Origin of the sequence: Streptomyces sp. NBC_00286 (assembly GCF_036173125.1) — a bacterium.
Classification (GTDB): Bacteria; Actinomycetota; Actinomycetes; order Streptomycetales; family Streptomycetaceae; genus Streptomyces.
This window is the reverse complement of the sequence record NZ_CP108054.1, coordinates 1941539-1998269: the sequence shown is the minus strand read 5'-3', so window position 1 is coordinate 1998269 and position 56731 is coordinate 1941539. Positions and strand designations below refer to the sequence as shown.

The window sequence follows — 56731 nt, the reverse complement described above, 5'->3', positions numbered from 1 at the left end:
GCCGTTGAGGAGCGCGGACAGGGCGGACAGCACCTCCTCGATCTCCGGGTTCCGGCCGCTGCGGGACAGCGGGATCCGGTCGCCGTCACCGAGCCGGCCCACGGGATCGGCGTCCGGCGGGGCGGACAGCGCCACGTACTTCTCGCCGAGCATGCTGGTCTGCCGCAGCTCGGCGACCGCGTTGCCGGGGAGCTTCACCGAGTCGGCGACCCGCAGTCGTACGCGCGCGTGCCAGCCGGCCAGTTCGACCTTCTCGACCGCGCCCACGGTGACGTTGTTGACCTTGACCGCCGACTGCGGCACCAGGTCCAGTACGTCCCTGAACTCGACCGTGACGTGGTAGGCGTGGCCGTCCGCGGCGGCGCCGCCGGGCAGCTCGACGTCGTACCAGCCGTTGAACTCGCAGCCGGTCAGCAGCACCGAACCGACCGCCGCCCACGCGACCACCCCGCTCTTCCGCCACATGCTCATGCGCGGCCCGCTCATGCGTCGGCCCCCAGGATTCCGCCGAGCGTCCGGTCGACCGTGCCCGTGCTCGGCACGGCCGGGGCACTCGGCACCTCGGGCAGGGAGTCGAAGAGCTTCTCCAATTCCCCGCAGTCCGGGTTCTTGCCGCCCGCGTCCCCGGTTGTCTTCAGCAGGGAGCACAGCAGCGCGGCCGGGTCCTGCGAGTGGTCCGGGTTGTTGCGGGTGTCGAGGGTGCCGGCGGACGCGTTGTAGGCGTTCTGGAGATTGGACAGTCCGGTCGGTGTGACCTCCAACAGCTCCTCCAGCGCGGCCCGTTGGGTGACGAGGACCTTGGTGACCTTGCTGAGGCCCTTCACGTTCGAGCGCAGCGATTTCTTGTTCTTCTTCACGAAGTCGGAGATGTCACCGAGGGCCGTCCCCAGGTGCTTCAGCGCCGCCGCGAGGTCCTTGCGCTCCCCGGCGAGCTGCTTCGCCACCTTGGCGAGACTGCCGTTGAACGACCGCACGCTCTTGTCGTCGGCCGCCAGCGCGGCTGTGAACACCTGCAAGTTGCGTACGGTCCCGAACAGGTCGCCCCGCCCGTCGGACAGGGTCGTGACGGCCTGCGACAGGTCCTCGACCGTCTGGTTCAGGTTCTCGCCCTGCCCGTCGAGGTTGTCCGCGCTCACCCCCAGCAGTCGTGACAGCGCGCCGTCCTTGTTCGCGCCCTTCGGGCCGAGCGCCTCCGACGTGGTGTGCAGACTGTCGAAGATCCGGTCCAGCTCGACCGGTACGGCCGTACGCGCCTCCGGGATCACGTCTCCGTCCCGCAGCACCGGGCCCTTCCGGTACACCGGCAGCAGCTGTACGTAACGGTCGCTGACCACCGAGGAGTTGATGATCGCCGCCTTCGCGTCGGCCGGCAGCTTGCGCCCCTCCTCGTACTCGAACTCGACCCGCACCCGCTTGCCCTCCGGCGTGATCTTCTTGACCTCGCCGATCCGGACACCGAGGACGCGGACGTCCGAGCCGGGGTAGATGCCGACGGTGCGCGGGAAGTACGCGGTGACGCGTACGGGTTCGGAGCGCGGCCACAGGACGACGGTGAGTGTGGCGACCACGGCCAGTGCGGTGACCAGAGCCAGGCGGCGAGCTATGGGTGAACTCCCCAGTGACGACTTCATCGCGAGCCCCCCGTCCGCGGGACCACCGGAGCGGCGACCATGTTCTGGATGTAACTGTCGAACCAGCGGCCGTTGCCGAGGGTGTTGGTGAAGACCCGCACGTACGGCGCGAGCAGTTTGACGCTCCGATCGAGGCTCGACTGGTTGCGTTCGAGCATCTTCACGAAGGTGTTGAGGCCCTTGAGGGCGGGCCCGATCTCCTTCTGGTTGTCCTCGACCAGGCCGGAGAGCTGGATGCCGAGTGCGGCGGAGCTCTTGAGGAGGTTGTGGATCGCCGTACGCCGCTTGTTGATCTCCTTGAACAGCTTGTCGCCGTCCTTGACCAGCGCGGAGAAGTCCTCGGAACGGTCGGCCAGCACACCGGTGACGCCGTTCGCGTGGTCGAGGAGTTCGCGCAGCGCCTTGTCGCGCGAGGCCACGGTCTTCGAGATCCGCGACAGCCCCTTGATGGACGCCCGCACCTCGGCGGGCGAGTCCTGGAAGGTGGTGGAGATGGTGTCCAGCGCCTGCGCGAGCCGCTCCGTGTCGACCTCCTCGGTCGTGGTGGTCAGATCGCTGAAGGCCTGCACGACGTCGTACGCGGCGACCGTGCGGCGGAGCGGGATTTCATTGCCGGGCTTCAGCTGACCCGGGCCTTTCGGATGCAGCGCGAGGTATTTGGCGCCGAGGATCGTCTTGACGCGGATCGACGCACCGGTCGCCGTCCCGAAGGCCGGCTCGCCCTTGACCTTGAAGGTGACCTTGACGTGATCGCCGTCCAGGTCGACCTCCTCGACCTTGCCGACCTTGACCCCGGCGATCCGCACCTCGTCGCCCGGCTTGAGACCGCCCGCTTCCGAGAAGGCCGCGCTGTACGTCCGGCCGCCGCCGATCAGCGGAAGGCTGTCGGCGTTGAACGCGGCGAAGGTCAGCAGCGTGAGGGTGGTGAGTCCGGCGGCGCCGATGACTACGGGGTTGCGGTCCCGGAAGGGGATCAGGCGCGGTAGGAGCCGTATTCGTACCCGTGGCCGCCTCACCGGCAGGATCCGCGGCGGTCTCGGCAGTCTCGGCAGCCTTGGCCGCAGAAACCTCGGCAGCCTCGGCGGATCGATGCGCACCCTCATCAAGGGCTCCGGACGATGCTTGCGGCTCATCCGCCACACCTCGCCCTCGCCACGTGCATCTCAGGAGTCAGCACCTGCTTCGTCTTCGGCAGCACGATCCGGCCGTCGAAGTCACAGAGGTAGAAGTTGAACCACGAGCCGTAGGACGCCGTCCCCGTCAGCTCGTTGAGCTTGTTCGGCAGCCGCTGCAGGACGCCCTCCACGGTCTTCTCGTTCTTGTTCAGCGTTCCGGTCAGATCGGTCAGCTCGCTGATGTCGTCCTTCAGGGGAGGCCGCGCGTCCTCGAGCAGTCCCGAGGTGGCCGCGGCCAGGTCGCCGATGCTCACCAGCGAGTCGCCGATGGGCTTGCGGTCGGCGGACAGTCCGGAGATCACCCGCCGCAACTGCTTGAGCAGTCCGGAGAAGCGGGCGCCGCGCCGGTCGAGCGTCTTCAGCACGGTGTTGAGGTTGTCGATGACGGAGCCGATCAGCTGGTCGCGGTTCGCGAGCGTGGTGGTGAGCGAAGCCGTGTGCGCGAGGAGGCTGTTGACGGTGCCGCCCTCGCCCTGAAGGGTCTTGATGATCTCGGTGGCGAGCTGGTTGACGTCCTTGGGGCTGAGCGCGGCGAACAGCGGCTTGAAGCCGTTCAGTAGCGCGTTGAGGTCCAGGGCGGGTTGGGTCCGGGACAGCGGGATCGTGCCGCCGGGCCGCAGCCGGGTTCCGTCGCCCGTTCCCTCGGTCAGCGCGATGTACCGCTGTCCGACCAGATTCCGGTAGCGGACGACCGCGCCGGTGCTGCGCAGCAGCGGACGGTCCGCGCTGACGGTGAAGCTCACCTCCGCCCGCGTACGGTCCTTGATCCGGATGCCGTCGACCTCGCCGACCCGCACACCGGCCACCCGTATGTCGTCGCCCTCCTCCAGGCCCGTGACGTCGCTGAACACCGCGCGGTACGTGTGCTCAGGAGTGAAGGAGATGTTGACGATGGTGGCGGCAAGCAGGGCCGTGGCCAGGATCGTCACCACCGCGAAGAGGCTGAACTTGACGAGCGGCGCGGCGGCCTGCCGGGCGCCGGTCGCCTTCGTACGACCTGCCCTCATGCGACGCTCACCGCCGTCCCGCGTGCCATCGGGCCGAACAGCAGGGTCGCCACCGGCGGCACCTCATCGACGGGCACGCCCATGGCGGGCGCCACGAGGGAGCCGACCGCGCGCTGTTCGGCCTCGGTGGCGGACACCTCGATGCCGCCGGGCAGGCCGTTGCCCGAACTCCCCGATTTCGTACCGTCGTTGAGCTTCGTGTGCGGTGCGGGCACCCGCGGGTGGGGAAGACCCCGGCAATCGGGCCCGGACCGCTCGCCGTAGCGCGGCTCCTCACCCGGTTCGTATGCGGGCCGCTGCTGGACGACTTCGAGGGTGATACGCATCTTGCCGCCGCGGAACGCCTCCTCGGACGCTTCCTCCTGCCGGACCAGGCCTTCGAGGAGGCAGGGGTACTCGGGGGAGTAGCGGGCGAAGAGGTCCAGCGTGGGGCGGGAGACCCGGCCGAGGGTGATCAGCCGGTCGCCGTTCTCGTCGAGGAAGTCGTCCGCGGTGCCCGCGACACCGGTGGTCGCGGTGAGCGCGGCGGCCAGTTGGTCCCGCTTCTCCACGAGGGTGCGGCTGGTGGTGACGGTGTTGCGCAGTATCTCCATCAGGTCGGGCGCCGCGTCGCCGTACACCTCGGCGACGTCGGCGAACCGTGCGATGTCTTCCCTCAACGACGGCATGTGCGGGTTGAGTTGGCGCAGGTAGTCCTCGACGCGGACGAGGTTGTCGCCGATCCGGTCGCCGCGCCCCTCCAGCGCGGTGGAGAACGCCGCGAGCGTGGCGTTGAGCTTGCCGGGCTGCACGGTCCGCAGCAACGGCAGCAGATCGTTCAGCAGTTGCTGCAACTCGATACCGACCTTCGTACGGTCCTGGGTGATGACGTCGCCGGCGCGGATGGCCCGGGCGTTCGTGCCCCGGGGCGCCACGAGGTCGACGTACTTCTCGCCGAACAGCGTCTTGGGCAGCAGCCGCGCGTGTACGTCGGCGGGAATGTGCGCGACATGCTCCGGCTTGAGCGCGATGTCGAGCGTGGCCTTCTCGCCATCGGCCCGCACCGCCCGCACCTCGCCCACCAGCAGCCCGCGCAGCTTGACGTCGGCGCGCGGATCGAGCTGGTTGCCGAGGCTGTCGGCCTCCAGCGTGATGCGCACGACGGGGGTGAACGCTTGCTGGTAGACGGCCACGGCGAGCGACAGCAGCAGCGCGAGCACGGCGATGAAGACAAGGCCGTACAACCGCAGTCTCAATACTTTCGCGACTCTCATGGCACTCACCCCGCGATCCGTACGGTCGTGTTGGCGCCCCAGATAGCGAGGCTCAGGAAGAAGTCCAGGACGTTGATGGCGACGATCGACGTCCGCACGGCGCGGCCCACCGCGACGCCGACGCCCGCCGGTCCGCCGCTCGCGTAGTAGCCGTAGTAGCAGTGCACGAGGATGATCAGAACGGCGAAGACGATCACCTTGCCGAACGACCAGAACACGTCGACCGGCGGCAGATACTGCTGGAAGTAGTGGTCGTACGTGCCCGCCGACTGCCCGTAGTAGCCGGTGGTGATGGTGCGGGCGGCGAAGTACGAGGACAGCAGCCCGACCACGTACAGCGGGATCACGGCGACGAACCCGGCGATCATCCGGGTCGTCACCAGGAACGGCAGCGACGGAACGCCCATGACTTCGAGCGCGTCGGTCTCCTCGCTGATCCGCATCGCGCCGAGCTGGGCGGTGAACCCGGCGCCCACGGTGGCGGACAGCGCGAGCCCGGCGACGAGCGGGGCGATCTCCCGGGTGTTGAAGTACGCCGACAGGAACGCCACGAAGTTGGAGGTGCCGAGCTGGTTGAGCGCCGCGTACCCCTGGAGGCCGACCTCCGTGCCGGTGAAGAACGACAGGAACGCGATGACACCGACCGTGCCGCCGACCACGGCGAGCGCGCCGCGGCCGAAGCTCACCTCGGCGAGCAGCCGCAGGATCTCCTTCTTGTAGCGGCGCAGAGTGCGCCCGGTCCACGCCAACGAGCGTCCGTAGAAGACCAGTTGGCTGCCCAGCTCTTCGAGTGACCGAAGCGGGCGGTCGAGAAGTCGCATCGACTAGCCCCTCTGCGGAACGACTTGGAAGTACACGGCGGTCATCACGAAGTTCGTCACGAACAGCAACATGAAGGTGATCACCACCGACTGGTTCACCGCGTCGCCCACGCCCTTGGGACCGCCCTTCGCGGTCAGTCCCTTGTACGAGGCGACGATTCCGGCGATCGCTCCGAAGACGAGGGCCTTGATCTCGGCCGCCCAGAGATCGGAGAGCTGGGCGAGGGTGGTGAAGGAGGCCAGGTAGGCGCCGGGGGTGCCGTTCTGCAGGATGACGTTGAAGAAGTAGCCGCCCGCGACGCCGACGACCGAGACGAGCCCGTTGAGCAGTACGGCCACCAGCATCGAGGCCAGCACCCGGGGGACGACCAGCCGGTGGATCGGGTCGATGCCGAGCACCTGCATCGCGTCGATCTCGTCCCGGATCTTGCGCGCCCCGAGGTCCGCGCAGATCGCCGTACCGCCCGCACCCGCGATCAGCAGTGCCGTGACGATCGGCGAGGCCTCGCGCAGCACGGCGAGTACCGAGGCGGCGCCGGAGAAGGACTGGGCGCCCAACTGCCGCGTAAGGCTGCCGATCTGCAGCGCGATGACCGCACCGAACGGGATCGATACGAGGGCCGTCGGCAGGATGGTCACGCTGGCGACGAACCAGGCCTGCTGGATGAACTCCCTTGCCTGGAAGGGACGTCGGGGCATGGTCCGGAAGACATCCAGGGCCATCGCGAACAGGTTCCCGGACTGTCTGAGCGCACCGGTCGGCGACAGGCTCATGCGCCGGCCACCTCCCTGCTGCGGTGCCCGTGGTTGCCGTGCAACTCGGCCTCGCGTCGTGCGATCGCCTGCCAGCGGGGTGGGCGGGTGATGCCTGGGCCCGGCAGCAGGCGGGGAGTCATGACCTGACTGCCGGGTGTCTTGGTGGGCGCGCCTGTGCCGTCCGGGTCTGCGCCTTTTCGGAGTTGGGCCAGCTCCTGCTCGACCTGGGCGGCGTCCTTCTCCTCCGCCATGCCGATCGGCCCCTGCATCCGGCCGTTCAGGAACTGCCGTACGACGGGTTCGTCACTGGTCAGCAGCTTCTCGCGGGGCCCGAACATCACCAGCTCGCGGCGGAACAACAGCCCGATGTTGTCCGGCACTTGGCGGGCCGAGGCGATGTCGTGCGTGACGATCAGGAAGGTCGCGTCGATCTGGGCGTTGAGGTCGACGATGAGCTGGTTGAGGTAGGCGACGCGGACGGGGTCGAGGCCTGAGTCGGGCTCGTCGAAGAGGATGATCTCGGGGTCGAGAACCAGGGCGCGGGCGAGGCCTGCCCGCTTGCGCATGCCGCCGGATATCTCGCCGGGCAGCTTCTCCTCCGCGCCGATGAGCCCGACCATGTCCATCTTCTCGAGCACGATCCGCCGGATCTCGCTCTCCGGCTTACGGGTGTGCTCGCGCAGCGGAAAGGCGATGTTGTCGTACAGGTTCATCGACCCGAACAGCGCGCCGTCCTGAAACAGCACGCCGAACAGCTTCCGAACCTCGTAAAGCTCGTGCTCACGGAGCTTGGTGAGGTCCCGGCCCTGGATCGTGATGGACCCCCGCTCCGGCTTCAACAGCCCCACGAGCGTCTTGAGGAACACCGACTTGCCCGTACCCGAGGGCCCGAGCATGACGGAGACCTCCCCGGCAGGCAGCGTCAACGACACGTCCTGCCAGATGACCTGCTGCCCGAAGGACTTGGTCAGCCCTTCCACACAGATCTCGACACCCATCCGTCCCGCCCTTCAACCAGCCGTGGAGCAGCTCCGACATCTGCTCTACGGGGAGGGGCGGGGCGTCCGTCGCGACGGAGGCGGATTTTTTTGAGGGGGGTTTGACGCAGCGGGTTCGCTGTGGCTGGTCGCGCCCACGCGGCGGAGCCGCATGATGTGACAGCCCCGCGCCCCTGAAGGAAGGCCTGCGGCCTCCTTCAGGGGCGCGGAGGGCGCGCGAGCAGATGTGCCGTGCGGCCAGGCCTAGCTGGGCGAACTGGCCGAACTCGGGTGCGGGATCGCGCCCCAAAGGGGCGCGGGGCTGTGTCTGTTTGCGGCTCCGCCGCGGGGCGCGACCAGCCACGACGGACCCGCAGCTTCGAACGGCACTTCCCGCGGAGCGCTTTGGGAAGCGGGCTCGGGGCGGGTGCGCCGGCACGTCGGCTTCGGGCGGGTTCGCAGGACGCCGCGGACCTGCCGAAGTCGGGTGCGGGATCGCGCCCCGAAGGGGCGCGGGGAACTGCGCGACAAGCCACGACGCACCCGCAGCTTGGGGCGGGTTCGCAGGACGCCGCGGACCTGCCGAAGTCGGGTGCGGGATCGCGCCCCGAAGGGGCGCGGGGAACTGCGCGACAAGCCACGACGCACCCGCAGCTTGGGGCGGGTTCGCAGGACGCCGCGGACCTGCCGAAGTCGGGTGCGGGATCGCGCCCCGAAGGGGCGCGGGGAACTGCGCGACAAGCCACGACGCACCCGCAGTTTCGGGCGAGTTCCCGGGACGCCGCGGACTGCCGAAGTCGGGTGCGGGATTGCGCCCCACAGGGGCGCGGGGAACTGCGCGACCAGCCACGACGGACCCGCAGCTGCCATCGAACCGTCTTCGTCTAGGGAAGCGGGCTCGGGGTGGGAGCGTCCATCGACGGCACGTCGGCCGCGTCCGGGACCCTGGTCCCGGAGAACTTGCCCGGCCGGGCCGCGTCACCGGACGTGCCCGGCAGCTCGGGCGTGCCGGAGACGTCCGGAAGCCCGGACACCCCCGGCAACCCCGGAACATCCGGCGCCGGCAGCTCCGGCAGCGAGACCTCCGGCAGCGGCGGCACCGACACGGGGACGAGCGGCCGGTCGTCGGCCGAAGGCGACGCCCCCGGCTCGGGCGACGCCGCCGCGCCCGGGACCGCCGACCGCCCGTCGGCGGCGGGCGCCCGGCCGGGCCCGTCAGGCCGGACCTCCTCGGCCGGCCCCGACACCCCGGGCCGCGGAGCAGACCCGCCCCCACCCCCGTCGTACACGTACGGCAACACAAACCCCGCCACCGCGAGCGTGGCAGCCGCCGTAGAGGCGGCAGCAACCACCTGCGTCCGCCCGCCCCCACGCGGCTGCCCCCGCCCCACCAGAAACAGCACAAACCCAAGCGTCGCGGCCAGCGAGTTACGCAACGTCCGCCGCGCCCGCGCCAACAGCGACTCGACGGTCCGATAGCTGAGCCCCATGCGCACGGCGACCTGCGAAACGTCCAGATCCTCCGACTTCAGCCGCAACGCCTCCGCCTGACGCGCAGGCAGCTCCCCGCTGCGTACGGCCAGCCACACGGCCTCGGCCCGGTCGCACACCGCCTCCTCGACGGGCACAGGACCGGGCGCGATCAACGTCGGACTCGTACGGACCTCCGCCTCACGGTTGACCTGCCGGTACCGGTCCACACACAGCCGCATCGTCACCGTCGTCAACCAGGCCGCGAGCCGCTCATCGTCCAGGTCGGGACGTTCCGCCGCCCGCAGCATCGCCTCGTGTACGGCGTCCTCCGCGTCCTCCAGGCTCATCGACCTGCGCCGCGCCACCTTGAGCAGATGCTCCCGGTGACTCCACATCCGCTGCCACCGCTCGTCCGCGCCCGTCGCCTGCCCAGGCATGGCATCCGCAGGCATGGCATCTGCAGGCACAGCTGATGCGGGCACAGCCGATTCAGGCACAGCCGATGCAGGCATGACGTCCGCAGGCATGGTCTCTGCGGGCATGTCCGTCGCCATGAGGGGCCCCTTCGCGCTCACCTGCCGGTCTCGTGCTCGTTCCGTCCGGCGGGTGGCGACATTACCGCCCGGTAGTCGGGGTTGTGGAGGGGGGAGACGTGGTGCCTGAGGCGACCGGATGGCCGGGTTCGTGGTTGATCTCAAAGAACCCAAAGTGCCACGTGTGTGACTGAGCACTTCGGGGAAGACGAACGGCCATGGCTGGTCACGGGAGTTGGGGGGCGGACGAGTGATCGGATCCCGGGCGGTGCCTACGGATGGTCTCTCCCCCGTGTACGACGAGACGGGAGCCGCATCCGCACGATTTCTCCGCTGGCTGGCCGAAAAGAGCGACGGCGTCGCCGGCACACGTGTGGCCAGCGACACGTACGCACACCACGAGCGATGCAGCCTGGAACTGGTCGAGCGCATCGTGGAACGCCTTGCCGCCCTCGGCTGGATCACCGTGCACAACGACTCAGGTGCCGTGCCCCCACTGGTCAGCCCAACCCCCGCAGGCCTCGCGGAGGCGCAGGCCTGGGACGAGGCCTACGCCGACCGCGACACCCGCCGCCGATACGCAAAGGCGGCCCTCTTCGCCTGGTGGGACCGCGTCGGACAACACCAGAGCGGCGAGTCGAACGCCGAGGCCTTCCTCTGGACGAGGGAGGCCTTCTACTGCGGCCGACAGCTCACCTTCGAGGACCTGGAGTACGCCAAGGACCACCTGAGCCTGCCCACCCCCGTGCGCGTCGGCGTCACCGAACAGGGCGCCGGAGTGTTCCTCTCCTTCGAACAGCTCGCCCAACTGGTGCAGGCCTCCCGCCCCGACCTCTCGGAGAGCGATACCGAACTGCAACAGGTGCGCGAGCTGGCCGAGGCCCTGACCGACGCCTCGCGGCGCGGTGCCGAACCCGACCCGGGCATGCTGCAGCGCTTCCTGCAGCACAGCGGTGACCTGGCACAGGCCGGATCCAGGTCGGTGGGCAGGGACATGGCGTCCGGCATGGTTTCGGAGATCATCCAGTCGATGCTGAGGCTGGGATGAGCGACCCCTCGGGACCCGCCCTCGTGCCGCAGGGCCAGATTCCGGAGGCGTACGCACGACAGCCCCTGCTGCGCCAACTGGTGCCGCGCCTCGTCGGCCTCGAACGCGACCGGCACCGCCGCCTGCCACGCCACGAGTTCGCCGACGATCTGCCGGTGGTGCTGCTCAGCGGGCGGCACGGCACCGGCAAGAGCGCCCTGCTCGACGACCTCAAGCAGGCGTACGCGCCCGATGCGGGACCCTGGCCGGGGCCGCGCGTGCCGTTCGCGCGGATCAACTGCGCGGCACTGGAGGAGCGGGTCAGGGTAGGCCCGGAGATCTCCAACAACTCCCACGCAGTGGAAGTCCTGGTCGAGCTGGTCACCCAACTGTCCCGTCCCGTCGCCGGGTTCGGGCGGCTCCGTTTTCCCCGCACCACCGCCGGACTGCTCGCCGTGGTGTCCGCCCGGCGCCCCGGCAACGACGACGAACTCCGGGTGGCCGACCGGCACGCGGCCGCCCTGATGGGACCCCCGCCGGGCAACGGTCCGCCCCCGACCTGGGACTCGCACTTCCGCCCGGCGCTGCCCGTTCCACCGGACGGTGTCACTCCCGACCCCGCGGCGTTTCCCGAGGCTGCGGTGCGTACGTATATGGGCCGGCAGTACCGCTGGCGCTCGCGCCGGCTCGCCTCCCGTCACCTCGTCGGCTGGTACGAGAGCTACCGCAGCGAGGCCGACAACCGGCTGCGCGGACTGCCGCCGGGCGCGGACGCGCGGCCCCGGCCGGTGCCGACCGCGGAGCGCCCGGGGGCCGTGGCCCGGCTCTGCCGGGAGTTCCACCAGGGCCGCGGCTTCCGGCGGGGCGTAGAGCGCATGCTGATGGCCGCGTTCCTCGCGGATGTGCGGTACGGGCCTTTCCGGAGGGCGAACCGCGCCCCGCGTCCGTTGCTTCTCCTCGACAACGTGCACACCGACATCGGCCGCGACTTCCTCGAACTGCTCCTGGAACAACGGGCGCGGCTCAGCCGTGACGCCCGCGACCAGCTCGTCGTGATCGCCACCGAGCTGCGCGGCGACGACAACCCGGCCACCCGGGACGTCGCCCCCGACGAGGAGAACGACCCCTACCCGGAGGCCACGTACCGCTCCCTGCACGAAGTCGGTACCAACTCCCGCTGGACGCGCAGCGGTTCAGCCCCCTCGGCAGGCGTACTGGTGCTGCCGCTGCCACCGCTCGACACGGAGCACGTGGAGCGGATGCTCAGGCGCGACGAGGAGGCCTCCTTCGACCCGTACATCGCCACCGCCGTGCACGATCTGACCGGCGGCCATCCCATGGGAGCCCGGCGGCTGTGCGACGCCGTGGTGCGCAAGGCGCGCACCGAGGGGTGGGTGACGGCCGAGGATCTCCTCGATCTGACCCATCCCGACGGCGTCGGCGAATCCGTCATCTGGCGGCTGCTCAACACCCTGGTCGGCAGCGAGAACCACGACGAACTGTGCCTGTTCTCCCTGGCCTGGGACCGGGAGGCGGCCGAGCAGCTGGCCGAGCGGTGGGTGCCGCGCCGGATCGACGGACTGCCCGCGGCCGACGGCGCCGCCGCCCAGCTGGAGCGGGAGCGCTGGTCCCGGGGACCCGGCAGCCGGCCGTTCATCACGGACCGGTTCCTGCGCGCCCTGCTCGTCCACCAGATGCGCAGCGGGCGCGGCGGCAGCGGCGTCGACTGGTTCAGCGCGCACGCCCTGCTCGCCGAGCACCACCGGCAGCGGGCCGAAGGCCGCTCGGGGCAGGCGGAACGGGCCGAGCGGTCCCGCTTTCTGTGGCACCGGCTCGCCGGGGGAGAGGCACAGGAAGTCGTCGACTGGCTGCACGCGGAGTTCATGCGGGACGACGGTGACGCGGTCGACTGGCTGCACATCCTGCGCACCGTGGCCCATGCGCCACGGCCGCCCGGAGACGTCTGGTTCGAGCAGTGCCAGGAGGTCGGCAAGGGGCGCCGCGACCGGCTGCAGCTCCAGGCGGACCCGGGAGTGGGCCTGGAGAAGCAGGCCGTCAACCGGCTCCTGCACGCTCTGTGGTACGCGGCCGATGAACTGGCGGAGGCGGACCGGACGTTGGTCGACCGGATAGGGCAGGACCTGTCCTTCCTCTCCGCCCAGCATCTGACCGGTCGCGCGGTCCTGGCCCAGGCCGCCATCCGCTGGCCGCGCGCTGTGAAGGACGGCGAGGACTGGCCCCTCGAACGCCACTGGCAGGGCGACCAGCCGCGAACGGGAGGGGCGCGATGAGCAGCCGTACGGACCGCCGCAACTGGGTCTGGCTGCCGAGCCGGCTGCGCTTCCGGGTGCTGGGCCTGATCGATGTGGTGGCCCTGTGGGTGGTGGTCTCCGCGCTGGTGGGAGCGGGTGCATGGTGGGGCCTGGACGCGTACCGGGACAGCCGCGACTACTGCACCGAGAACCAGGAGCTGCGGCGGGTGGACACCGCCGCGGGCGAGGAGTGCATCGGCGTCACGGCAGAGGCGTACGCCTTCGACCCGGACCTCGCCGACGTCATGGGCCGGATCGAGGGCGAGAACAAGGCGGCACGGAAATCGGGCAAGCCCGTGGTGAGCGTCGCCGTCATGATGCCGTACACCTCCACGACGCCCGGCGCGGCCATGTCGAAGGAGCTGATCCGGCACGCCCTCCAGGGTGCCTACGTCGCCCAGTACGGCCACAACCACGGGGCCGCCACCGACGGCACCGCCGTCCAACTCCTGTTCGCCAACGTCGGCGAGGACCTGACCCAGTGGAAGACCGTGACCGGTGAACTGGCCGCCCGCCGCACGGGCAAGGCCCCTCTCGTCGCCGCCATCGGCTTTCCCAACAGCGACACGGCCACGCTCGAATCCGTACAGAAGGGACTCGGGCACAAAGAGGTGCGGATCCCGGCCGTCAGCGCGGTGCTCAGCTCCCGCGAGATGGAGCACTCCTACCTCTTCAAGGTGTCGCCCTCCACCGACCAGCTCGTCGACGCCCTCAAGCGCTATGTGATCGAGAACGAGGTGAACCGCAAGGACACCTTCCTGATCGCCGACGAGCAGGACGACAACTACGTCGAAAACCTCCGCAAGGTCTTCCTCGAAGAGTTCGGCGAGGAGTACGGCATCAGGACGGACGACGCGGTGGGGCGGCGGATCGCGGTGTACCGGGGCAGCAAGGGGTCCGACCGGGGCGATGCGCAGGACTTCCGGCAGGCGGTGGACGCGATGTGCGCGGCCGGGGTCAAGACGGTGTTCCTGGCCGGCCGCGACGCGGACCTGCGGCCCTTCCTGGAGACCCTCGACCACAGGAGCCCCTGCGACTGGGGCACGGACGCCGAGCCGCTGCGCATCCTGCGCGTCAGTACAGGCCGTGACCCGGTCACGGAGAGCCCTCGGATGCGCCAGATCGCCGAGCGGAACCACATCGAGATCGTGACCGCGGCCGCCGTGGACGCACCCCGCTGGGTTGCGGGCAGCGGCGGTGACGAGGAGGTTCCCAGGTTCTTCGGGGACTTCGCCGCCTCCTACGGCCAGTACTTCAGCGGGGAGGATGCCGCCGCCCTCAACGACGGCTACGCCGTGATGTACCACGACGCCCTCACCGCCGTGGGCACCGCTGTCGCCGCGGCCCAGGGCGGCCAGGACAACCCCGTGGACCACGACGACGTCTACGACGCACTGCGCCGGGGCAGCCCCTCCGAACGCTGCGTCGGCTGCGTACCGGGCGCGAGCGGCGTCTTCACCTTCGTCGATGAGAACATCGGCCTGGACAAGGGCGCCAGGAACGAGGCGGTGGTCGGGCGCTGGCCGGTGTGCAAACCGGTACCCGTCGTGACCTTCCCGAAGGAGCGGCAGGACAAGTCGCCGCTCTACAGGACCTATCAGGGCCGAGGGGAGGCCTGCCCTCCCCCGTGACCCGGCAGCGGGCGGAGCCCGATCCGATCGCGGCTCCCCGTGGCCGCTGCGGGCGCGTTAGGTTGAGCGCGTGCGATTGAGAGTGGAGTTCACGACCGAGCCCTTCGACCTCGACGAGGCGCCGCCGCACGCGATGGTCGCCCGCGAGGTCATCGAGGCGGCGGAGCTGGACGCGGTGGACGTCGGGCCGTTCGGCAACACCGCGGAGGGCAGCGCCGACGCCGTACTCACCGCCGTGGACGCCCTGCTGCGCAAGACCCTGGACTCCGGCGCCACCCGGATCTCGCTCCAGTTCAACGTGATCGCGGAGGATGAGGCGTGACCGGCACCGGGGACGTGACCGGCATCGGCGACCAGGCCTTCATCACGGCCGTGAAGCCGCTGGTCGACGCCATGGGCGGCGAGATGCTGCCGCCCGAGCAGGCCGGCGAGGACGATGTCGTACTCACCTGGGAGGGCGCCGACGTCGTCGCCGTACGCCTGCCCCAGCTCGCCGACTCCCTGGACCACATCCTCGCCGCCTTGGAACGCAAGCACGGCAAGCCCCTTGCCGAGCTCGACCGCAAGGCCAAGCAGGAGATCGTACGGAGCCTCGAGGCGCGCGGAGCGTTCTCCGTACGGCACGGGGTGGAAACCGTCGCGAGCGCCCTCGGCGTCAGCCGGTTCACGGTCTACAACTACCTGAACCGTGAGAAAGAGGCCTGAGCAGAGGCCGCCCCTCCGACTCTTTCAACAAACTGTTGACGTCGCGTGGCCGCAGGGCGTTAGCTGGTCCCCGTGACTTCGAGTTCTTCGCCTTCGTCGACGCCGGGCCTCGCCCGGTTCAACGCCCTGGAGGAGCGTGCGGCCGCCGCGGCGCTGCACGAGGCATGCGCTTCGGCGGAGTGGGGGCGCAGGCTGCTCGCGGGACGTCCCTACGCCACGGCCGACGACCTCCTCGCCGCCGGTGACGCCGCCATGGCGGAGCTGACCGAAGGCGACCTGGCGGAGGCCATGGCCGGGCACCCGCCCATCGGCCGCCCCAAGCCCGGCGATCCGACTTCGTCCCGGGAGCAGCGCGGCATGGCCGGTGCCTCCGAGGAGCTGAAGGCCGAGATGCTCGAACTCAACCTGGCGTACCAGGAGAAGTTCGGCCACGTCTTCCTGATCTGCGCCACCGGCCTGACCGGCGAGCAGATGCGCGACGCGGTGAAGATACGGATCGGCAACTCGCCGGAGCAGGAGCGCGAGATCGTCCGCACCGAGCTGGGCAAGATCAACCGCATCCGGCTCGCCCGACTCGTAGAAGAAGCAGAAGAAGACGCACAAGAAGTACAAGAACAGGACGACCACTGATGAGTACCGCATCGGTGTCCACCCACATCCTGGACACCAGCATCGGCCGCCCCGCCGAGAGTGTGCCCGTCGCGCTGTCGGCACGCGGAGCCGGCACCGAGGCCGAGTGGACGGCGCTCGGCACCTCCGCCACGGATGCCGACGGCCGCTGCAAGGACCTCCCGGCGCTGCCGGAGGGGACCACCCACGTACGGCTCCGATTCGAGACCGAGGCGTACCTGGCCGCGCACCGGGACGAGGCCGCGTTCTTCCCGGAGGTCACGGTCACGTTCGCCGTGAAGCCCGGCGACCACTACCACGTACCGCTGCTGCTCAACCCGTTCGGCTACTCCGTATACCGAGGGAGCTAGTGCACGATGCCCATCCTTGGACAGAACCAGTACGGCAAGGCCGAGAACCGAGTCGTCAAGATCACGCGCGACGGCGCCACCCACCACATCAAGGACCTCAACGTCTCGGTGTCGCTGAGCGGCGACATGGACGAGGTCCACCTCTCCGGCTCCAACGCCAACGTCCTGCCGACCGACACCACCAAAAACACGGTGTACGCCTTCGCCAAGGAGAAGGGCATCGAGTCCGCCGAACAGTTCGGCACTCATCTCGCCCGCCACTTCGTGACTTCGCAGGAACCCATCCACCGGGCCCGCATCCGGATCGAGGAGTACGCCTGGGAGCGCATCGAGCACTCCGGCGAGGGCGAGCACTCCTTCGTCCGCAAGGGCCAGGAGACCCGGCTCGCCCAGATCACGTACGACGGCTCGTCGTGGGAGGTCGTCTCCGGCCTCAAGGACCTCACCGTCATGAACTCGACCAACTCCGAGTTCTGGGGCTACGTCAAGGACAAATACACGACCCTCCCCGAGGCGTACGACCGCATCCTGGCCACCGAGGTCTCCGCGCGCTGGCGCTTCAACTGGACCGATGACGAGCAGACGATGCCCGACTGGGAGGCGTCCTACGCGCAGGTGAAGAAGCACATGCTCGCCGCGTTCGCGGAGACGTACTCGCTGTCGCTGCAACAGACGCTGTACGCCATGGGGGCGCGCATCATCGACCACCGCGAGGAGATCGACGAGGTCCGCTTCTCGCTCCCGAACAAGCACCACTTCCTCGTCGACTTGGCACCGTTCGGCCTCAAGAACGACAACGAGGTGTACTTCGCCGCCGACCGCCCGTACGGCCTGATCGAGGCCACAGTCCTGCGGGACGGGTGCGAGGCGCGCATCCCGGCGGACCTCACCAACCTCTGAAGGGCGAACCATGGCAGCAACCCAGCGCATCGTCATCGAGAACGCGGCGATTGCGACCGTGGACGCCGATGACACCCAGTACGCCTCGGGCCATGTGGTCGTGGCGAACAACGTGATCGAGTCGGTCGGTGAGGGCAGGAGCCCCGAGGGCCTGACGGGCGTGGTACGCCGTATCGACGCGAGCGGTCACCTCGTCACCCCCGGGCTGGTCAACACCCACCACCACTTCTACCAGTGGCTCACCCGCGGCCTCGCCACGGACCACAACCTCTTCAACTGGCTCGTCGCGCTCTACCCGACCTGGGCGCGCATCGACGAGCAGATGACGTACGTGGCGGCCCAGGGTTCGCTCGCCATGATGGCCCGCGGCGGTGTCACGACCGCGATGGACCACCACTACGTGTTCCCGAAGGGCTCCGGCGACCTGTCGGGCGCCATCATCCGCGCGGCCCGCGAGACGGGCGTCCGCTTCACCCTCGCCCGTGGCTCCATGGACCGCGGCGAGAAGGACGGCGGTCTGCCGCCGGACTTCGCCGTCGAGATCCTCGAAGGCGCGCTCGCCGCCACCGAGGCGACCATCGACGCACACCACGACGACTCCTTCGGCGCGATGACGCAGGTGGCCGTGGCCCCCTGCTCGCCGTTCTCGGTGTCGACCGAACTGATGAAGCAGGGCGCCGAGTTGGCGCGGCGCAAGGGCGTACGGCTGCATACGCACGGTTCGGAGACCGTCGAGGAGGAGCAGTTCTGCAAGGAGTTGTTCGGCCTGGGCCCGACCGACTACTTCGAGTCCACGGGGTGGCTCGGCGAGGACGTGTGGATGGCGCACTGCGTGCACATGAACGACTCCGACATCGCCGCCTTCGCCCGTACGAAGACGGGTGTGGCTCACTGCCCCTCGTCCAACGCCCGGCTTGCGGCCGGGATCGCACGGGTCCCCGACATGCTCGCGGCCGGCATCCCGGTCGGCCTCGGCGTCGACGGCACGGCGTCCAACGAGTCCGGCGAACTCCACACCGAACTGCGCAACGCCCTCCTCATCAACCGCCTCGGCGCCCATCGCGAAGCCGCCCTGAACGCCCGCCAGGCGCTGCGCCTCGGCACCTACGGCGGAGCCCAAGTCCTCGGCAGAGCAAGCGAGATCGGCTCCCTGGAACCCGGCAAACTGGCCGACCTGGTCCTCTGGAACCTGAACACCCTGGCCCACGCCTCCATCGCCGACCCGGTCACCGCCCTCGTCTTCGGCGCACCGGCCCCGGTCACCGCGTCCTTCGTCGGCGGCAGGCAGATCGCCGAAAACGGCCGCCTGCTGCACGTCGACGAGGACGCGATCGCCCGTTCTACGCGCGAGGAGGCGCAGCGGCTCGCGCGGATCGCCGCGCAGGCCTGAGCCGAGGGTTTCGTATGCCTGGGCTCACCCGGTCGGCGTAGCTTGATCGTTCGTTCCGGCCGGGTGCGGGGTGCCATGGTTCTGTACGCCTTGGCCACCCAGAGGAACTGATGATGTGCGAGAGGTACCCCGGATCACCTGATCGGAGCGGTTCTGGAGCGGTCCTCTCAGCCATGTACGGCGGTGCCGGGCGCCGTGCTCCGCGCCTGTCGGCTGCTGGGGACCGAAGAGTTGGTGGCTGGGCAGGCGGCCGGTGATGGCGTTCTGGGTGACGGCGGCGTTGGGCGCCTCGCTGCTGCTCATCACGGCCGGTCTGTTGGTGTTGCTGATCTGTCGTGTCGTGCGCAACCGGCTGGATGCTCTGCACGCCTCGCGGACCGAGGAGTTCCGGCCACTGGTATTGGCGGCGGCAGCCGGTGACAGTGACGGTGACGAGGCGCTGAAGGAGTTGGTGTCGTTGGACCGCCGGCACTGGCGGTCGGTCCAACCGTCCGTGCTGTTCTTGTTGTCGCAGCTCCAAGGTGAGGGGCATGTCGCGCTGACCGCCGTGCTGGCCCGCCGCGGCATCCTCGAGGAGGCTTTGACGGACTTGTGCCGACGTGGGCGGGTTCGGCGGGCGCGGGCCGCGGCGGTCCTGACTTTGGCCGGACCCACGCTGCGCGAGGATGAGCAGGTGGTGGTGCGTGCACGCGCCGCTCTGCACGGCCTGCTGGACGACCGCGATCCCACGGTGCGTGCGGCGGCGGTCCGGGCCCTGGGGCGCTTCGGGGATTCAACGAGCGCCGCACTGCTGGTCGCGCATCTGCGCGGGCACCGCCAGGTGGCGTCCGGTCTCATCGGGCACGCCCTGCTGCAGATCGGCTACCCGGCCATCGAGTGCCTGCTGGACGCCGCGCGCTGCGACGACGTGCAGATCCGCGCGCTGGCACTGGAACTGCTCAGCCTGATCGGCGACCGCAGGTCGGTGCGGCAGCTGGTGGACGCCCTGGGCGACGGCGAGGGCGTGGTCCGGGCGAGTGCCGCGCAGGCGCTGGGGCGGATGGGCGAGCCTGTCGCGGTGGACCCGCTGATGCGGATGCTGGCCAGTGACCCCTCGCCCCGCGCGGCCTCCGCCGCGGCCGAGGCCCTGGGCCTGATCGGCGACCAGCGTGCGGTCGGGGCGCTGGCCCGGGCCGCGTCCGCACCGCACTACCGCGTCGCCCATGCCTCCTCCCAGGCGCTGACCCGGCTGGGCCCCACGGGGGCGGCACGCCTGCGGGAGCTGGTGGCCGACGGCTCCGGGGCGGCACCGCACGCTCGTGAGGCACTGGCGTTGCTGTCGCTGCGCTCGGGTGGCGGGGTGGTGTGATGAGGGCTTTCGTCCTGGCCCTGGTGGAGTACAGCCAGTATCTGGTGATCACCTACTTCCTGGTTCTGAACTCCAGCTATCTGATGCTGATCGCCCTCGCGGGCCGGACGATCCCCCACTTCGCGCGGCGGCGCCATGTGGCGGGAAGGGAGGACGCGGCGGTCAGCCCGTTCACCCGGCCGGTGTCGATCGTGGCATCGGCGTACAACGAGGAGGCCACCATCGTCGAAAGCGTCCGCGCGATGCTCGGCCTGCGCTATCCGGTCCATGAGGTCGTCATCGTCGACGACGGTTCCAAGGACGCCACGTTCGACCGGCTGCGTGAGGCGTTCGGCCTGGTGGAAGCGGATCGCGTGCCACCGGGCGAGCTCCCCGTGCGGGAAGGAGCCGCATCCGTCCATGTCAGCACGCGCAGCGGGTCCCTGGTCGTGATCCGCAAGCGCAACTCCGGGCGGGCCGACTCCCTCAATCTCGGCATCGACATGGCACGCCACCCCCTGATCTGCATGGTCGACGCCGACTCACTCCTCGACTCCGACGCCCTGCTGATCATCTCGCAGCCCTTCGCCAACGACCCGCTGTCTGTCGTGGCCGCCGGAGGCGTCATCCGGCCCGTCAACGACAGCGTCGTCCGCTACGGACACGTGCTGGAACCGAGGATCCCCAAGCGCTGGCTGGCCCGTATCCAGGTTGTGGAATACCTGCGCGCTTTCCTGATGGGACGCACCGGCTGGGCCCGCATGGGCGGCCTGCTGATCATCTCCGGGGCCTTCGGGCTGTACCGGCGCGACATCCTCGTCGAAGCCGGCGGACTGAACCCCGACACCATCGGCGAGGACTTCGAACTCGTGGTGCGCGTCCACCGCCTGATGCGCGACTCCGGCCGCCCGTACAAGGTGGCGTTCATCCCCGAACCCGTGTGCTGGACCGAGGTCCCCGACACCGCCAGAGTTCTCGCCCGCCAACGACGCCGCTGGCACCGCGGCCTGTACGAGACGCTGCGGCAGCACCGTGGCATGATGCGCCCCCGCTACGGCTTCGTCGGCCTCGTCGCTCTGCCCTACTTCGTCCTGTTCGAACTCATCGCCCCTCTGGTGGAGATCCTCGGCCTGTTCATCGTCGCCGCCGGTTTCGCCTACGGCGTCATCTCACCCGGCTTCGCCATCCTGTTCATGCTCGCCGCGTTCGGCTACGCCATCGTCCTGTCCCTGCTTGCCCTGCTCCTGGACGAACTCGGCCTGCACCGCTACAAACGGCTCTCCGATCTCTTCGCCGTGGCCGCCGCCACCGTCGTGGAAAACCTCGGATACCGGCAGCTCACCGCGGTGTGGCGGCTGCAGGGCTGGTGGGCCGCCCTGCGCGGCGGCAAGCCGGTGTGGGGCGAGATGACCCGCAGCGGATTCGCCGCCACCCCACAGCACACCACCCCGCCGCTGACCACCGGCACACACGCCGCCGTCCCAGAACCCCAGACCAGCCAAAGCCCAGTCGGCTGACCGCACTCCTCAACGAGTTCAGGAAGTCGCGGCGAGCTGATCGCGTACGCGGACAGCCGCCTCGTACGTATCCCCGACCGGCCGCGTCGCAAGGCGGCCAGGCTCCCGCGTCCATCGGTCCTCGATCGCGAACCAGTCGATGGCCCTCGGCTCCCGGCCCTCCGCCAGCGCGGACCGCAGCTCGTCGAAGTACGTCGACCAGCGCTGCCGGTACAGCCCGCCGAGCAGGCCCGCCCACTCGCGGTTGGCGTAGTCGCGCAGGCCCGCGTCAGCGCCCTCACGGGTGCCCCACACGGTCAACAGCGACAGGTTGTCGTACGCCAACTGGGCCCGCTCCTCCTCGTCGGCGCCCCAGGACCGCGCGTCGGCCACCCAACGCCCCACCAGGTGACGGGAGTCGGTGGCCATCAGGGTCTCCAGTACGTCGATCAGGGCGAGCCAGGCACCGGCCAGCCGGTCCAACTCGGCGGCGTCCCGGGCGTCGTACGCCTTCTTGATGCGGGGGAGGAGAACGCGGCTGCGGTTGGAGGCGGCCTGGCGGGCCACGTCGAGGAGGTCGTAGCGGTACGCGGAGGAGCCGCGAAGTCCCGCGGGCACCTGCAGCAGTTCGTCGAGTGCGGGCTCGAACTCCTCGGCACTGTAACGGAGTTGCTTGGGCGACCACTTGGCGGCCGACTTGACGGTGAGGGAGGGGCGGGCGCCGAAGAACCCGTCGGCGCCCTCGCTCCAGGAGTCGGCGCGGGTCGTGCCGTACGCGGTGCGGCGCAGGATGTCCCAGGCGGCCTCGGCGTGCGGATCACGTGCTCCATAGCGGGCGTGCGCCCAGTCCCTGAACCATGTTTCGAGGTTCAAGTCGCCGTCCTCCCAGGCGAGTTCGGAGAACAGGTCGAAGGCGGCGGGATTGTTGTCGGCCGCCTCAGGCATGAGGGCGACACCGCGCAGGGTGCTGCCTTCTTTGGTGCGCCACTTGTTGTAGAGCTCGATCCAGTCGGGGGTGTTGGCGCCCATCGTCGTGTGGCCGCCGAAGTTCCAGATGGAGCCGAAGGCGTACGGGGTGTTCCCCCAGTCGGACTCGCGGTCGACGACGGTCGGGAAGCGGTCGGACAGGCCGTCGACGACGAGCACGTGCCGCTTGTCGACGGCGTCGACGATGGCCCTCGGCGGGTTGCGCTGCCAGCCGAGGAGCACCCAGATCGCCTCCGGATGCGCGGTCAGCAGTGCTTTCTCGACGCCCTTCGCCGCATCGGCGACCGGTACGTCTCCGGGGTCGCCGCCCTCGTGGAGCAGGTCCATCTTGTAGAGCGTGGAGGGGCCGAACATCTGGTCCTGGACGCGGTAGAAGGTGGCCGCCACCCGCGCGAAGTGGTCGGTCCGCGGGTCCAGCCAGTCGGGGCGCGCGAGCCCCATCCACTCGCCCTGCGGTATCGGCCGCGCGCCCGGATTCCGCTCGGCGAAGCCCGGCGGGACCGTACCGAAGTAGCCCGGGAACACCGGCGTCATGCCCAACTCCCGTACCCGGTCGACGATCCGCCGTCCCAGCGCGGCCCGCGCGTCGAGCAGCTGCCGCGAGAGCGGATACGGGAACGCGCCCATGTTCTGCATCAGGAACCACGGCAGATGCGCCGGGCCCGCGATCCACGCCCGGAGCTCTTCGTCCGTGTGCCCGAACTCCTGGAACACCCGGTGGTAGAGCGCGTCCGCGCCGATGTAGACCAGCACCTCGTTGTAGCCGTGCAGCGCCAGTACGTCGAGCTCGCGCTCCCAGTACGCCCAGTCGTTGTACGCGCCCGTGTAGCCGTCGTTCGTGTCGTTCAGGACGAAGCGGTGCGGGACATTGGCCTGCCGGGTGACGGTACCTTCGAAGCCGGGCAGCTGCTCGGGGAGGTCGAGCTGTTCACCGGCCCAGCTGATGTTGGCGTGCGCGATGTTCTTCAAATACCAGCGCAGTCCAGCGAGTTGAGTGCCGGGCGTGCTGCCGCCGATGGTGATCCGACCGGTGCTGCCCGAGACCCGGAAGGCGTCGGCCCCGGCGGGTCTCACCGTCTCGAACCTCAACTGCCGCCAGTGCCGTGGCAGCAGCCGCCGCGCCGCCCTGCTCGCTGCGCCCGTCTCACTCACTGAAGCCCCCTTGGCGTCCGTGGACGAGGAACCTTTCGCTGGTGCGTTCGAGCAGGCTACGACACCGGCAGATCCGGCAACCGCAATCAGAAACGCGCGACGAGCAAGCGGCATTGAGGTCTCCGGTTCCACAGCTGAGGGGTGCCGTGGTGAGAGATACCCGCTGTGTGAGGACTTGAGCATGGAAATACGGCCACATGGGGGAGAACGCACCATGAATGGGCAGTCGGTTCCGCCACCGACTGCCCAGTGCGTAGCCGTCGACTGCCCGCCGTGTGGCTACCGACTGCCCGTCACCTGGCCGCCGACGTGCCGGATCAGAGGCCGCAGTGGCCGATGTCTGTGTGGCGGGCCGATGCGTGTGCGGCGGGGGATCAGAGGCCGAAGTACCGAGGATCGCTCGCCAGGGCGCGGAAGTACTCGCGTGGGTCCGCGACGAGCTTCCGCTGCTTGAGGTCCATCAGGCCGCCGGTGGCCGTGATTTCGGCGGCGACCGTGCCGTCGGTCTTGCGTATCTCCTGCTCGACGCGGAAGACCTTGCTCTCGTCCATGAGGAAGTCGCACGTCACGTCGACCTCATCGCCGGCCCGCAGCTCCCGCTTGAAACGGATGGTCGTCTCCAACGCCACCGGCCCCACCCCTTTGGCTATCAGGCCGGACTGGCTGATCCCGGCGGCCTGCAATAACGACCAGCGGGCGTGCTCCGCGTAGTTGATATAGACGCTCTGGTTGAGATGACCCTGAACATCGGTCTCGTACCCACGGACCAGCACCCGGACGGAAAACGGACCTGACGGCTCCGATGGCCCTGATGAGCCTGGCGCTCCGGGCGTTCCGGGCGCTCCTGACGCTTCTGACACGGCGTCCCCTTCACTCTTTCCCGACGGTTGTGATCACTCAGCTTGGCATGCTCCTCTCACGCTCGTCGCGGGGAGGCCATCAGATAGCGCGCTCGCGTACGGGGCTCCGTGTACTCCCCCACCTGCCAGCCCGCCTTCTCCAGCGTGGCCGCGCAGCCCTGCCGTGACTCGGCGTCCGGCGCGTGCACCGCGACCGCCTCCGGCTGCGGTGTCGCCCGCACCCGGTAGCCGTCGGCGTCCGCCCCGGCGGGCCGGTGCCCCGCCGCCTCCAGTGCCAGCGCGGCGGCCTGCACCAGATGCGTACGCTCCCATCCGCACGGCCGGTCCACGGCGCCGTCCGGATTGGTCATCCGCCGCAACTCCAGCAGCCCCTGCCAGGCGCTGTGCACCTCCCGTATGCGCCCGGGCCCCGCGTCGACGACGCCCTCCTCACCGCCGACGCGGGCGGCGAAGACTCCGGTGCCGGCGGAGGCACGGGCGCCGCCCGCCGGAGCGGCTGCGTTTCGGTCCGGACCACTGGAGGCCTGCGCGGCCGACTCCTCACGTATCCGATGCCCGGCCGGTGTCAGAAAGTGATCATGCGGCGGCCGGGGATGCCGAAAGGCAAGCCCGCGCTTCACCAGCGCCGCGAGCTGGCTCTCCGTACCCCTGAGCCGTCCCGTCACGGGATCGGCGGCCTCGATGACACGCCGCTGCGCGGCAGTTGGTGGCCGTGTCATGGCGTGCACCTCCCCGAATCCGGCTCCGCCTGACCGGTGAGTGATCAGTGAGCCCATTCGAAGACTACGACCCGGGTCTGACAGTCACCCTTTCGTCCGTCCCAGCCCGCGAGCCCACCGCTCCAGCTCCTCGAAGTCCCGCTCCCGCAGCCCCTTGCGCGGATCGATCTGCAGCAGGAGAGCGGCCGCGTCGTGGTGCGCGGCGACATGCCGTACGTCGAGGTCGGTGATCATGTCGTCGACCCACACGAAGGGCCGGCCGGCAGCCCACGCCACGACGTGCCGGGTCTTCCAGTACAGACCCTCGGGATCCCTGACGAACATCTCGGGCCACTCGATCACCGGCAGATCGCCCGGCAGCCCGATCACCGGCGCGATCATCTCGTTGGCCTCATGCATCCAGGTCGTGGCCCACGCCAGTTTGTACGGCAACGCCATCAGCTGCGCCCCATGCCCCGGATTGAGCCGCACCCGCAGCCCGCGCCGTAGCCGCCGTGAACCCGGAACCTGCCGCGCGGACCAGTTCGCGGGTCGCAGCCGCCGCGTCACGTACCCGCGCGGCCGAACGAACCGCGCGCCGAAGGGATTGAGGGGGCCGTCGACGTCGAGGAGCAGCAAGGGTCGGTGACTCATGGGGAGGGCATACCCGTGGTGGCGGGATCGCATCTGTCGCACGCACGGGCCGATTCCACGAGTGGTATGTGTGTCGGCTCTGTGGCCATGGACGGGGGACAGCAGGGCGTGGGCTGGCGCGAGGACCTGCTCGTCGGCAGGATCGACGCCTCGTGCATCCTCGTCTACGGCCTGATCCCGGAGGCCAACCAGGGCACGATCATGCGCGTTCCGCTTCCAACGGCCCCGCAGCTCGACCAGATTGGCAGGGCCGTCCGGCGGGCGGCGCAGCCGCCGCGTACGGGCGCAGGATCGGGAGGCAAGCGGGGGAGCCAGTCGAATCGGGTGAGCGTCTACGACCCACACCCATGGAGGCTCGCGCGAGAACGGACCGGGGCGGCCGACCACTCCACTGCGCCATCCCGGTCCGCTCAGCGGGCCTAAGGCGCTACGGGCAGCTGGGCGCGGTCTGGATCATGATGCCGGTCACCGTGAAGTTCGAGTTGAAGAACGCGGTTGTGTTGGGGTTGACGCACAACGCCCCTGTCGCGCCCGTCGGGTTGTAGGTGTAGCGGAGATAGACCCGGTCGTCGTTGCGCGTGTTGCGGACGTAGTCAGCACCTCGGCTGTTGGGCCCGAGATTCTGGTAGCTGCTGGTGACGTCCTGGTAGCCGGCCGTGGGTCTGCCGTTGTTCCACTGGGTGACGGTGGGATAGAAGCACACGCGGGGGTAGACGCACCCGTTGTAGCTGTCCGCGGCGGCGCTGGGTGCCGTGGCGATTGCGGCGGCGAGCATGGCGGCCGAGGCCATGCCGAGGGCGGCGACTCTTCGAGGTGTATGCATGGCCGTGATACTTCCGGGGGGAACATCCGTGCCAATAGTGCAGTTCCAGACAGGCCGACGTGGTCCGGTGGGACGAGGTCCGATGTGGCCGGTTCCCCTGCCACCCATCCCCAAGTCGTGCCGCGCATACTCTCAGAACGCACTGGCCACCCTGTCCCCACCGCTCCCCGAATGTCCGGAAAATTGATGGTCAATGGGGTATGTGGGGAAACAGTGAACGCTGTTTGGGCAGAAGCGACACAGATGTCTGACCAGTTGTCACCACCGCGCCCGAGCCCTGGGGTATCTCGCACCAGGTCGATGTCGGTGGCACGACGGCAGGAACGCCCAGTACGTGGCTGATGTCGGCGAACCCTCCCCGGCCAGGTGACCGGTCGCGGGAATGTGACAGTCTCCCGCCCAACTGTCACATTCCCGCGACCGCCTACCGTGGGTCCGGAAGCGTCGGACCGGAGCGCCCGCATTGCCGCCGGACTTCACCAACCGCATCAGTGCGTGAGTGGACCGGGGGGCGTAGTTCGGTTGTACGTCAGTGATCGGCGGCGTACGAGCCATCCGCCTGTCGGCCACACGCAGAGGCGCCCGCCTCGCCCGCCGCCTGGCCCCCGGGCAACTCGACACCTGGGGCTGGCCGTACGACGGCGAACCCAACCGCACGGCCACACTCCTCGTGGCGGAACTGGCCGCGAACGCGGCCCTGCACGGCCATGTGAAGGGTCGTCACTTCCGCCTTCGCCTCGCGCTCCATCCCGCGGACGACCACGCCACGCTCCGTATCGAAGTCACGGATGCCCGCCCCGACCGCCGACCTCCGGACCCCGGGACTCTCGAGCCGGCCTCGTCCGACACCGAGTCCGGCCGCGGGCTTCTCCTGGTCGAAGCCCTGGCCACTCACTGGGGGACGACGTGCGGAGATCCGTACACCAAGACGGTGTGGTGCGAAGTCGATCTCATGTGACGGGTCACCTACTGCCGGTACCCGCTCAGGAACCGCCCGATCCGGCCGATCGCCGCGTCCAGGTCGTCGACGTACGGGAGGGTGAGGATGCGGAAGTGGTCGGGGCGGGGCCAGTTGAAGCCGGTGCCTTGGACTACCTGGATTTTTTCGCGGAGGAGCAGGTCCAGGACGAACTTCTCGTCGTCGTGGATCTTGTGCACCTGGGGGTCGATGCGGGGGAACGCGTACAGCGCGCCCTTTGGTTTCACGCAGGAAACGCCGGGGATCTCGTTGAGCTTCTCCCAGGCGCGGTCGCGCTGTTCGCGCAACCTGCCGCCGGGGGCGGTGAGTTCGCGGATGGACTGGCGGCCGCCGAGCGCGGCCTGGATGGCGTACTGGGCGGGGGCGTTGGCGCACAGCCGCATGGAGGCCAGCATCGTCATGCCCTCCAGGTAGTCGCGGGCGTGCTGGCGCGGGCCCGTGACGACCATCCAGCCGGAGCGGAAACCCGCCACGCGGTACGTCTTGGACAGTCCGCAGAAGGTGAGGACGACCAGGTCGGGGGCGAGGGTGGCGACCGAGTGGTGCACGGCGTCGTCGTACAGGATCTGGTCGTAGATCTCGTCGGCGAACACCATCAGGCCGTGTCGGCGCGCGAGGTCGAGAATGCCCTCGATGATCTCCTTCGGATAGACCGCGCCGGTCGGGTTGTTGGGGTTGATGATGACGACGGCCTTGGTACGGTTCGTGATCTTGGCCACCATGTCGTCCAAGTCCGGGTACCAGTCGGCCTGTTCGTCGCAGAGGTAGTGCACCGCCTTGCCGCCCGAGAGCGTCGTCACCGCCGTCCAGAGCGGGAAGTCCGGGGCGGGGATGAGGATTTCGTCGCCGTCCTCGACCAGCGCCTGGACCGCCATCGAGACAAGCTCCGAGACGCCGTTGCCGAGGAAGACGTCGTCCACGCCGACCTCGAGGCCCAGGTCCTGGTAGCGCTGGGCGACGGCGCGGCGGGCCGAGAGGATGCCGCGGGAGTCGGTGTAACCGTGTGCCTGGGGCAGCATGCGGATCATGTCCTGGAGGATCTCCTCCGGCGCCTCGAAGCCGAAGAGCGCCGGATTGCCGGTGTTCAGCCGAAGCACGCTGTGGCCCGCCTCCTCCAGGGCGTTCGCGTGCTCGATGACCGGACCCCGGATCTCGTAACAGACCTCGCTGAGCTTGCTCGACTGCCGGAACTCCATGCGGTGCGCACCTCCAGGTTGGTGTGTTGCTTGGTTTTACCAAGTACCGGCTTGGAAAGTCCAACAACATGTCTAGACTGCGTCGCATGTCACCACGCCGAAGCTACGACCAGTACTGTTCCGCGGCCCGGGCCCTCGACGCCGTCGGTGACCGCTGGACCCTCCTGATCGTGCGCGAGCTCCTCGCCGGTCCACGCCGCTACACCGACCTGCACGCGGACCTGCCCGGCGTGAGCACGGACGTCCTCGCCTCCAGGCTCAAGGACATGGAACGGGACGGACTGTCGAGCCGGCGCCGGCTGCCCCCGCCGGGAGCGGCCTTCGTGTACGAACTCACCGACCGCGGACGCCAGTTGCTCCCCGTGCTGCAGGCGCTGGGGGAGTGGGGCGCCCCCCTGCTGGAGGAGCGGCGGCCCACCGACGCGGTGCGCGCGCACTGGTTCGCACTGCCATTGCTGCGCTGCCTGGCGGGACTTGGCGACGGGGTCGTACAAGTGCGGCTGGAGGAGGGGGAGTTCTACGTACGCATCGGCGCCGGAGACGGCGGGCCCGTGTACGCGGAGGGGGCCGCGCCCGAGGAGCCCGATGCCCGTCTCGCCCTCGACTCGGGGACGTGCACGGCACTCGCCGGGGGCGGCCTGACACTTCAGGAAGCGATACGGGCCGGGCGTGTCGAGGTGGTGGGGGGCGGGCCGCTGGCAAAGGAGCTACGGGACATCTGACGACCTCAGACGTCATCTGACGACACGCCACCAGGCTCACGAGGCTGCCTCGGTTCGCGGCACCAGGCTCACGAACGTCGTCGCCGCTTCACGCCAACAGCGGATTCGGCACCCGCGCCCAGATGTCCCCCGGCCGCTCCGGCGACAGCCGCATCAGCGTCAGCGCCTTCGTGGGCAGCGGTCCGTCCAGCACCGCCGCCAGGTCGGGGGTGCGCGGCAAGTCTCGTACGGCCGTGGAGAGCGCCTCGCCGAGCGCCGCGCTCGAACCCGCCGTCGCCCCCAGCGTTCCCGTGAGGAGCGAGCCGAACAGTTTGCGGCGCAGGGTGGTCTCGTCGTCCGTGATCAGGCGGCCGGACAGGTCCGGGGCCGGGATGCCGTGGCGGGTGAGGCGGGCCGGGCTGATGCGGATGTCGGCAAGGTCGCGGTAGATCAGGCGAGTTGGGGCGCCCGAGGGGGAGAGCACGACGAGGAGGTTCTGGCCGTGGGCCTCCAGCGCCACGCCCAGCTCCAGCAGCCGCAGACTCACCGTCAGCGCGAGACGCGTGAACTCGGCCAGCCAGGAAGGGGATTGGGGCAGCCCGGTCATCGCGAGCGCGGCGACCGGCACCACCCGCTCGCCCTCGGCCGCGTACGTCTCCGGCGCCTCGCGCACCACGGCCGCGAACTCCGGAGTGTGGGCGGTGGCCGCCCCGAGCGTGCGGGTGATGTGGAGCAGCCCGTCCAGGCGGGCGGCGAGCGCGTCAGCGAAGGCGGACACCGTCGCGGACGTCGCGATCGAGTACACCGAGATGTCCCGCACCGCCGACGTCAGCCGGGCGCTGAGCGCGGTCTTGATGTGCGGCCCGCCGGGCGCGGCGTCGGCGAGGGTGCGCAGCGACATGAGGGGGTGCGCGGTGACACCCGCCGCGTCCGCCAGCTTCTCGTCCTTCAGCACATGCCGGGCCTGCCACGGATGCACCGGGATCAGCACCCGCCCGGCCTCCCGGTACGGCCACTCGCCCGTCACCAGACACGCCTCCTCCGGCGCGGCGACCAGGCCCAGCTCGACCAACGGCCGGTGCTCGGGCGCGTACGCCAACTGCTCGGCCACCGAAAAGCCCGGCCGGGAACGGCAGTTGGGATGGAAGGGATGCCCGTCGACGATCCGCTGCTCCCACTCCCAGGTCGCGGAAGGGGCCTCGTCCAGGGGCGGCTGTCCGGCGCGCGACAGAGCCAACGAGGCGATGCTGTGGCCCAGTTCGGCGGCGAAGGCGTCACCGTGCGGGAAGGAGAGCGCCGTCATGAGCGCGGCCGGGTGGTCGTACGCGGCACCGTCCAGCTCAACCTCCGTAACGCGGGCGGCAGTTCCGTACGCATCCGAATGCGGCCCGCGCAGCCGACGGCCGTCGGCCAGTTGGAGCGTCAGCCCCTCGCGCCCCTGCTCCCGCCGCGTGATCCACGGCAGCGGTTCATGGGCGAGACCACGCCACAGCCGGGTCAGCACGGCCGCCCGGGCGCCGGGGAGCTCGGCGGCGTACGGGGACAGAAGGGCGGGTCGTACGGTACGCAGCTCGGCGGCGAGCGTGTCCTCGGCCTCGGCCGACGTGGAGGGGTGGTGCACGGGGTGGCTCCTCGGGTGTGGGGACGGCGTCGGGACCGGGTACTACGCCAGACATACTGATCTTCACTACCCGTATGGAACGAATGGACCGCGTGGAACCCATCTCCCCCAGGCCTCCCAGGGACGACGTCGCAGAGGCCGCCGACGCGTACGCGGCAGCGCCGCTGCTCAATTGTCTGCTGCGGGAGGTGGCCGAGCCCGCACCGGGGTCCGGTGAGCGGCCCGTGTACCGGCTGCCGGGCAGTGGTCGGCAGCTGCGGGTACGCGGCGGACGCCGGCCCGCCGAGCCGGAGGTGTACGCCGCCGGGGCCTGGCACCGCCTCACCCACGCCGAGCTGGTCAAACTCACCGCCGACGAACTGCGCCGGCACACCGGACTCGCCAACTCCGAGCTGCCCGCCGAGGTGATCGACAGCCGGGACGCGGTGGCGGCGCTCCTCGCCGCGCGCGAGGGGGCCACCCCGCCCGAGGACCCGTACCAGCGCTCCGAGCAGTCCCTGGTCACCGGGCACCCCTACCATCCCGCGCCCAAGGCCCGCGGCGGCGGCCCGGTCGCCGGCTGGCTCCCGTACGCCCCCGAGGCGTACGCCCGCTTCCCGCTCGTCCTGCTCGCGGTGCGCGAGGACGCGGTCGTCGAGGAGGGCGACCTGCGGGCCCTCGACGCGCTGGGCCAGGCCCCGCCCGGCTACCGGCTGTTGCCCGCCCACCCCTGGCAGCTCGACCTGGTCGGCAGTCGGCCGGAGATCCGCGACGCCTTCGCCGACGGCCGCCTCGTACGACTCGGCCGCTCCTCGTCTCCGGTCTGGCCCACGGCGGCCATCCGGACGGTGTACGCCCCTGCCGCCGACCTCTTCCTGAAGTTCAGCCTTGACGTGCGCATCACCAACGACATCCGCCGCCTCTGGCGTCACGACCTCCTCAAGCTCCGCCGCACGGACACGGCGGTCACCTCGGCGTTCGCGGCCTTGGACGGCCCCGCGGCCTGGCTGAGCGATCGCGGCTACCGCACCGCGGACTTCGCCTTCGAGGAACTCGCCGTCCTCGTACGCGACGGCCTGCACGAGCTTGTGACGCCGGGCGCGACTCCGCTCCTCGCCGCCGCCTTCACGGAAGGCTTCGCCGGCAGCCCGCTGGACCACCTCCCTGACCCGGCGGCCTGGTGGGCGGCGTATGTGCGTCAAGTCGTCCCGCCCGCACTGGAGTTGTTCGCCCGCCACGGTGTCGTACTGGAAGCGCATCTGCAGAACACGGTGGTGGCCGTGGACGACGCCGGTTTGCCGGTGCAGGCCCTGTTCCGGGACGCGGAGGGCGTGAAGCTGCTGCCCGACGTGACGCGCGCCGCCGGGTGGGAGCGGCTGGTGTACTGCCTCGTCGTCAACAACCTCCTTGAGATCGCGGGGGTGTTGGAGGAGCGGTATCCGGGGGTGGAGCTCTGGCCCGCCGTACGGCGGGAGTTGAGGCGTTACGAGGCGGAGGTGCCCGAGGCGGGGGAGCTGCTCCGGGCTCCCACGCTGCCCGGCAAGACGAACCTGCTGTTGCGGTGGACGGGGGCGGACGGGGCGGACGCCCGGTATCTGCCGCTGGCCAATCCCTTGCGATAGAGCCGGCGCGGGCCTGCCCGCGGTGTGTGGCCGGTCCTGCTCGGAAGCACCGGGCCGGCCACTTTCCGGCGTCGGCTCAGGACTTCTGGGCGAGGGCCTTCAGAGCTTTCTCCGCGCCCGGGTTGAGCGGGACGGGGGTGACGCCCTCGGCGCGGTCGAGTTCGATCTCGGCCGCGGCCGCGTTCACCTTCTCCAGGTCGCTCTTCTTCTCGTAGACGAGGTTGACGATCTCGGCGGCGAGATCCGGGTCGAAGCCCTTCTTCACGAGGAGCACGTTGGGTACCACGATCGTGGGCACGTCGTTGGACTGGTTGTATACGGCCTTGGGGATGGAGCCCGTCTGGTAGACGTCGCCGTACTCCTTGTTGAGAGCGGGCAGTTGCGGTGTGACGTCCAGGAAGCGGACCTCTTTCTTGAGGCTGGTGGTGAGGTCCGTGATGCCGCCGCTGGGCAGTCCGCCGGACCAGAACAGGGCGTCGATCGTGCCGTCCTTCATGGCGTCCACGGTCTCGGGGAGGCCGAGACGGTCGGCGGAGACGTCCTTGGCGGGGTCCAGTCCCGCGGCCTTCAGCAGCCGGTTGGCGATGACTTCCGTGCCGGAACCGGGGGCCCCGGTGGAGACCCGCTTGCCCTTCATGTCCTCCAGGGAGTCGATGCCCGCGTCGGACCGGACCAGTACCTGGGTGTAGTTCGGGTACAGCCGGGTCAGTGCCTCGACGTCCTGGGGGGAGGAGAAGGACTCCTTGCCCTCGACGGCGTCGCCTGCGGTGTCCAGCAGGGAGAAGGCGAGGTCGTAGGTGCCGGCGCCGAGGCCCTGGATGTTCTGCACGGACGCGCCGGTGGTGGTGGCGGTGGCCCGGTAGCCGTCGATGTTGTCGGAGATCAGCTCCGCGAGGCCGCCGCCGATCTGGTAATAGACGCCGGTGGTGGCTCCCGTCGCGATGGTGAGTCGGCCTCCCTTCCCGCCGCTGTCGGCAGCTGTGTTCTCGGTCTGCTTCCCGCCGCCGCAGGCGGTGGCGAGGAGACCTACGGTGAGTGCGGCGGTGGCCAGGCGCAGGGTGCGCATCCGGTGCTTCATGAGGAGGGCTGTCCTTCCGTGATGGTGTCCGCCTCGCGGCTGTCGCCGGCGGCGGGAACCGAGAGGGTGGGCTGCCCGCGGCGTACGAGATGCACGCCGAGGGCAAGTACGAGGGCCGCGAAACCCGCGGTGATCGCCACGGGTTCGAGGTACAGCAGGCACAGGGCGGCGGCTGCGCACAGCGCCCGCTCCACCGGGCCCGCCGGGCCGAGCAGCCGGCCTCCGGTGGCCGCGGCCAGGGCGGCGACAGCGAGGGCGGAGACCGCGGTGGTCCACAGGACGCCCCACAGGCCGCCCGTGCCGAGCAGATGGGCGCCGTTGTCGGTCAGGACGAAGGCGAACGGCACCAGGAACGCGGGCAGCGAGTACTTCCAGGTCGCCACCATCGTGCGCATCGGGTTGCCGCCGGTGATGGCGGCGGAGGCGGCCGCCGCCATGGCCGTGGGCGGGCTCACCTCGGAGAGCACGGCGTAGTAGAAGATGAACATGTACGCCTCGTGGGTGGCGACTCCCAGCGAGAGCAGGGCGGGCGCGATGATCACCGCGGCGATGATGAAGGAGGCGGTGACCGGGACCGCGAGCCCGAGGATCGACACCGCCACCGCGGCGAAGAGCACGGTCAGGACCAGCGTCACGGTCGCGTTGTCGCCGAAGCCCCCCGCCGCGTCGACGATGACCGATGCCAGGTTCAGGCCGAGACCGGTCTGGGTGACGACGGCGACGATCATGCCCGCCGCGGCGCAGGTGGCGACGACCGGGAGGACGGACTTGCTGCCCTCGGCGAGGGCCGCGTACAGCCGCCGCGGCGTCATCCTGTGCTTCGGGTCGAGGAACGACAGCAGGAACTGCAGGGCTGTCGCGTAGACCACCGCCCTGAACGGGGGCAGTCCCATCGCCATGAAGCCGACGATCATGAAGAGGGAGAGGAAGTGGTAGCCGAACCGGCCGAGCAGCCGCAGTGCCGAGGTGGGCTCGTCGTCCACCACGGGCTGCGTGTGGTGTTTGCGGGCGTCGATCTCCACCGCGAGGAGGATGCCCAGGTAGTACAGGAGCGTCGGCACCAGCGCGTACAGCAGGACGGTGAGGTAACTCTCCCGCAGGTACTCGGCGATGATGAACGCCGCGGCGCCCAGCGTCGGCGGGGAGAGGATCGCGCCGATCCCGGCGGCTGCGAGCACTCCGCCGCCCTGCTCCTTGCCGTAACCGGCCCGGCGCAGGACGGGCCAGGCGACCGAGCCCAGGCTGACCGCGGTCGCGGTGCCGGAGCCGGAGACGGTGCCGAGCAGGAAGCCCGCGGCGGTCACGGTGCGTCCGGGGGCGCTGCGGGAGCCGCGGAAGGCCGCGAACGACAGGTCGATGAAGAACTTGCCCGCACCGGAGATGTCGAGGACGGCGCCGAAGATGGTGAACAGCACGATGTAGGTGGCGGCCACGTTCAGCGGGACGCCGTACAAGCCGTCGGTGCCCATGAAGAAGTGGGCCGCGATCGCGTCGATGTCGAAGCCGCCATGCGCCAACGACCATTCGTACGGCAGCAGCCCGCCGTAGTACGCGTACACCAGGAAGCTCGCGCAGAAGGCCGGCAGGACCCAGCCGGTGGTGCGCCGGCACGCCTCCAGGACCAGCACGATCATGGCGAGGCCCGCCGCCGTGTCCAGCGAGGTCGGCAGCTGGCGCCGCTCGATGAAGGCGTCGAACTCCAGCAGCGGATACAGGCACACGGCGAGTGCCGCCGCGGCGAGCAGCCAGTCGAGCCACCCCGGGTTGTCGTGGCGGACGGCCGCCTTGTCCGACCTCCCGTCGGCGGCCGCGGTGCCGTCACCGCGTCGCCAGGGCAACAGCAGCGCCGGTACCCGCACCGTCCCGCGGTGGGTCAGGAAGATCAGCGGCAGCGTCCCCGCCAGGAAGAGGGTCAGGTAGTACTGGGTGCCCTTGGCCACCGGAAAGAAGATCGCGTACAGCACGAAGACCGACAGCGCGGCGCACACCACGGACACGGCCGCGGAGACCCCCGGCGAGAGTTTGCGGGCCGGCCGCTCCTGCTCGAACTCGGCCACGAGCTCCTCGGCTGATCGCTGCCTCGGCTCGGACGGCACCGTTGCCATGCTCATCGCGGCATCTCCTGGGACTAGGCGGTTCGTGGTGTCCCAGACCGTGGCAGCTGTTTACATGCGGGCAACAGAGCACGCCCGAGGACTTAACGTAGGTTTAGGGTTCAGTGACGGCCGTCACTTCTACGCTCGTCGCAACGGTTGTGACCTGCGCGCTCCCTCGGCACCCTGCCGCCGGGCCTCAGGGCCGCCGGATTTCAGTAACCGGGAGGCCGTGTGCGGATACTTCTCGTCGAGGACGACAACCGGGTCGCCGACGCCCTCACCGGCGCCCTGCGACGCCACGGGTACGAGGTGCGGCGTGCCGCCAACGCGGCCGACGCCCTGGCGGCACCGACGGTCGATCTCGTGCTGCTCGATCTGGGCCTGCCCGACCGGGACGGCATCGAGGTGTGCCGCGAACTGCGCGCCCGCGGCGGGGTACCGGTGATCGCGGTGACCGCCAGGGGAGACGAGCCCGACCGGGTGCGGGGGCTGCGCAGCGGTGCCGACGACTACGTGGTCAAACCGTTCGGCACCGCGGAGCTGCTGGCCCGTATCGAGGCGGTGCTCAGGCGCAGCGTGAGCCAGCGCGCCCATGAGGACCGGCTCGTCGCCGTCGAGGGCCTGGAGGTGGACCTCGGGCGGCGCACGGTCACCGTGGACGAGCGGAGTATCACCCTGACCCGTAAGGAGTTCGAGGTTCTCGCCCTGCTGGCCCGCGCGGGCGGTGCCGCTGTGCCCCGCGACCGGATCGTGGTGGAGGTGTGGCAGACGACGTACGACGGTATGTCACGCACCCTCGACGTCCATGTGGCCACCCTGCGCGGCAAGTTGGGGCGGGCGGGGAGCCTGGTGCAGACCGTACGCGGCTTCGGGTACCGGCTCTCCGCCGGTCCCGCGGTGACAGGTGGTCCGGGGGTCGACGGCGGCGGGGCGGAGGCCGGCGGTCCGGCGGCGGCCGGCAAGTGAGGACGCCGGATGCGCCGCCGACTTCTCGTCATCGTCTTCGTCCTGGTCGCAGGTCTGATCGTCGCGCTCAGCCTGCCCCTGGTGCGGGCCACCGCGGAGCGTACGGTCCAGAGTTCGTTCATCGGGCGGGTCGAGGACGGTGCCTGGTTCGCGGACATGGCCGCCACCGCCCTGGAGTCGGGTCGGACCGGCCGGCTGGAGGCCGCCGCCGACCGCTACGCGGACCTCTACGACTCACGCGTCGCGGTGGTCGACGCCGACAGCGAGACCGTGATCGCCTCGCGCCCCGTCGACCTGGAGGAGCCGCAGCTGCGGTCGGCGCTGCTGCTCGCCCTCGCCGACCGGCCTCCCGAGCAGCCCGGTGTGTGGTGGCCGTGGGACGACCGGCCCTTCGTGCTGGCCGAGCCGGTCCGGCGCGACGGCCGTGTGCTGGGTGCCGTGCTGATCGTCTCCCCCACCGACCAGGCCCGTTCCGAGGTGGCCGACCATCTGACCCTGGTGATCCTGGGCAGCCTCGCGGCACTCGTCCTGGTGGTGATCGCGGTCGCGGCGCCGGTGGTCCGCTGGGTGCTCCGCCCTGTCCACGACCTGGACCGCGCCACCCATGAGGTCGCCCTCGGGAGCCTGAAGACCCGTGTGTCGGAGCGGGTGGGCGCCCCGGAACTGCGCCGCCTCGCCAACCACTTCAACGTGATGGCGGACAGCACGCACGCCGCCCAGGAGCAGCAGCGGGCGTTCGTGGCACAGGCGTCCCACCAACTCCGCAACCCGCTGACCGCGCTCCGGCTGCGGGTGGAGAATCTGGAGGAGTTCGTGAACGACCCGCGCGGTCTCGACGAACTGCACTCCGCCGTGGAGGAGGCCGACCGGTTCGGTGAGATGCTCGACGGGCTGCTGCGGCTGGCCAGGGCGGAGGCGTCCGAGGCGGAACGCGCACCCGTCGACGTCTCCGCCGTGGTGCGACACCGGGTCGATGCCTGGCGGGCGGCCTTCGCCGGCGCGGGCGTCCCGCTCATCGCGCGAATCCCCGACGGGGTGAGCGCGCTGTGCCTGCCCGACTGCCTCGACCACGCACTCGACACCCTGCTCGACAACGCCCTCAAGTTCGGCGAGGGGGCGCCGGTCGATGTCTCCGTGCACCGCGCCCCGGCCGGGAGAGCGATGGAGACGGTCGATGTGACGGTGCGGGATGCCGGCCCCGGCCTGACCGAGGAGGAACTGTCCCAGGCGGGCGGGAGGTTCTGGCGCAGCACACGTCACCAGAACGTCCGCGGCACGGGGCTCGGCCTCGCGCTCACCCGCATGGTGGTGGAGGCGGGCGGCGGCGAGCTGCTCCTGGCAGCCGCGCGGCCACAGGGACTCTCCGCCACCGTACGGCTGCCCGCCGCTCCCGCACTCCCCGGCGACCCGGTGTGACGGGAGTCGGTGACGGGCCCCGTAAGCGGTCGACGGGCCCGGTAAGCGGTCAGGGATGTGACTCGCGGTACCACCGGGCGGCGCCGGGGTGCAGCTCCAACGGGTGGGTGGCGATCGCCGTACGCCGGTCGAGGCGACGGGCCTCCGGGTGCGCTCCGATGAGCTGTCGCTGCCCCTCGAACAGCAGCCGCGTCAGCCAGTACGCCTCCGAGTCCGGCATGTCCCGCCGTACGACCAGGAAGTTCGGCACGCTCACCGTGGTCACCGCGCTCTGCGCCCCGTAGACGACGGCGGGCACGGTGGTCTCGGTGTAGAGCTCGCCGTAGGACCGGGTGAGCTCCCCGACCACGTCGCCGAGGTCGACGAGGCGGATCATGGTGCTGCGGCGCAGTTCGGTGATCGCCCCGGTCGGCAGGCCGCCGCTCCAGAAGAAGGCGTCGATCCGCCCTTCGGCCAGGGCGGTCGCCGACTCGCGCACATCCAGCCGCAGCGAGGTCAGGTCACCGTCGGGGGAGAGCCCGGCCACCTTCAGGACGCGCTCGGCGATCAATGCCGTCCCGGAGCCCTCGGAACCCACGGAGACCCGCAGCCCGCGCAGCGCCTTCGCGCTGCGGACCGGGCTGTCCGCGCGGACCACCAGCTGCACGTAGTTGTCGTAGAGCGAGGCGAGCGCCACCACCGGCAGCTTCCGGGCGAAGGGCGGGCGCCCGGCCATGGCGTCGGCGGCGGAATCGGCGAGAGCGAAGCCCGCCTGTGCCTGGTCGGCGGCCACCCGGCGCAGATTGTCCACACTGCCCCCGGTGTACAGGACCCGCGCCGAGGCATCCGGCAGCCGACTCCGGATCAACTTCGCGTAGCCGGCCCCGTAGTCCGCGTAGACACCGCCCCGGTTGCCGGTGGCCACCGTAATCTCGCCCGACGGGCGGGGCGGCGCGTCAGTCCCGCCGCATCCCGCGAGCAGCAGTGCGGCCGCGAGAGCGGTGGCGAGCACGCGTACCAGCCGCATCGCGATCCTCCTCGACCTGCGGAACCGTGCACCGGCCACTCGGGCTCAGGCGGTGTGGGACGCACCTGTGGTCCGCGTCGATCAGCCTAACCACCGGTGCGGCCTCGCTTCTGGCGCTGGCGCGATGGCTCGGGCACTCGTCCCCGGCTGACCATGCCCGAAGCGAGCTGCCGAACACTGGGGTAGGGAGACGCCCACCGGCAGCGCGGCCATCTGGAAGAAGAAGCCGGAGGCCAGCGGAGCGGCGTAGCTGCGGCACGGAACAGCCGCAGGGGAAGGATCGGAACGGCCGCGCGCCGTTCGACCGGGACGAGCAGGGTCAGGCCATATGCCCACGATCCAGAGGTAAGAGAAGCATGAAGGGACGGCCGTCAGTAGGCGGTCAGCGTGATCGCGTGGGGGACGGCGTCGAATGCCTCGCTCACGCGGGCGGCGAGTGTCGCGCGCCCTCCTTTTGCGCGGCTGCCGGCGCCTTTGCCGCGGCCGGCGGTCCAGTTCTTGGCGCCGACGCGGTAGGCGCCGAAGGCGATTTCGCCGAGCAGGCGCAGGCGTACGTCCTCGCGTCCGTCCCGGCCGAGCTTGGCTTCGAGCTGTTCGACGATCTGCTCCTGGTGGTGGGCGGCCATGACGAGGCTGTGTTTGCGCAGGCCGTTGTGGCCGGCGACGAGGCGGCGGGTGGCCAGGAAGCGGCGGGGCCAGTCGTCGTCCATGCCGGTGATCGCTGTGGTCAGGGCGGTGCGCAGGGCGGTGAGGACATCGCCGTGCAGGTCGGTCGCGGTGAACTCCTCGACGTAGGCGATCCAGAGCTCGGCTTCGGCGGCGAGGGCGACGGACTCCTTGGAGGAGTAGTAGCGGAAGAAGGTCCGCTTGGAGATCTCCACCTCGTCGGTGATCTCGTCGAGGGTCACCTTGTCGAAGCCCCGCTCCGTGAAGCGTGCCAGGGCCACGTCGGCCAGGGCGCGGAAGGTGCGCTGCTTCTTGCGCTCGCGCAGCGGCAGGGCGCGGTCGTCCGGGCCGCGGGTTTTGGCCAGGGCTGTGGAGGGGTCGGAGGTCGGGGTCGCCATGCACGTCACCTTAAGCCGTCCGCGAGAAAAAGCACCTGATGCGTTATTGCCTCTGATGGCATACTGCCACTGAGTGACAATTTCAACGCCGCTCGACCCGGAGTCCGCCATGCCCCAGCCTGCTGCCCCGTCCGTCCCGACATCTGGCTTCCCTCTGTCCCTGAGGGAAAGACCCCTGACCCGGGCGGAATACGCCCTGCTCGCTGTGTCCTTGCTCGGCCTGGCCGTCGACAGCCCTTGGGCACTCAGGGGGTTCGTGGGGGCGCAGGCTGGACGACGGGGGCTCGCGTGAGAGTCCTGTTACGTCTGTTGGCCGACGGCCTGCGCCCCTATGCCGGGTCTGTGGCTGCGATCGGCGTCCTGCAACTGGTGCAGATCACCGCGACGTTGTATCTGCCGACGCTGAACGCGGATGCCATCAACCGCGGGGTGCTGACTGGGGACACGGGGTACGTGCTGCGGGTCGGCGGGGTGATGCTTGGTGTGACGCTGGTGCAGATGACGTGTGCTGCCGCGGCCGTGTATGTGAGCGCGCGTACGGCGATGGCGCTGGGGCGGGATCTGCGGGCCGACGTCTTCGCCCGGGTGCAGACGTTCTCGGTGCGGGAGGTCGGCCGCTTCGGCGCGGCCTCGCTCATCACCCGGACCACCAACGACGTGCAGCAGATCCAGACGTTGGTCGTGCTGGTGTTCACGCTGGTGGTGGCCGCCCCGGTGATGGGCGTGGGTGCGCTGGTGATGGCGGTGCGTCTGGACGCGCCGTTGTCGTTGCTGCTGGTGGTGGTACTGCCGGTGCTGACGGTTGCCATGGGCGTGATCTTCGGTCGGCAGATGCCGCTGTCGGCTTCGCTGCAGCAGCGGGTGGACCGGGTCACCAAGGTGGTGCGGGAGCAGATCACCGGGATCCGGGTCGTACGGGCCTTCGTCCGTAACCGGCACGAGCAGGAGCGGTTCGCCGAGGTCAACCTGGACCTGCTGGATGTGGGCCTGCGGCTGGGGCGGATGCAGGCGTTCGGGATGCCGACCGCCATGCTGATCATGGAGTTCTCGGGGATCGCGGTGCTGTGGTTCGGCGGGCACCGGGTGGACGGCGGGGGGATGCAGGCGGGAACGCTGATCGCGTTCCTGCAGTACCTCACGCAGATCCTGCAGGCCGTGATGATGGCGATGATGGCGTTCCTGCTCTCGCCCCGGGCGAGCGTGTGTGCGACGCGCATCCGCGAGGTCCTGAACACCAGCAGCAGTCTGATCCTGCCCGCCTCGCCGGTCACCGAGCTGCGCGAGCCAGGCCGTCTGGAGCTCTGCGGCGTCGGCTTCCGTTATCCGGGTGCCGAGGAGCCCGTGCTGCGCGGAGTGTCCCTGACCGCCCGGCCCGGGCAGACCGTCGCGGTCGTCGGTTCCACCGGCAGCGGCAAGACGACGCTGCTGTACCTGATACCGCGGCTGTTCGACGCGAGTGAGGGACAGGTCCTTGTCGGGGGCAAGGACGTGCGCGAGGTGGACCGGGCCACGCTGGCGGCGACGGTCGGGCTGGTGTCGCAGAAGCCGTACCTCTTCTCCGGCACCATCGCCTCCACCCTGCGCTACGGGCGCCCGGAGGCCACGGACGACGAACTGTGGCAGGTGCTTCAGACCGCGCAGGCACGCGACTTCGTCGAGGCTCTGCCCGACGGGCTCGACGCGCCCGTCGCGCAGGGCGGCAGCAACCTGTCGGGCGGGCAGCGCCAGCGCCTGGCCATCGCACGGGTGCTGCTGGCCCGGCCGGACCTGTACCTCTTCGACGACTCCTTCTCCGCCCTGGACGCGGCCACCGACGCCCGCCTGCGCACGGCGCTGGCCGAGCGGATCACCGGTGCGACGGTCGTCATCGTCGCCCAGCGCGTGGCCACCGTCCGCCACGCCGACCGCATCGTCGTTCTGGACGAGGGCCGGGTCGAAGCGAGCGGCACGCACAGCGAACTGATGGACGCCAGCCCGACCTACCGGGAGATCGTCCTCTCCCAGATGACCGCAGAGGAGGCGGCCGTATGACGGCCGAAGCCGCACGCACCGCCAAGCCCCAGGACTCCCGCCGGACGGCCGAGCGGCTACTGCGTGCCCTGGGCCCTGACCGGCGGCTGCTGATCCTGTGCCTGACGCTGAGCATGGTGAGCGTGGCGCTGACCGTGTCCGTGCCGATGATCCTCGGCCACGCCACCGACCTGATTGTGCGCGGGGCGGCTGATGGGGGAGTGGACTTCGCGCGGGTCGGGTGGGTGCTCGCGGTGGCGGCCGGGCTCGTCGTCGTCTCCGCGTCCTGTGCCCTCGCGCGCGGGAGGCTGGCCCAGGACATCGGCCAGCGCACCGCCTACCGGCTGCGCGAGCAGGCATTCGCCAAGCTCACCGTCCTGCCGCTGAGTTACCTCGACCGCCGCCCGCGCGGCGATCTGATCTCCCGGCTCACCAACGACACCGACAACATCGCCCTTACCCTCCAGCAGCTCCTCACCAAGATCGCGGTATCGCTGCTCAGCGTCATCGGCGTGCTGGGCATGATGCTGTGGCTGTCGCCGCTGCTCACCCTGGTCGCGGTGGCGTCCCTGCCGGTGGCCGCGTTCGTCACCCGGCTGCTCGGTCGCCGCTCGCAACCCGAGTTCACCAAGCAGTGGCGGGCCACCGGCGAACTCAGCGCCCATGTCGAGGAGATGTTCACCGGCCACGACCAGGTGCTGCTCTTCGGCCGGGGTGAGGACGCCGAGCAGGTCTTCGACCAGCGCAACCACGCCGCGTTCGAGGCCGGCCGCCGCGCCCAGTTCTTCTCCGGCGTCATCGAACCCGCCCTGGCCTTCCTCGGGTACGTCACCTTCGTGGCCGTTGCCGTCCTCGGCGGGCTGCGGGTGGCGGCCGGCGCGATGACGATCGGCGAGATCCAGGCGTTCATCACCTACACCCTGCAGTTCAACAACCCCATCACCCAGGCCGCCGCCCTGGTCAACATCGTCCAGTCCGGCATCGCGTCGGCGGAACGCGTCTTCGAACTCGTCGACGCGGACGAGCAGACCCCCGACCCCGCGGTGCCGCGGCGACTCGGGCAGGTCACGGGGAGGGTGGAGTTCGAGCAGGTCTCCTTCCGCTACGAGCCGGCCGAGCCACTGATCGAGAACCTGGATCTCGCTGTCGCTCCGCACCAGACCGTCGCCATCGTCGGCCCCACCGGCGCCGGCAAGACCACCCTGGTCAACCTGCTGCTGCGGTTCTACGAACCCACCGGTGGCCGCATCACCCTCGATGGCACCGACATCGCCGCCCTGCCCCGCGCCGAACTGCGCGCCCGCATCGGCATGGTGCTCCAGGACACCTGGCTCTTCGAGGGCACCATCGCCGCCAACATCGCCTACGGCAAGGACGGCGCCACACACGAGGAGATTGTGGCGGCGGCGCAGGCTGCCCGCGCCGACCACTTCATCCGCACCCTGCCCGACGGCTACGACACCGTCCTCGACGAGAACGGCGAGGGCCTCAGCGCCGGCGAACGCCAACTGCTCACCATCGCCCGCGCCTTCCTCACCGAGCCGTCGATCCTGGTCCTCGACGAGGCCACCTCCTCCGTCGACACCCGCACCGAGGCCCTCGTCCAGCACGCCATGGCCGACCTGCGCACCGGCCGCACCAGCTTCGTCATCGCCCACCGGCTGTCCACCATCCGCGACGCGGACACCATCCTGGTCATGGAAGCGGGCCGCATCGTCGAACAGGGCACGCACGAGGAACTGTCCGAGGCCGGCGGGGCGTACGCCCGCCTGTACGAGGCCCAGTTCGCGCAGGCGGCGACGCTCCCCGCCTAACGGGTCTCCTCCCGGCGGTGCGGCAGGGCGAGCGACCGGACGGCGACGACGGCCAGGACCACGGCGATGACCAGGAACGCCCGCGCGTACCCGGCGGTGAGCGCCTGCACGCCGGGGACGTCGGCGGCGGCGACCGTGGAGAGCAGGGCGAGGCTGAGGGCGCCGCCGACCTGCTTGGTGGTGTTCATCAGTCCGGAGGCGGCTCCTGCGTCGGTGGGGTCGACGCCGCTGGTGACCGCGGTGGTGATCGGAGTGAGCAGGAGCCCGCTGCCGACGGAGATCAGCAGCGCTGGGCCCAGTACCCCGTCGAGGTAGCCGCTGTCGGGGGTGATGCGGCTCTGCCACCAGCCGCGTTGCGGCATCTGGAACAGCAGAGCCACGAGCGCTGGGCAGCCCGCCTGGCCGCCCAGCCGGGCCCGCCGTCCCCGCGGGCCCTTGTCGAGGCCCTGCTCGAAGAGGCCCTGCCCACCGACGAGGCGAGCCGCGCCTTCCACATCCTGTGGACCTCGTGCGCGATGCTGGCGATGACCGATCCCGAACTCGCCGCCGAGCCCTTCGCCGAGGGCCCGGAGCGCTTGGAGGCCGAGCTCGCCAATCTGCTGCGGCAGGCGCAGACGGATGGTGCCCTCGACGCACGCGTGGACCCGAGCGTCGAGTCCGTGCGCCTGCTCGCCCTCAGCCACGGCCTCGGTACGAGTGTCCTGGTCGGCCGGCGCACCCCGGAGTCCGCCCGGAAGGTGCTGGACCACCTGGAACGATTGTTCTCTCGTACTTGAGCGGTCGCGCCGCATCACCGGGTCCGGTCGAGCCGTCGTCCTACGGCGTTTCCGGTGCTGTACCCGCCAGGTAGACGGTGTTGGCCGAAGTGCCGCCTTGCAGGGGGTTGTCGAAGTCGACGACATGGGCCGCGGCCTGTGCGAAGACCTCCCTGAGTGCGGAGGTGAACTGCTCGTCGGGCGGATCGTTCGACCACAGGGCGAACACCCCGCCGGGGTGGAGGTGAGCGGCGAGGGCACGAAGCCCGGCAGGCTGGTAGAGCGCCGCGTGCCGGGGGTGGAGCACATGGCGCGGCGAGTGGTCGACGTCCAGCAGGATGGCGTGGAAGCGACGGCCCGGCTCTTTCGGGTCCAGCCCGCAGGGGTCGGCGGCCAGTGCGAAGAAGTCGCCGTGCACCAGGCGGCAGCGGGTGTCAGAGGTCAGCCGGGCTCCGAGGGGTACCAAGTGCCGCTGGTGCCAGTCGATGACTTCGGCGAGTGCGTCGATCACGGTCAGCGAGTGCACCCGGGGGTCGTCCAGGGCGGCCTGGGCGGTGTGGCCGAGTCCGAGTCCGCCGACGGCTACGTCCAGTTCGGTGTCCGGCAGTTCGGCCAGTCCGAGTTCCGCGAGCGCGATCTCGCCGGCGGTGAAGAGGCTGGACATCAGGAAGTCGTCGCCGAGCTTCACCTCGTACACGTCGTCGCCCGAGACCGGGTGGCGGCGCCGCCGCAGACTGATCTCACCGATCGGTGTCGGTTGCCAGTCGATCTCTTCGAAGCGCAGGCTCATCCGCTCACCTTTCTGACGTTCGTGGATGCGTGAGTGCCGCTGCCGCCGTGGGAATGGGGAGTTGGGGCGGCTCTGTCAGGCGTCGATGACGACCGGGATGATCAGTGGCCTGCGGCGGTGGGTACGGAACGCCCAGTTCGCCACGGCTCGGGCGATGAGCTGTTCCAACTGGTGCGCGTCGCCGACGCCTTCCTGGGCCGCGGTGGCCAAGGTCTTCTCGATCACCGGGATGACGGGTTCGAAGGTGGTGTCGTCGTGGACGAATCCGCGGGCCAGGAAGTCGGGGGTCTCGGCCAGCGCGCCGGTGTCGGCGTCGACGATGGCCACGACGGTGACGACGCCTTCCGCGGCGAGGGTGAGGCGGTCCTTGAGGGATGCCTCCGTCGCACCGCCGACCTCCATGCCGTCCACGTAGACGTTGCCCGCGGGCACCTTGCCGGTAATGGACGCGCGGCCGTCGACGAGGTCGACGACGACTCCGTCCTCGGCGATGACCACCCGGTCGGGATCGACGCCGGTACGGATGGCCAGGTCGGCGTTGGCCCGCAGGTGGCGCCATTCACCGTGGACGGGCATGACGTTGCGGGGTTTGACGATGTTGTAGCAGTACACGAGCTCACCGGCGCTCGCGTGCCCGGAGACGTGCACCTTGGCGTTGCCCTTGTGGACGACGTTGGCACCCCACCGGGTCAGTCCGTTGATCACCCGGTAGATGGCGTTCTCGTTGCCGGGGATGAGGGAGCTGGCGAGCAGGACCGTGTCGCCCTCGCCGATACGGATCACGTGGTCGCGGTTGGCCATCCGGGACAGGGCGGCCATGGGCTCGCCCTGGGATCCGGTGCAGACCAGGGTGATCTTGTGGTCCGGCAGCTTCTCCATTTCCTTGGTACTCACGACCAGGCCCGAGGGGACCTTCAGGTATCCGAGTTCGCGGGCGATGCCCATGTTGCGGACCATGGAGCGGCCCACGAAGGCGACCTTGCGGCCGTGCTGGTGGGCGGCGTCCAGGACCTGCTGGATGCGGTGCACATGGCTGGCGAAGCTGGAGACGATCACCCGGCGCGGGGCGGTCCGCATCACCTGTTCGATCGCGGGATTCAGTTCGCGCTCAGAGGTGGTGAAGCCGGGTACCTCGGCGTTGGTGGAGTCGGTGAGGAACAGGTCCACGCCCTCCTCGCCGAGGCGGGCGAAGGCGCGCAGGTCGGTGATGCGGTCGTCCAGGGGGAACTGGTCCATCTTGAAGTCGCCGGTGTGCAGCACCGTCCCGGCGCCGGTACGCAGGGCCACCGCGAGACCGTCCGGGATGGAGTGGTTGACCGCGACGAACTCGCAGTCGAACGGACCGAACCCACGCCGGTCGCCCTCACGCACCCGCACCGTGCGCGGGCGGATGCCGTGCTCCTTGAGCTTGGCCTCCAGGAACGCCAGCGTCAGCTTCGAGCCCACGACGGGAATGTCGGACCGCTCGCGCAGCAGATAGGGCACGCCCCCGATGTGGTCCTCGTGGCCGTGGGTCAGCACCACGGCCACGATGTCGTCCAGGCGGTCCCTGATCGAGGTGAAGTCCGGCAGGATCACGTCCACCCCGGGCTGGGTCTCCTCGGGGAACAGCACGCCGCAGTCGACGATGAGCAGCTTGCCGGCGTGCTCGAAGACGGTCATGTTGCGGCCGATCTCACCCAGGCCGCCCAGGGCTACGACCCGCAGCCCTCCCTCAGGCAGGGGAGGGGCGGTTTTCAGTTCTGGATGCGGATGACTCATATTCTGACGTTACCGGAGAGTCTGTCGAGGTGATCCACTGGCTGCCCAACCAGCCGGTTCAACACGGCGGCCGAGGAGGTCAGCGATTGGAGCGGGGCCCTACGGCTGCGGACGGGACAGCACGCGGTGGAGGTGGTACCGGTTGCCGTGGGTGAGCCGTACGCCTGGTGTGCTGGAGAAGATCCAGATCGGCGAGGTGTCCGAGCGCACAGGCTTGTTCCTGCGGACGATCCGCCACTACGAGGACATCGGCGTGGTCGGTCCCAGCGAGCGCAGTACGGGCGGCTTCCGCCTCTATGCGGAGGCGAAGGTGCGCAGGCTGGCACTGGTGCGCCGGATGCGCCCGCTCGGCTTCTGCCTGGAGGACGTACGGGCACTGCTGGACGTTTTGGGGCGGCTGCCCGACGCGGGCGGGCCCTTGCCCGAGAGCGACAAGGAGGCCAACTCCTTCGTGCGGGCGTTTCCCGACGCCCGCCTCGACCACCTACTCGCCGCACACGAATAGGACATGGTGCGACCGCGGGTGAGGCCGCTGCGCTGGGCTGGCGTAGGACAGTGGACCGCGGGTGCCCCAGCGGCCTTCCGGGATGCCGGCGACCGCATCGGAGCCAGTCGGCATCCGCAAGGTCCTGCAGCGGATGCCGCAGATCGGGGAGCGCGCACAGCCGCAGCTGCGAGGGCGGCCCCGCCAGGATGTCCGCCACTTCCGGCCGGGCGCCGGGCGTCCGCGCGGCGGCGGTCGGGTCGTCCATGCCGACCCCGCCGGACCCGAACGCCGGATGGGTGCAGGCACCGATCTCCTGCCGCGTCATCGGGACATGACTGCCCTCCGGATATCCGCCCCAGAATCTACTCTCACGTGAAGGTGGACTTGAGTGGCTTGCTCAGTGTGATGAGGCGGCCGGGAGGGAAGGCCGATGGCGGGTGTGGCGGAGTGTCCGTCTTGCGGGGAGGGCGAGGAGCTGCGCGGGGAGCCCCGCGAGGGTGACATCCGGGTCACCTGCCTGTCGTGCGGGGCCCAGTGGATGCGGGGCGCTCCCTGCTGTGCGGGCTGCGGTGGTCAGGAACATCGTGGCGCGGCCGCAGGCGATGACCCGCCACTCGCGCGGCACCCAGCTGTCGATCGCCTCCCGGTAGACGTCCGCGCGGAGCCTGTCCAGCCATGAGGGCTCCTTCCCGCGTCGGCGTTCGGTAATGGCCTCCGGGCGGCGGATCTCGTACCGTTCCCACAACTCGGTCATACCCACGTCCGGCTGGGGGCGCGTGCTGGGCCGGAAGCGTGCGGACCTTCGCCGATCTCTGCGGCCAGCTCGGGGTGCCCCGGTCGATGGGTGCGGTCGGCACCAGCGCGCCTGTGGCTGCTAGTGGACTGCGACACGGCCGGTGGCGCGTTGGGCGGCCTCAGATGGCGATCTTTGGTCTTGTTTTGACGTGTTCCATACGGCATCTTTACGCATGGAGTGCCGGGAAGTCTGGTCGGCGGTTCGGTCCGCCATGGGCCGACGTCAGCATGCCGTCGACCGGAGTGGGGGCCGATGTTCCAGCGCGTCGCAAAAGAGATTCTTTCCGGCTTGACCGTGGCGGTCGTGGCGTTGCCGTTGGCGATCGCCTTCGGCATCACGGCGACGGGCACCTCCGAGGGTGCGCTCGTCGGACTGTACGGCGCGATCTTCGCCGGATTCTTCGCGGCGGTGTTCGGTGGTACTCCTGGCCAGGTGACCGGCCCGACCGGTCCCATCACCGTCGTCGCCACCGGGGTGATCGCCGAGCACGGGCTCGAGGGCGCGTTCCTTGCGTTCATCATGGCCGGCGCGTTCCAGATCCTGTTCGGGTTGTGCAGGCTCGGATCCCTGATCCGCTACATACCCCACCCCGTGGTATCGGGTTTCATGGGCGGAATCGCACTGATCATCATCCTGGGCGAACTGGACCAGGTGCAGAGCAGTTTCCTGGTGGTGGCGGGCACGATCGTGCTCATGCTCGTATCCACGCGAGTGATCAAGTCGGTCCCGGCGAGTCTGATCGCGCTCCTGCTCATCACCCCGGCCCTGCAGCTCACGGACTCGCTGCTGCAGGATGTGCGCCTCGGGCCGGTCCCGCTGAACACGGCAATCGATTACATAGGCCAGATCCCGGAGTCGATCCCTTCGATCACCGTCCCCGAGCTCAGCGGGTCCCTGCTGCTCGCCCTCGTCATGCCCGCGCTCAGCATCGCCCTGCTGGGCTCCATCGACTCGCTGCTGACCTCGGTCGTCATGGACAACATCACCGGCAACCGGCACCGCAGCAACAAGGAACTGATCGGCCAGGGACTCGGCAACGCCGCCAGCGGACTATTCGGCGGCCTGGCCAGCGCCGGCGCGACCGTCAGGTCCGTGGTCAACGTCAGAAGCGGCGGCCGCACCGCGCTGTCGGCGGCCACGCACAGCGTCATCCTCCTCGCCCTCGTGGCCGGACTCGGGGCCGTCGTGCAGTACATCCCCCTCGCGGTGCTGTCGGGAATCCTGATCCTGACCGCGTTCGGCATGTTCGACTGGGAGAGCCTGCGCAAAGCGCATGTCTCGCCGAGGGGCGACGTCGTCGTGATGTTCGCGACGATGATCATCACCGTTGTCGTCGACCTGACCGCGGCGGTCGCCGTCGGCGTCGTACTGGCGCTGTTCGTGCACGCCGTGAAGTCGCGCCGACGCAAAGCCTCAATCGCGCACGACGGCGGCGGCACCTACCGCATCGAGGGACCGCTGTCGTTCCTGTCCGTCGACCGCGTCTTCACAACACTCCGCGACGACTCGTCGACCGTGTCGCTGAACCTGAAGCACGTCGACTACATCGACCTGTCCGGGGCCAATGCTTTGCTGAGCTTCATCGACCACTCGCACAAGTCCGGCGTCGAACTCGGCATCAGGGACTTGCCACCGCATGTCGAGGACAGGCTGTTCGCGCTCGCGGACGAGGAACAACGCGACAAGCTCATGGCCAGCGTGAAAGACCGTTCCACCGAAACCGCCTGCTGAGGTCGAACTCATGGTGTCGCAAGGGCTGACGGCTCCTGGTCCGTGCTCTGTCCCCGGGGCGTATGGCATCCACAGGGCGGTGCTGACCGCCGAACGGGAACAGTTCCGCGAGCAGCTCCTTGTTCGTGGCCTGGTCCCCGGGTGCCGAGGTCTCTGCTGGGCGACCAGCGGACGCGGCGCCGTCGTGGCCACGTGCCCGCGCGTTGGGTCTGTGGCTTTCAGAGAAAGTTGCCCGGGGCAGCGCGTTCGATTCGCCTCATCATGGAGACAGGCGCGCAACGTCTGGGAAGATGAATCTTGCTCTGTGCGAGTGCACGAGGGCGTGATGGGGGAGGGGTTCCGGCGGCCTGTGGCGCTCCCTTGGACCGACAGGCCGCCGAAGTGTCGGAGGGCGATATGTCCGCGAAGAACCGTCGGCTGACGGTCCTGTCCGTCCTGCCCTTCGCCATGATGGGCGTGGTCGCGGTGGTGGATGTGGCCGTAGGCCCTTCGGTGGGATTGCTGCCGCTGGTGGCGGTGGGACCGGCCTTCGCCCCGCTCGTCGGAGGTTGGCGACGCACCGCGTGGGTCGGTGTGATCGCGCTGCTGCTCTGTGCCGGCTTGGGCCTGTACAACGGCCTGTTCGAGGCCCGCCGCGGCTATATGAACCTTGCCTCCGTCCTTGGCGTCACAGTGGCGGGACTCGTGGCCGTGTTCATGCGCCGGGAGCGGGAGGCGGAGCTCGACAACGTCCGGTCGATCGCTGAGGCGGCCCAGCGGGTGCTGCTCAAGCCGGTGCCGCGTCTGGCTGGGGAACTACGCGCGGCCGTCTGCTACATGTCCGCCGTCGCGGAGGCGCGTATCGGCGGTGACCTGTACGAAGTGGTCGCCGCCCCGCAGGGCGTGCGCGTGATCGTGGGGGACGTACAGGGGAAGGGGCTCGAAGCGGTGGAGACCGCGGCCGTGGTCCTGGGCGCCTTCCGTGAAGCGGCGCTGGACGAGGCGGACCTCACCCAGGTGGGGCGGAGGCTGGAGCGGTCCGTCGACCGGCAACTGGAGGAGGAGAAGTTCGTCACCGCCATTCTCGCCGAGATGACAGACCGGCGGGTGACGTTCCTGAACTACGGCCACCCAGCACCGCTGCTGGTCCACGCCGACGGTTCCGCGAGTCTTCCCGAGCCGGACGTTTACGCGCTTCCGCTGGGCCTGGGTGTGCACGGCCCGTCCCAGCCGGAGCCGTACTCCGCGGACTTTCGACCAGGAGACCAACTGCTGCTCTACACGGACGGGGTCATCGAGGCACGCGACGACGAAGGACGTTTCTTCCCGCTCACCGAGCGCGTTCACTTCCTCAAGGAGGACGATCCGGAGGCGGCGCTGGAAACCCTGCGACAGGCGCTGCTGCAGCATGTGAACGGACCCCTGCAGGACGACGCCGCCATGCTGCTGCTCCGCTACCGCTGACCCTGCCGTCCCTGACAGGCCACCTGGGCCGGACGAGCGTTGACTGGCCCTCCACTGCGTAGCTGTCAGTCTGTCTTTGGATACGGACGGGGCCGTATGCGACGGCGGAGCACGGCGCGTGCGGCGCCTCGGGGCCCTCCTCGCTGTTGCTCCGGGCTGCTGCGCTCACTGAAACCACGCATGCGTGGAGAGTTCCGGTCGCACGCCGCGCTGGGCGCGGGCGAGGGCGACGGCGCTGGACAGGAGCCCGACGTGGACTGAGTGCCTGGGGGAAGTTGCCGAGGAAGGAGTGGTCGCCAGGGTCGATCTGTTCGGCGAACAGGCCGAGTGGGCTGGCGTAGGAGCAGAGTGTCCCGAACAGGTGGGAGGCTTCGTCGACGCGTGCTTGGCCCCGCGAGGTTGTCCACGTGCCAGAAGCTGCGCAGCAGGAAGGTGCCTTCCGGTTCGTCGAGTCCGTCGGGTGACTCCTCCGGCAGGTAGCGGTATAGCAGGCCATTGCCCGCTTCGAGGCGTTCGGTGATGGCCTCGCAGGGGCAGAGGGGGCACTGTGGTGGTCTATCCGCGGCCGGGAGGCGGTCAGGCGCAGCTTCAGGGACTGCCGGGGGCAGGCCACTTGCCATCCGCCGGTGTGACGCTCGGGTTGCGCGCCGCCGCGCGGTCGTATCGACATGGTGAGAGCGACAGAGCCGTGGGTGACTCTGGCGTGCCGGGACGAGTTCACCTCGGCTGGCCGGCAGTCCTCTTCGAGGCGCGTACCTGGTTCGAGGAGGAAGGCGTCGGTGACCTCGACGACACCGGTGCCCGCCCGCAGTTCTGCCACGAGGACACCGGTGTCCTCCAGGTTGGCCTGGCGGCTGTGCCGCAGCCGGTCCGGGGCCAGCAGGAAGGAACCGCCGCGGTGGAGGTCGAGCAGTGAGCAGGACAGGGGCAGCGCGTCGAAGCGGGGGACGCACATGAAGCTGATGGCGCCGTCGCGGCCCACCAGGGCGGAGCCACGGCCGTCACCGATCAGGCCGTGGTCTTCGATCGGCAGATACCCCGTCCGTCCCGGCGAGCGATCAACGGCTACGAAAATCTTGTCAAGGCTCCCGTCGGTTTCCGGGTTCGCCCGGCGCGGCGAGATGCCGGAAACTCCTGTATGAGGGCCTGCGTGGGTGTGGGCCGTGGAGAGGGTGACCGGCGTGATCGAGGTCCCGCTCTGGTTGTGGGCGGCGTTTGCCGTGACGGTGGTGGTGTCGCTGGCGGTGGACCTGGTGGCTCACCGTGCCGCACACGTCATCGGCTTCAAGGAGGCTGCCGCCTGGAGCGCCCTGTGGGTGGGCCTTGCTCTGGTCTTCGGTGCGGTCGTCTTCGTCGTCCTCGGCACGACGGCCGGTGTCGAGTACACCACCGCGTGGCTCCTGGAGAAGAGCCTGTCGGTGGACAATCTCTTCGTCTTCGCCGTGATCTTCGCCTACTTCAGGGTGCCCCGTGCCTACCAGCACCGTGTCCTGTTCTTCGGTGTGATGGGCGCCCTGGTCTTCCGCGGGATCTTCCTCACCCTCGGCGTCGCCGTGGTCAGTCGCTTCACCGCGGTGCTGTTCGCCTTCGCGGCAGTGCTCTTCTACAGCACGTACAAGCTCCTCAAGGGCGACGAGGAAGGTTTCGATCCCGGCAAGAGCTTCGCCCTGCGGATGCTCCGCAAGATCATCCCTGTGCGGAACGAGTACGCGGGTATGAAGTTCTTCGTCAAGGAGGCCGGGAAACGCGTGGCCACCCCGCTTCTCGCGGTGGTCGCCGCGATCGAGGCGGCCGACCTGGTCTTCGCCGTCGACAGCGTCCCCGCCGTGCTCGCCGTCAGCGACGACCTCTTCATCGTCTACACCAGCAACGCGTTCGCCATTCTGGGCCTGCGTGCCCTGTACTTCCTGCTCGCCGGCCTGCTGGACCGGTTCCACTACCTGAACATCGGCCTCGCGATCATCCTCGGCTTCATCGGGGTCAAGCTGGCCCTCCAGGCGGCCCACAAGACGATCAGCTCCAGCGTCCCGGAAATCCCCTCGCAGATCAGTCTCGCGGTCATCGTCGTCGTGCTGGCCGCATCCGTCGTACTCAGTCTGCGGCGACCTGTCCCTCCCCAGCTGCCCCACGCCGCCCAGGAGGAGGCAGCCCCACGGCCGGACACGGCTACCAAGAACCCCGGACCTGTCAGCTCTCCGCGGGCAGAGCGGGAGCAGCGGGAGCAGCGGGACGGCCCGGCGCGGCGCGCTGATCGCGCGGACGATGACTGAGCACGTGACCTGTCTCTTTTCTCCGATCAGGCAATCTATCGTTAAAGAATGAGTAAACGCGAGCATGAGACCGGCCCTCAGGGGACGCTTGTGTGCCCGGTCTGCAAGCGGCCTCTGCAGATGACCGTCAAGAGACGGCACAAGACCTTGGGAGTCTTCGTGCCCGTGTGGGGCCCGGGCCCCTGCCACAACCCTGACTGCCCCGAGTACCTCGAGGAGCCGAACCACAGCCACCCCCAGGGACGCTGACACCACAGCCGACACCAGGCTGACGGATGCCGTGCTCGGGGCCGCGGGCGTGGCTCGCATGCCGTTGTCGGCGCATGGAGGTACTCGTCCGCTTCCGCGGCGGCCGGCTCCACCACCTCCTGGAAAGGCCGGGTGACGGACCGTGCCTGGTGGGCCTGCGCGTGCACGGAGCTCGAGTCGGTGAGTTCGGTGGTGATCACCCGCGTACGTCGCCCCGCGTCCCGCCGCAGCTCCTCCGCAGCGGCCCACCGGTGGAAGTGGAGCTTCCATGGGGGAAGCCGGAGGGGCAGGGGAGGAAGTTCTCGCTGCTCCTCACCACGCGGTTCGGCAACGCCGTCGCGGTGAACACGTGGAATACCTGCATCTGGAAGCCCGCGTTGGCCGAGGCAGGCATCATCCCGCCGCGCGCCACAGGAGCGAAACGCTGGCAGTGGGCGGCGGCCCCGAAGGACGGCTTCCACGTGCTGCGGCACACTTATGCCTCGCTCATGCTGGAGGCCGGAGAGTCTGTCGTGACCTTGGCGCGGTGGCTCGGGCAGTCCTCGCTCGCGATCACCCTTGGTTACTATGCTCACTTCATGCCGGAGGCCGGAAGCAAGGGCGAACCGCCATCGACGGGCTGCTCGGGAAGCAGAGGGAACTGCATGCCAGTCGAAACTCCCCAGATTCTCCCCAGGGCCATTGACGGGCGGTTCGCGTTGCCGCGCCCCTCCAGCGGTGGTCGTGGATTTCAAGGTTGAATAGACAGGTTGCCTGGGAAAATGCTGAAAGAGGTCACCACTACCCGCTACATCACGCCCCTGCGTGAGGGTGGCTCGCTGCCCGGGCTCGTCGAGGCCGATGACCTCGGCACCTACGTCGTGAAGTTCACCGGCGCCGCGCAGGGCAGGAAGGCGCTGGTCGCCGAGGTGATCGTGGGTGAGCTGGCCCGGGCGCTGGGGCTCAGGTTCCCCGAGCTGGTCCTGGTGCACTTCGACCCGTCGATCGCCGACGAGGAGCCGCATCAGGAAGTGCGGGACCTGCACAGCGCCAGCGCCGGCATCAACCTCGGCATGGACTTTCTGCCGGGCGCGAAGGACTTCACGCCCGAGGTCGCCGAGACATTCCGGGTGGACCCGCTGGAGGCGGGCCGGATCGTCTGGCTCGACGCGCTGACCGTCAACGTCGACCGTACGGTCCACAGCTCCAACCTGATGGTCTGGCCCACGCTCGGCATCGCACCCCCGCGCCTCTGGCTCATCGACCACGGCGCCGCTCTCGTCTTCCACCACCGCTGGGACGCGACGGAACCGGAGAAGGCGTACGACTTCCGGCACCACGCGCTCGGCCACTACGCCCCGGACGTACGGGCCGCCGACGCCGAGCTCGCGCCCCGCGTGACCCAACAGCTCCTCCGCGAGATCACCGCCGAAGTGCCCGACGCCTGGCTCACGGACGAGCCGGGCTTCGCCACACCCGACGAGCTGCGCGAGGCCTACGCCGGCTACCTCCACGCGCGCGTACGGGCATCGGCGGCCTGGCTGCCCACGGATTTCCCCACTCGGGAGGAACTCGCCGCCGAGCAGGCCCTGCGCGCGGCGAAAAGTCAGCAAGGCCGTCCGAAGTGGCTCCAGCGGGTCCCCGACCTGCACGGCAAACCGGCGGCGGAACAGGATTGGTCGGTACACCTCGGATGACCCACCGCGTTCAGATCGAGTACTGCACCCAGTGCCGCTGGCTGCCCCGCGCCGCATGGCTGGCGCAGGAGCTGCTGACCACCTTCGAGACCGAGCTGACGGAACTCGCCCTCAAGCCCGGCACCGGCGGCGTGTTCGTCGTACGCGTCGACGACGAGGTGGTCTGGGACCGCCGCGAACAGGGCTTCCCGGAGCCGACGGCCGTCAAGCGCCTCGTACGCGACCGCGTGGCCCCGGGCAGGACCCTGGGCCACTCGGAGAAACCGGCGGAATGACCGCCGACTGACTGCGGAATGACCGCCGACTGACTGCGGAATGACCGCCGACAGACGGCGGACTGACTCAGCCTGCGGACCGACTCAGCCTGCGGGCTGACTCGGCCGGGCTCAGCCGGCGAGCTGCTCGTACGCGGGCAGCGTCAGGAAGTCCACGTACTCCTCGTCCAGCGACACCTTCAGGAGCAGGTCGTGGGCCTGCTGCCAGTTGCCCGCCGCGAAGGCCTCGTCGCCCAACTCGGCGCGGAGGGCGGTCAGTTCCTCGGCGGCGATCTTGCGGGCCAGCTCGGGCGTGGCCTTCACCGTGTCCCCGGCGTGCTCGAACTCGACGCCCGCGTTGATCCACTGCCAGATCTGGGAGCGGGAGATCTCGGCGGTGGCC

General features: G+C 69.8%; 53 protein-coding genes (2 of these 53 cut by a window edge). 28 read left to right on the top strand and 25 right to left on the bottom strand.

The genetic code is table 11. From position 1 onward, the window contains the following. From OHT21_RS09055 to OHT21_RS09015, 9 genes are all read right to left on the bottom strand, one after another. Window positions 1–471, bottom strand: the start of a protein-coding gene (locus tag OHT21_RS09055; protein WP_328767743.1) for an MCE family protein. 840 nt of this gene lie to the left of the window's left edge; only the first 471 of its 1311 coding nucleotides appear in the window; its start codon is at window positions 469–471; its stop codon lies beyond the left edge, outside the window. Between the two features lie 11 nt (window positions 472–482). Beyond that, complete coding sequence (locus OHT21_RS09050) at window positions 483–1631, bottom strand: MCE family protein (protein ID WP_328767742.1); 1149 nt, start codon at window positions 1629–1631, stop codon at window positions 483–485. Beyond that, window positions 1628–2608, bottom strand: coding sequence for an MCE family protein (locus OHT21_RS09045; RefSeq protein WP_328774011.1), 981 nt, complete (start codon window positions 2606–2608; stop codon window positions 1628–1630). Before OHT21_RS09045 ends, OHT21_RS09050 begins: the two co-directional genes overlap by 4 nt. A gap of 152 nt (window positions 2609–2760) precedes the next feature. Continuing rightward, a complete protein-coding gene (locus tag OHT21_RS09040; protein ID WP_328767741.1) occupies window positions 2761–3813 on the bottom strand; it encodes an MlaD family protein in 1053 nt (350 codons plus the stop codon). Next, window positions 3810–5066: an MCE family protein gene (locus OHT21_RS09035; RefSeq protein WP_328767740.1), complete on the bottom strand. Its 1257-nt coding sequence runs from the start codon at window positions 5064–5066 to the stop codon at window positions 3810–3812. Before OHT21_RS09035 ends, OHT21_RS09040 begins: the two co-directional genes overlap by 4 nt. Before the next feature lie 5 nt (window positions 5067–5071). Next, window positions 5072–5887 carry an MlaE family ABC transporter permease gene (locus tag OHT21_RS09030; protein ID WP_328767739.1) on the bottom strand — a complete coding sequence of 272 codons (816 nt, stop codon included), beginning with the start codon at window positions 5885–5887 and terminating at the stop codon, window positions 5072–5074. A gap of 3 nt (window positions 5888–5890) precedes the next feature. Next, window positions 5891–6661: an MlaE family ABC transporter permease gene (locus OHT21_RS09025; RefSeq protein WP_328767738.1), complete on the bottom strand. Its 771-nt coding sequence runs from the start codon at window positions 6659–6661 to the stop codon at window positions 5891–5893. Next, window positions 6658–7641, bottom strand: coding sequence for an ABC transporter ATP-binding protein (locus OHT21_RS09020; RefSeq protein WP_328767737.1), 984 nt, complete (start codon window positions 7639–7641; stop codon window positions 6658–6660). Before OHT21_RS09020 ends, OHT21_RS09025 begins: the two co-directional genes overlap by 4 nt. 863 nt (window positions 7642–8504) lie before the next feature. After that, window positions 8505–9545 carry an RNA polymerase sigma factor gene (locus tag OHT21_RS09015; protein WP_328767736.1) on the bottom strand — a complete coding sequence of 347 codons (1041 nt, stop codon included), beginning with the start codon at window positions 9543–9545 and terminating at the stop codon, window positions 8505–8507. Between the two features lie 349 nt (window positions 9546–9894). On the opposite strand from OHT21_RS09015, the gene OHT21_RS09010 reads away from it, so the two are divergent. The 11 genes from OHT21_RS09010 (at window position 9895) to OHT21_RS08960 (ending at window position 21415) form a co-directional block, all read left to right on the top strand. Then, window positions 9895–10674, top strand: a complete 780-nt coding sequence (locus OHT21_RS09010; protein WP_328767735.1) for a hypothetical protein — start codon at window positions 9895–9897, stop codon at window positions 10672–10674. Further along, window positions 10671–12944, top strand: a complete 2274-nt coding sequence (locus OHT21_RS09005; RefSeq protein WP_328767734.1) for a hypothetical protein — start codon at window positions 10671–10673, stop codon at window positions 12942–12944. Before OHT21_RS09010 ends, OHT21_RS09005 begins: the two co-directional genes overlap by 4 nt. Beyond that, complete coding sequence (locus tag OHT21_RS09000) at window positions 12941–14596, top strand: hypothetical protein (RefSeq protein ID WP_328767733.1); 1656 nt, start codon at window positions 12941–12943, stop codon at window positions 14594–14596. The genes OHT21_RS09005 and OHT21_RS09000 overlap by 4 nt, the downstream gene beginning before the upstream one ends. Before the next feature lie 70 nt (window positions 14597–14666). After that, window positions 14667–14918, top strand: coding sequence for a hypothetical protein (locus tag OHT21_RS08995; RefSeq protein WP_328767732.1), 252 nt, complete (start codon window positions 14667–14669; stop codon window positions 14916–14918). Window positions 14919–14932: 14 nt separating this feature from the next. Further along, complete coding sequence (locus tag OHT21_RS08990; RefSeq protein WP_328774010.1) at window positions 14933–15301, top strand: helix-turn-helix domain-containing protein; 369 nt, start codon at window positions 14933–14935, stop codon at window positions 15299–15301. 72 nt (window positions 15302–15373) lie between these two features. Beyond that, the gene (uraD, locus tag OHT21_RS08985) at window positions 15374–15931 is read left to right on the top strand and encodes a 2-oxo-4-hydroxy-4-carboxy-5-ureidoimidazoline decarboxylase (protein ID WP_328767731.1); all 558 of its coding nucleotides are present in this window, start codon (window positions 15374–15376) and stop codon (window positions 15929–15931) included. Then, window positions 15931–16281, top strand: a complete 351-nt coding sequence (uraH, locus tag OHT21_RS08980; RefSeq protein ID WP_328767730.1) for a hydroxyisourate hydrolase — start codon at window positions 15931–15933, stop codon at window positions 16279–16281. The genes uraD and uraH overlap by 1 nt, the downstream gene beginning before the upstream one ends. A gap of 6 nt (window positions 16282–16287) precedes the next feature. Continuing rightward, window positions 16288–17181, top strand: coding sequence for a factor-independent urate hydroxylase (gene pucL, locus OHT21_RS08975; RefSeq protein ID WP_328767729.1), 894 nt, complete (start codon window positions 16288–16290; stop codon window positions 17179–17181). Window positions 17182–17191: 10 nt separating this feature from the next. Then, window positions 17192–18571, top strand: a complete 1380-nt coding sequence (locus OHT21_RS08970; RefSeq protein WP_328767728.1) for an 8-oxoguanine deaminase — start codon at window positions 17192–17194, stop codon at window positions 18569–18571. Window positions 18572–18827: 256 nt separating this feature from the next. Continuing rightward, window positions 18828–19919, top strand: coding sequence for a HEAT repeat domain-containing protein (locus OHT21_RS08965; protein ID WP_328767727.1), 1092 nt, complete (start codon window positions 18828–18830; stop codon window positions 19917–19919). Then, window positions 19919–21415 carry a glycosyltransferase family 2 protein gene (locus tag OHT21_RS08960; RefSeq protein ID WP_328767726.1) on the top strand — a complete coding sequence of 499 codons (1497 nt, stop codon included), beginning with the start codon at window positions 19919–19921 and terminating at the stop codon, window positions 21413–21415. Before OHT21_RS08965 ends, OHT21_RS08960 begins: the two co-directional genes overlap by 1 nt. A gap of 18 nt (window positions 21416–21433) precedes the next feature. Here the strand turns inward: OHT21_RS08960 and OHT21_RS08955 are convergent, their stop codons facing one another. From OHT21_RS08955 to OHT21_RS08940, 4 genes are all read right to left on the bottom strand, one after another. Next, on the bottom strand, window positions 21434–23647 hold the full coding sequence (locus tag OHT21_RS08955; protein WP_328767725.1) for an alpha-N-acetylglucosaminidase: 2214 nt from the start codon (window positions 23645–23647) through the stop codon (window positions 21434–21436). Between the two features lie 260 nt (window positions 23648–23907). Next, window positions 23908–24306, bottom strand: a complete 399-nt coding sequence (locus OHT21_RS08950; RefSeq protein ID WP_328767724.1) for an acyl-CoA thioesterase — start codon at window positions 24304–24306, stop codon at window positions 23908–23910. Between the two features lie 143 nt (window positions 24307–24449). After that, window positions 24450–25112 (bottom strand): hypothetical protein, encoded by a 663-nt coding sequence (locus tag OHT21_RS08945; RefSeq protein WP_328767723.1) that lies wholly within the window; start codon window positions 25110–25112, stop codon window positions 24450–24452. A gap of 84 nt (window positions 25113–25196) precedes the next feature. Then, window positions 25197–25745 carry an HAD domain-containing protein gene (locus OHT21_RS08940; protein WP_328767722.1) on the bottom strand — a complete coding sequence of 183 codons (549 nt, stop codon included), beginning with the start codon at window positions 25743–25745 and terminating at the stop codon, window positions 25197–25199. A gap of 87 nt (window positions 25746–25832) precedes the next feature. Here OHT21_RS08940 and OHT21_RS08935 point away from each other — a divergent pair, with 87 nt between their 5' ends. After that, window positions 25833–26168 (top strand): hypothetical protein, encoded by a 336-nt coding sequence (locus OHT21_RS08935; RefSeq protein WP_328767721.1) that lies wholly within the window; start codon window positions 25833–25835, stop codon window positions 26166–26168. A 4-nt stretch (window positions 26169–26172) separates the two neighbouring features. Here the strand turns inward: OHT21_RS08935 and OHT21_RS08930 are convergent, their stop codons facing one another. Then, window positions 26173–26568 carry a hypothetical protein gene (locus tag OHT21_RS08930; protein WP_328767720.1) on the bottom strand — a complete coding sequence of 132 codons (396 nt, stop codon included), beginning with the start codon at window positions 26566–26568 and terminating at the stop codon, window positions 26173–26175. A 532-nt stretch (window positions 26569–27100) separates the two neighbouring features. Between OHT21_RS08930 and OHT21_RS08925 the strand changes: the two genes are divergently transcribed. After that, entirely contained in the window at window positions 27101–27526 is a 426-nt protein-coding gene (locus tag OHT21_RS08925) for an ATP-binding protein (RefSeq protein ID WP_328767718.1), read from the top strand. Window positions 27527–27534: 8 nt separating this feature from the next. Here the strand turns inward: OHT21_RS08925 and OHT21_RS08920 are convergent, their stop codons facing one another. After that, the gene (locus OHT21_RS08920) at window positions 27535–28743 is read right to left on the bottom strand and encodes a pyridoxal phosphate-dependent aminotransferase (protein ID WP_328767716.1); all 1209 of its coding nucleotides are present in this window, start codon (window positions 28741–28743) and stop codon (window positions 27535–27537) included. Window positions 28744–28829: 86 nt separating this feature from the next. Between OHT21_RS08920 and OHT21_RS08915 the strand changes: the two genes are divergently transcribed. Next, complete coding sequence (locus OHT21_RS08915; RefSeq protein WP_328767715.1) at window positions 28830–29465, top strand: winged helix-turn-helix transcriptional regulator; 636 nt, start codon at window positions 28830–28832, stop codon at window positions 29463–29465. An 88-nt stretch (window positions 29466–29553) separates the two neighbouring features. Here the strand turns inward: OHT21_RS08915 and OHT21_RS08910 are convergent, their stop codons facing one another. Then, window positions 29554–31065 (bottom strand): IucA/IucC family protein, encoded by a 1512-nt coding sequence (locus tag OHT21_RS08910; RefSeq protein ID WP_328767714.1) that lies wholly within the window; start codon window positions 31063–31065, stop codon window positions 29554–29556. 83 nt (window positions 31066–31148) lie between these two features. On the opposite strand from OHT21_RS08910, the gene OHT21_RS08905 reads away from it, so the two are divergent. After that, window positions 31149–32666: an IucA/IucC family protein gene (locus OHT21_RS08905; RefSeq protein ID WP_328774009.1), complete on the top strand. Its 1518-nt coding sequence runs from the start codon at window positions 31149–31151 to the stop codon at window positions 32664–32666. A 76-nt stretch (window positions 32667–32742) separates the two neighbouring features. On the opposite strand, the gene OHT21_RS08900 is transcribed toward OHT21_RS08905, so the two are convergent. Then, a complete protein-coding gene (locus tag OHT21_RS08900; RefSeq protein WP_328767713.1) occupies window positions 32743–33744 on the bottom strand; it encodes a TAXI family TRAP transporter solute-binding subunit in 1002 nt (333 codons plus the stop codon). Continuing rightward, complete coding sequence (locus OHT21_RS08895; RefSeq protein WP_328767711.1) at window positions 33741–35855, bottom strand: TRAP transporter permease; 2115 nt, start codon at window positions 35853–35855, stop codon at window positions 33741–33743. Before OHT21_RS08895 ends, OHT21_RS08900 begins: the two co-directional genes overlap by 4 nt. Before the next feature lie 216 nt (window positions 35856–36071). Between OHT21_RS08895 and OHT21_RS08890 the strand changes: the two genes are divergently transcribed. Together OHT21_RS08890 and OHT21_RS08885 are read left to right on the top strand one after the other, a co-directional pair. Next, on the top strand, window positions 36072–36806 hold the full coding sequence (locus OHT21_RS08890) for a response regulator transcription factor (RefSeq protein ID WP_328767710.1): 735 nt from the start codon (window positions 36072–36074) through the stop codon (window positions 36804–36806). A 9-nt stretch (window positions 36807–36815) separates the two neighbouring features. Next, complete coding sequence (locus OHT21_RS08885) at window positions 36816–38222, top strand: sensor histidine kinase (protein WP_328767709.1); 1407 nt, start codon at window positions 36816–36818, stop codon at window positions 38220–38222. A 49-nt stretch (window positions 38223–38271) separates the two neighbouring features. Here OHT21_RS08885 and OHT21_RS08880 read toward each other — a convergent pair whose 3' ends face one another. Both OHT21_RS08880 and OHT21_RS08875 read right to left on the bottom strand, forming a co-directional pair. Continuing rightward, a complete protein-coding gene (locus tag OHT21_RS08880; RefSeq protein ID WP_328767708.1) occupies window positions 38272–39228 on the bottom strand; it encodes a TAXI family TRAP transporter solute-binding subunit in 957 nt (318 codons plus the stop codon). Window positions 39229–39599: 371 nt separating this feature from the next. Next, the gene (locus OHT21_RS08875) at window positions 39600–40292 is read right to left on the bottom strand and encodes a TetR/AcrR family transcriptional regulator (RefSeq protein WP_328767707.1); all 693 of its coding nucleotides are present in this window, start codon (window positions 40290–40292) and stop codon (window positions 39600–39602) included. A gap of 342 nt (window positions 40293–40634) precedes the next feature. On the opposite strand from OHT21_RS08875, the gene OHT21_RS08870 reads away from it, so the two are divergent. Next, window positions 40635–42323: an ABC transporter ATP-binding protein gene (locus OHT21_RS08870; protein WP_328767706.1), complete on the top strand. Its 1689-nt coding sequence runs from the start codon at window positions 40635–40637 to the stop codon at window positions 42321–42323. Continuing rightward, window positions 42320–44116, top strand: coding sequence for an ABC transporter ATP-binding protein (locus OHT21_RS08865; RefSeq protein WP_328767705.1), 1797 nt, complete (start codon window positions 42320–42322; stop codon window positions 44114–44116). The genes OHT21_RS08870 and OHT21_RS08865 overlap by 4 nt, the downstream gene beginning before the upstream one ends. On the opposite strand, the gene OHT21_RS08860 is transcribed toward OHT21_RS08865, so the two are convergent. Then, on the bottom strand, window positions 44113–44478 hold the full coding sequence (locus OHT21_RS08860; RefSeq protein ID WP_328767704.1) for a hypothetical protein: 366 nt from the start codon (window positions 44476–44478) through the stop codon (window positions 44113–44115). The two genes, OHT21_RS08865 and OHT21_RS08860, sit on opposite strands and share 4 nt — an antisense overlap. Here OHT21_RS08860 and OHT21_RS08855 point away from each other — a divergent pair. Beyond that, entirely contained in the window at window positions 44470–44892 is a 423-nt protein-coding gene (locus tag OHT21_RS08855; protein ID WP_328767703.1) for a TetR family transcriptional regulator C-terminal domain-containing protein, read from the top strand. The genes OHT21_RS08860 and OHT21_RS08855 overlap by 9 nt on opposite strands. Window positions 44893–44932: 40 nt before the next feature. Here OHT21_RS08855 and OHT21_RS08850 read toward each other — a convergent pair whose 3' ends face one another. Both OHT21_RS08850 and OHT21_RS08845 read right to left on the bottom strand, forming a co-directional pair. After that, window positions 44933–45661: a spermidine synthase gene (locus OHT21_RS08850; protein ID WP_328767702.1), complete on the bottom strand. Its 729-nt coding sequence runs from the start codon at window positions 45659–45661 to the stop codon at window positions 44933–44935. Between the two features lie 75 nt (window positions 45662–45736). Continuing rightward, entirely contained in the window at window positions 45737–47422 is a 1686-nt protein-coding gene (locus OHT21_RS08845) for a ribonuclease J (protein ID WP_328767701.1), read from the bottom strand. Window positions 47423–47573: 151 nt separating this feature from the next. On the opposite strand from OHT21_RS08845, the gene OHT21_RS08840 reads away from it, so the two are divergent. After that, the gene (locus OHT21_RS08840) at window positions 47574–47927 is read left to right on the top strand and encodes a MerR family transcriptional regulator (RefSeq protein ID WP_328767700.1); all 354 of its coding nucleotides are present in this window, start codon (window positions 47574–47576) and stop codon (window positions 47925–47927) included. 379 nt (window positions 47928–48306) lie between these two features. On the opposite strand, the gene OHT21_RS08835 is transcribed toward OHT21_RS08840, so the two are convergent. After that, entirely contained in the window at window positions 48307–48663 is a 357-nt protein-coding gene (locus OHT21_RS08835) for a hypothetical protein (protein ID WP_328767699.1), read from the bottom strand. Window positions 48664–48957: 294 nt separating this feature from the next. On the opposite strand from OHT21_RS08835, the gene OHT21_RS08830 reads away from it, so the two are divergent. From OHT21_RS08830 to OHT21_RS08800, 7 genes are all read left to right on the top strand, one after another. Further along, a complete protein-coding gene (locus OHT21_RS08830; protein WP_328767698.1) occupies window positions 48958–50436 on the top strand; it encodes a SulP family inorganic anion transporter in 1479 nt (492 codons plus the stop codon). Window positions 50437–50832: 396 nt separating this feature from the next. Beyond that, a complete protein-coding gene (locus tag OHT21_RS08825) occupies window positions 50833–51879 on the top strand; it encodes a PP2C family protein-serine/threonine phosphatase (protein ID WP_328767697.1) in 1047 nt (348 codons plus the stop codon). Between the two features lie 703 nt (window positions 51880–52582). Next, window positions 52583–52795, top strand: coding sequence for a hypothetical protein (locus OHT21_RS44620; RefSeq protein ID WP_443050331.1), 213 nt, complete (start codon window positions 52583–52585; stop codon window positions 52793–52795). Window positions 52796–53060: 265 nt separating this feature from the next. Next, window positions 53061–54149, top strand: a complete 1089-nt coding sequence (locus OHT21_RS08815) for a TerC family protein (protein WP_328774008.1) — start codon at window positions 53061–53063, stop codon at window positions 54147–54149. A 500-nt stretch (window positions 54150–54649) separates the two neighbouring features. After that, window positions 54650–55138 carry a hypothetical protein gene (locus OHT21_RS08810; RefSeq protein ID WP_328767695.1) on the top strand — a complete coding sequence of 163 codons (489 nt, stop codon included), beginning with the start codon at window positions 54650–54652 and terminating at the stop codon, window positions 55136–55138. 21 nt (window positions 55139–55159) lie between these two features. Beyond that, on the top strand, window positions 55160–56074 hold the full coding sequence (locus tag OHT21_RS08805; RefSeq protein ID WP_328767694.1) for a HipA family kinase: 915 nt from the start codon (window positions 55160–55162) through the stop codon (window positions 56072–56074). Beyond that, window positions 56071–56349 carry a SelT/SelW/SelH family protein gene (locus OHT21_RS08800; RefSeq protein WP_328767693.1) on the top strand — a complete coding sequence of 93 codons (279 nt, stop codon included), beginning with the start codon at window positions 56071–56073 and terminating at the stop codon, window positions 56347–56349. The genes OHT21_RS08805 and OHT21_RS08800 overlap by 4 nt, the downstream gene beginning before the upstream one ends. Window positions 56350–56460: 111 nt before the next feature. Here the strand turns inward: OHT21_RS08800 and aceB are convergent, their stop codons facing one another. Continuing rightward, a protein-coding gene (gene aceB, locus OHT21_RS08795; protein WP_328767692.1) for a malate synthase A crosses the window boundary here: on the bottom strand, window positions 56461–56731 show its 3' portion. It continues 1361 nt past the right edge of the window; only the last 271 of its 1632 coding nucleotides appear in the window; its start codon lies off the right edge, out of view — the gene reads right to left on this strand; the stop codon is at window positions 56461–56463.

Excerpts from the sequence above, each read along its gene's own strand:
- OHT21_RS08940 (WP_328767722.1), bottom strand. The coding sequence starts at position 25,745 with ATGAGTCACCGACCCTTGCTGCTCCTCGACGTCGACGGCCCCCTCAAT.
- OHT21_RS08955 (WP_328767725.1), bottom strand. The coding sequence starts at position 23,647 with ATGCCGCTTGCTCGTCGCGCGTTTCTGATTGCGGTTGCCGGATCTGCC.
- OHT21_RS08970 (WP_328767728.1), top strand. The coding sequence starts at position 17,192 with ATGGCAGCAACCCAGCGCATCGTCATCGAGAACGCGGCGATTGCGACC.
- OHT21_RS08880 (WP_328767708.1), bottom strand. The coding sequence starts at position 39,228 with ATGCGGCTGGTACGCGTGCTCGCCACCGCTCTCGCGGCCGCACTGCTG.
- OHT21_RS09050 (WP_328767742.1), bottom strand. The coding sequence starts at position 1,631 with ATGAAGTCGTCACTGGGGAGTTCACCCATAGCTCGCCGCCTGGCTCTG.
- OHT21_RS09030 (WP_328767739.1), bottom strand. The coding sequence starts at position 5,887 with ATGCGACTTCTCGACCGCCCGCTTCGGTCACTCGAAGAGCTGGGCAGC.
- uraH (WP_328767730.1), top strand. The coding sequence starts at position 15,931 with ATGAGTACCGCATCGGTGTCCACCCACATCCTGGACACCAGCATCGGC.
- OHT21_RS08830 (WP_328767698.1), top strand. The coding sequence starts at position 48,958 with ATGTTCCAGCGCGTCGCAAAAGAGATTCTTTCCGGCTTGACCGTGGCG.
- OHT21_RS08945 (WP_328767723.1), bottom strand. The coding sequence starts at position 25,112 with ATGACACGGCCACCAACTGCCGCGCAGCGGCGTGTCATCGAGGCCGCC.
- OHT21_RS08800 (WP_328767693.1), top strand. The coding sequence starts at position 56,071 with ATGACCCACCGCGTTCAGATCGAGTACTGCACCCAGTGCCGCTGGCTG.
- OHT21_RS09020 (WP_328767737.1), bottom strand. The coding sequence starts at position 7,641 with ATGGGTGTCGAGATCTGTGTGGAAGGGCTGACCAAGTCCTTCGGGCAG.
- OHT21_RS08905 (WP_328774009.1), top strand. The coding sequence starts at position 31,149 with ATGGACCGCGTGGAACCCATCTCCCCCAGGCCTCCCAGGGACGACGTC.
- OHT21_RS08915 (WP_328767715.1), top strand. The coding sequence starts at position 28,830 with ATGTCACCACGCCGAAGCTACGACCAGTACTGTTCCGCGGCCCGGGCC.
- OHT21_RS09000 (WP_328767733.1), top strand. The coding sequence starts at position 12,941 with ATGAGCAGCCGTACGGACCGCCGCAACTGGGTCTGGCTGCCGAGCCGG.
- OHT21_RS08825 (WP_328767697.1), top strand. The coding sequence starts at position 50,833 with ATGTCCGCGAAGAACCGTCGGCTGACGGTCCTGTCCGTCCTGCCCTTC.
- OHT21_RS09025 (WP_328767738.1), bottom strand. The coding sequence starts at position 6,661 with ATGAGCCTGTCGCCGACCGGTGCGCTCAGACAGTCCGGGAACCTGTTC.
- OHT21_RS08835 (WP_328767699.1), bottom strand. The coding sequence starts at position 48,663 with ATGACCGAGTTGTGGGAACGGTACGAGATCCGCCGCCCGGAGGCCATT.
- OHT21_RS08965 (WP_328767727.1), top strand. The coding sequence starts at position 18,828 with ATGGCGTTCTGGGTGACGGCGGCGTTGGGCGCCTCGCTGCTGCTCATC.
- OHT21_RS08885 (WP_328767709.1), top strand. The coding sequence starts at position 36,816 with ATGCGCCGCCGACTTCTCGTCATCGTCTTCGTCCTGGTCGCAGGTCTG.
- OHT21_RS08920 (WP_328767716.1), bottom strand. The coding sequence starts at position 28,743 with ATGGAGTTCCGGCAGTCGAGCAAGCTCAGCGAGGTCTGTTACGAGATC.
- OHT21_RS08875 (WP_328767707.1), bottom strand. The coding sequence starts at position 40,292 with ATGGCGACCCCGACCTCCGACCCCTCCACAGCCCTGGCCAAAACCCGC.
- pucL (WP_328767729.1), top strand. The coding sequence starts at position 16,288 with ATGCCCATCCTTGGACAGAACCAGTACGGCAAGGCCGAGAACCGAGTC.
- OHT21_RS08860 (WP_328767704.1), bottom strand. The coding sequence starts at position 44,478 with ATGCCGCAACGCGGCTGGTGGCAGAGCCGCATCACCCCCGACAGCGGC.
- OHT21_RS08895 (WP_328767711.1), bottom strand. The coding sequence starts at position 35,855 with ATGAGCATGGCAACGGTGCCGTCCGAGCCGAGGCAGCGATCAGCCGAG.
- OHT21_RS08805 (WP_328767694.1), top strand. The coding sequence starts at position 55,160 with ATGCTGAAAGAGGTCACCACTACCCGCTACATCACGCCCCTGCGTGAG.
- OHT21_RS09015 (WP_328767736.1), bottom strand. The coding sequence starts at position 9,545 with ATGCCTGCGGATGCCATGCCTGGGCAGGCGACGGGCGCGGACGAGCGG.
- OHT21_RS08865 (WP_328767705.1), top strand. The coding sequence starts at position 42,320 with ATGACGGCCGAAGCCGCACGCACCGCCAAGCCCCAGGACTCCCGCCGG.
- OHT21_RS09040 (WP_328767741.1), bottom strand. The coding sequence starts at position 3,813 with ATGAGGGCAGGTCGTACGAAGGCGACCGGCGCCCGGCAGGCCGCCGCG.
- OHT21_RS08850 (WP_328767702.1), bottom strand. The coding sequence starts at position 45,661 with ATGAGCCTGCGCTTCGAAGAGATCGACTGGCAACCGACACCGATCGGT.
- OHT21_RS09035 (WP_328767740.1), bottom strand. The coding sequence starts at position 5,066 with ATGAGAGTCGCGAAAGTATTGAGACTGCGGTTGTACGGCCTTGTCTTC.
- OHT21_RS08900 (WP_328767713.1), bottom strand. The coding sequence starts at position 33,744 with ATGAAGCACCGGATGCGCACCCTGCGCCTGGCCACCGCCGCACTCACC.
- OHT21_RS08960 (WP_328767726.1), top strand. The coding sequence starts at position 19,919 with ATGAGGGCTTTCGTCCTGGCCCTGGTGGAGTACAGCCAGTATCTGGTG.
- OHT21_RS08845 (WP_328767701.1), bottom strand. The coding sequence starts at position 47,422 with ATGAGTCATCCGCATCCAGAACTGAAAACCGCCCCTCCCCTGCCTGAG.
- OHT21_RS09005 (WP_328767734.1), top strand. The coding sequence starts at position 10,671 with ATGAGCGACCCCTCGGGACCCGCCCTCGTGCCGCAGGGCCAGATTCCG.
- OHT21_RS08935 (WP_328767721.1), top strand. The coding sequence starts at position 25,833 with ATGGACGGGGGACAGCAGGGCGTGGGCTGGCGCGAGGACCTGCTCGTC.
- OHT21_RS08930 (WP_328767720.1), bottom strand. The coding sequence starts at position 26,568 with ATGCATACACCTCGAAGAGTCGCCGCCCTCGGCATGGCCTCGGCCGCC.